The following is a 57,671-nucleotide window of genomic DNA, read 5'->3' on the forward strand; positions in this document are numbered from 1 at the left end:
CGCACCGGCGAGCACCGCCGCCTGCCCGCACGAAGCCTGTTCGTCTTCACCGGCGCCGACCCCCACACCGAATGGCTCACCGGCACCCTCGCCCTGGACTCCCGCGGCTTCGTCCTCACCGGACCCGAAGCCCAGGAAGCCTGCACCACCCCCGACATCTGGCAGAGCCGCGGACGCACCTGCATGAGCCTGGAAACCAGCCTCCCCGGCGTCTTCGCCGTCGGCGACGTCCGCAGCGGCTCCGTCAAACGCGTAGCCTCCGCAGCCGGCGAAGGCTCCATGAGCATCCACTACATCCACCGACACCTGGGACACTCAGCCGTCCCCGGCACCACGGGCACATCAGCCGTCGCGGGCCACACCGACGCCTCCCCCCACACACGCCACAAAGAGTCCGCATGGCTCGCATGACCCCGAAGAGAGACGAGATCACAAGAAGGAGAAAGAGGCGATGGGAATGGCTACGCCTGTCCGGCACCAGCGGGGTGCCGCAATGCAAGCCAGGCCGGTTGGCTGGTCACGCAATCCGCTGACGGAGTACGACCAACTGCTCAACGAGTTGAGCGGGCTGATCGAATCCACGGTGGGAGCCGCGGCGCCCGCAGTCGCGTGGACACCCCTGGCGGACGTCACGGAGTCCGACGACAGTTTCCGCATCGAGATCGAACTCCCCGGTGTCAAGGGCAAGGACATAGACATCGAGGCGAACGGCCAGGAGCTGGTGGTCACCGGAGAAATCAAGGAGAAGGAACGCAAAGGCGTCCTGCGGCGGAGCACCCGCCGCGTTGGAGCCTTCGAATATCGGCTGCGGCTGCCGGGAGAGGTCGACACCGAAAAGATCAACGCGCAGATATCGGACGGGGTGCTCACCATCACCGTCCCGAAGGCCGATGTCGCAAAGCCCCGCCACGTCGAGATCAGCGAGTCGAGTGAAAGCACCGGGAGCAGCGGCTGAGACGCGAACGCCGCGGTTCCGGACGCCCGTCCGGAACCGCGGCCGGGCCGGCGAGGCGCGAGATCCGGGGTGGTTCGCGGTCCTGACCACCGTTGCCGTCGCTGTCACCGGCGGAGAACTGAATCAAATCCTCAGTCAACTTCCCTCTAGTCACGCGGTCTTATTCACGCAAGGCCGAACTCGCGGACTGAGCCCGTGAGGCGCCCAGACGATAGGCGCACCCCGGGGAGGAGGGTCGTGCACCCGACGGGTGGTCCCGGCGAGACTGCAGGCCCAGGCCCGGAGGAAGCTCAGGTGGCCCACGTGCCCCGTGACCGCCTGCACCTGCGAGTGGGGGCCGGCCTGTCACACGGCCTCGACGTTATCTCGGCGGCGTCTGTGGGCACTTGGGGCGCGGCAGGGCAGCCGACGAGGAGGTCCAGTCATGCAGGTCTCGTCGCAGGGCGTTACAGTCGTGGCTCTCCTGGCGGATCCGGACGCGCCGACGGAGATCGCTCAGCGCATGGCCCGGACTCTTTCCACTCGGCTCGCCGACAAGTCGGGCCAGGGGCGGCGGTTCGACGTCGAGGTGGTCAGTGAGCCCTTCACCGCCGGGGTGGAAGACCCGCCCACTCTGATGCGCCGCATCATGGACCGTGGGAGTGCGGAGAACTGGGACATCGTCGTGGCCCTCACCGACCTTCCGCTGCACTCGAACGGGCGCAGGCTCGCTGTGAACCTGAATCACGAACACGGCCTGGCGCTGCTCTCTCTGCCTTCACTGGGAGGCCTGCGACTGCAGACGAGGGCCCGGCAGGCCGTGGAAGAAGTCGTGCTCGGCATGGCGGGTCCGGACATGACCGGGGCTGACGGACCTCCACGGAGTCAGCCGCTTCCGGGGCTCTCCGTCGATCGTCCCGCGCCTGTTCATCCTGACCAATCCGGTGAAAAGGAGACCGAGGATCTTCGGTACGTCGCCGACGGGCCGCGCGGTTACCTGAGGGTGCTCGCCGGTATGGTCCGCGCCAACCGACCGTGGCGGTTGGTGCCGGGCTTGTCGAAAGCTCTGGCGGCCGCGCTCGCCACGGGGGCGGCCGCCACCGTGAACTCCACCATCTGGACCCTGGCCTCTTCCCTCGGGACGCCACGCCTTGTGATCGCCACGGTCGGATCGGTCGCGATCATGGTCGGATGGCTGATCATAGACGCGGAGCTGTGGCATCGATCGGCAGAGAAGTCGCCGGAGGCGAGGCAGAGGACGCGGTTGTACAACGCCTCGACGGTCGCGACCGTGGGCATCGGGGTGCTCGTCTGCTATGTGGGATTGCTGGTCATCAACTGGGTGTGGGCGCTGTTCATTCTCAACGACCGTGTGTTCGCTTCCACGACGCGAACCCCGCTGCACGCCGAGGACTACGTGACGCTGGCCTGTTTCGTCGCTGCGGTCGCCACGGTGGGCGGCGCGCTGGGATCAGGGTTGGAGAGCGACGAGGCGATCCGGGCGGCCGCCTACTCCAAGCGCGAACAGGAGCGTCGCCGCCAGCTTCAGGAGAACCACGATGACTAGCGCGGCGGGTCGTCACCGGAGTGGTTCGGCCACGGACCTCGCCTTCGGTCTGCGGGAGGAACCGCGCCCCCGCCCCCCCGGGGCACCACTGGCAGACGGACGCCGACGGCGCCCTCGGCGGCGAACGGCCAGGACGACGTGGCCGAGGCATGGGTACCCGCTCTGGAGGAGGGCGACGGGGACATCGGCGTCCTTCCCGACCGACCTGCCGAGTCGGGCGGGGCACAACCCGATCGCCACCGAGGCCACCCCTGAGCAAAGGACGCACTTCGTGGCGGGCCCACCGTGCCGGAGGACGACCGTGCGGGAAGACGCAGGCGCACTGGAGGTGTGTGATGAGTGCTGACCGCTCCGACGAGAGCCGTGAGGGTCAGGTACTGGTCCTCGCCGCCGGCTCCTCGAGCCTTCGCACAGTTCTGTTCGCGGCGGACGGTGAACGGGTGGCGGATCGACACTCCTCGGAGCCCCCGGGGCCTGCTGCGGCGGCGGAACTGCGGAACGTCCTCAGCGAGGTGCCCGCCCCTGTGGCGGTTGGTCACCGCATCGTCCACAGCGGTCCCCACCTGACGGGACATACGCCGATCGACGCACGCGTACGGTCCCTGCTGGCGGACGTCGCGGATCTCGCGCCGCTGCACGTGACGCCGGCCCTGTGCATGGTCGACGCCGCACGAGAACTCCTGCCCGACGTTCCTCATGTCGCCTGCTTCGACACGGTCTTTCACAAGGATCTGCCGGCACCAGCGCGCACGTACGCCGTGCCGGAGCAGTGGCGAGCCGAATACGGGCTGCGCCGGTACGGCTTCCACGGACTTTCCTACGCGTGGGCCCTGCAGAGGACTGCGCAGGCCCTGGGCCGACCCGTCGACGACCTCCAGGTCGTGCTCGTGCACCTGGGCGGGGGCTGCTCGGCCTGTGCCGTCCGGAACGGACGCAGCGTGGACACCACCATGGGCCTCACTCCGCTGGAGGGCCTGGTGATGAGCCGGCGCAGTGGCAGCCTCGACCCCGGTGCGCTGCTGTGGCTGCAGCGGCGGCATGGTCTGAGTACGGACGAACTGGAAAACACGCTCCATCGGCATTCCGGTCTGCTCGGCCTCTCCGCCACCTCCGGGGACACCCGGGACCTGGTGCGTGCCCGCGCGGAGGGTGATGCAGCGGCCGCGTTGGCGCTGGCGACGTTCACACTCAGTTGCCGTAGGGGCATCGCCGCGATGGCCGCCTCGCTGGACCGGCTGGACGCACTGGTCTTCACCGGGGAGATCGGCGAGGACCAACCCGAGGTACGTGAGGAGATCTGCTCGGCTCTGGCTGTTCTCGGTGTACGAGGCGGGCTGCTCGTCCCGCCACTGGAAGATCTGATGCGGGAGGGCCACCGACGCATCGATCAGGCGGCGAGAGGGGTCCCGGTCCTCGTGGTAGCCACCGGCGAGATACGGCAGATCGCAGCCGAGACACGCCGGGTACTCGGCATCGCTGACGGGACGCGGTAGCTGTCCGACGCGGTCCTGGGTTTCGCCTTCCCCGCCGCCGAGCTGCGCCGGGCAAAACCGCGCGCTGTACACGCACTCCGCCAGCTCGCGCTCCGCCTCCGCTGTGCGCCGGGGCACGTGCCTCTGCCTCGGCACAACCGTGGGGGGGACGGTACCCGCCAGCTCAGCCGCCGGAGCGTGGTGCGAGTGATGAAGCCAGCAGGGACCGTGCCGCGGGCGACACCGGAGCGGGTGGCCTGATCGATGGTCAGGCGGTGGAGCCGCGCCGCTTGTGCCGGTTCGGGACCGAGGTGGGAACCGGCATGTACAGGGCGAGCTGCCCCTCCGTCATCACGTCGAACTGAACGGTCCTGAACGGCTTCAGTGAGCGCAGGTCGTCCGGCATACGGCCCTGACCGACCTGGAGGGTGAGGTCACGCGGCAGGCGCGCGGTCTCGGCGTTCAGCACGTTGGTCTGACTCAGGATGGCGTGCCATGCGCCGTCGACCGCGGCGTAGAGGTGAGCGAGCTGACGCGTTCACCGCTCGGGCGGGAAGTCTGCCGAGGCGTGGCCGCCCGGAGCCGGACTCGACCTTGGTCTTGGGCAGTTGACGGAAGAAGTCCACGCCGCTGACGCGCGGGTCGCGGGCGACCTCGTCGAGGCCGGGATCCACGCGGTACCGGTCATAGAGGCCGCGCTTGGGGACCGTGACCCAACGGCCGCCCAGGTCGACCTTCAGGATCTCAAGCTGCGAAGACAGCCGGCCGATTGGCGGCGCTCGGCGGAGCTGGTCTATACCAAGGGCGGCCGTCCCAGTATCCTCACCCGTATCCGGCCGGTAGCACAGGGTTCCCTCCCCACACCCCCACAGGTTGCACGCTGTCACAGACGACCCCGCACGACCGGCCCGGGCAGTCACGCGACCTGCCGATTCACCGCCTCCAGGAGGAACACGGTGAGAGTTCGCACCAGAAGCTCGGCGATCATCGGCACCATCTGTCTCGTCGCATCCTTCGCTCTGACCACGGCATCCGCCGACGAGCCCGCTGCCCCACGGCAGACGGCGCACATCACCCTCAAGAACGTGGCCACGGCCAAGAACCCCACGGCCGGCGCCGCCGGCCCCGGAGGGAAGCTCTGGATCGCCGAACGCGCGGGCACGGTCCGGGTCCTCGGCGACCAGGGCCTCGGCAGACCCGTCCTGGACATCTCAGCGGAGACCACCGTCGACGGCGAACGCGGGCTTCTCGGCATCGCGTTCGACAGGCGGTTCGCGCACTTCTACATCTCGTACACGAACCTCGAAGGCACCAGCACGGTGGACGAGTTCGCCGTACGCAAGGGCAAGATCCAGCGCCACACCCGCCGCACCGTCCTCACCCAGACACAGCCCTACGCGAACCACAACGGCGGCGACATCAAGATCGGCCCCGACGGCTACCTGTACGTCGCCCTCGGCGACGGGGGCTCCGGCGGCGACCCGCACGGCAACGGCCAGAACCTGGGCACACTGCTCGGCAAGCTCCTGCGGATCGACCCCAGGGGCGGCACGCCCTACGCGATCCCGGCGGACAACCCGTTCGTGAACACCCCGGGCGCCAAGGGTGAGATCTGGTCGTACGGACTGCGCAACCCCTGGCGGTTCTCCTTCGACGCGGGCACGGGCGACCTGCTGATCGGCGACGTCGGCCAGAACGACTGGGAGGAGATCGACTGGGCCCCCGCGAGCAGCAAGGGCGGAGAGAACTACGGCTGGGGTCAGATGGAGGGCACCCATCCCTTCCGCGGCGGCACGGAGCCCGCGAACCACGTACCGCCGGTCCATGAATACGACCGCACCAACTTCGGCTGCTCGGTGACCGGCGGTTACGTCTACCGGGGCAGGGCGATACCAGCTCTCAAGGGCCAGTACGTCTTCAGCGACTACTGCGACGGCACCATCCGCTCGCTGCGGCTGAAGAACGGCAAGGTGACGGCCGTGAACGACCTCGGGGTCAACGGCGGCGAAGTCATCTCCTTCGCGCAGGGCGCCAGCGGCGAACTGTACGTCTTCGCGATCGGCGGCAGCGTCTTCCGTATCGATCCGGCGTAACGACCCGCAGCCGGCAGCCGGGCGACCAAGCCCCACCCCGGCACGCCTGAGCACCTCCGCAGGACTCCCGTCCGCCCCGGCGTCCTCGTCCCGCGTCGCAAGGATGCGGGCACGAGGACGCCAAGTCCTGCTCCTTTTTTCAACGGGTGGCGATCGTCCACCGCGTGCGTGGCCCCGGGCGGCCAGTCACGGCTGCGTGTCCCCGGCGTCTTCGGCATCGAGCGCCGCGTCCAGAGTGTCTCCGAGCTGGATGAGATCTTCCGCAGAGAGTTCGGGTGGAGTCCAGTGGTGTGCGCGTGCGTGATCGACGAAGGTTTCGTCCAGCAGGACGTGGTAGCGCTCGACGTAGTGAGGTAGGTCTGAGTACCAGAACCACTCGCCGTCAGTGTGCAGCTCCAACGCGCCGATGAGTTCGTTGCTCAGCGCGTCGTGGACTGGTGATCCGGTGACGGCAAGGGCAGATCCTGAACGGAGATAACGCACCAGCTTCTCCTCGCCCGGGGCGGCGTGGTCGCGGACCGAGTCGCGAAGTGCGGGGCCGTCGGGGCGACCATGTGCCAGTTCCTGAAACTCACCTATGAACCGGTTGCAGGGAAGAGATTCACTGGCCACGCGCGGAAGCCTATGCACGTCCTGCAGCTTGGTCACGCCGCCTCCAGCCCGACGCGTTCAGAAGGTGCTCCAGCCAGTTGCGGCGTGCCGCGACAGCGGCCTTGCTGATCCGCGCCTCGGGGGCTTTCCGGTCGAAACCGTGGATTCCGCCGGGCCACACGTGCAGCTCGGCTTCGCCGCCGGCCTGCCAGATCCGGTCGGCGTACGCGAGGATCTCATCGCGCAGGCACTCGGCGGAGCCGACGTCGAGGTATGTGGGCGGCAGGCTGGCCAGGTCGGTGGCGCGGGCGGGCGCAGCGTACTGCGGCACGTCAGCTCCGCCCTGGGCGTCGCCGAGCACCGAGCTCCAGGCGAACCCGTTGCGGCTGCGGTCGAAGAGTTCGACGTCGTCCATCTGCAGGGCTGAGGCGCTGTCGTTGCGGTCGTCGAGCAGCGGGGCAATCAGCAGCTGGCCGAGCAGGCGGGGACCGCCCTTGTCGCGCACGGTCAGAGCGAGCGCGGCGCTGAGGGTGCCGCCTGCGCTGAAGCCCGTGACGACGATGCGTTCCGAGTCGATGCCGAGCTCGTCCGCGTGGTCGGCGACCCACAACAGACCGGCGTAGGCGTCGTTGATCTGGGCGGGGTAGGGGTGCTCGGGCGCGAGCCGGTAGCCGACCGAGATCAGCGTGGCCCCGAACCGCTCGGCCGTCTCGAGTATCTGGTCGAGCCCGGTGCGGTGATCACTACCGTAGAAGCCGCCGCCGTGGATGAAGTAGAGCGCCGGCCGCGATGCGGGCGCGCCGGAGGGTGTGCACACCAGCAGCGGGATCTCGGGGGCGCCGTCCAGGCCGGGCACCGAAGGCTGGACGACGGTGAAGCGCCCGCCATGGCTGAGGTCCTCGAGCGCCGCCACCGCGGCGTCGACCTCCGCGCGGACCACCGACAGCTTCTCGAGGCTCATCGGCGCCAAGTCCGGTTCTTCCGCTAGGTAGGCGTCATAAGCGACTTGGAGTTCGGCATCGAGAGGAACGGGAACGGCGGGCACGTTCTTTCCGGGTTCAAGATCCATACGCGCACGCTAGCTTCCCTGTTCCTTTCGCATCATCCGGATTTCAGCACCTTGCCGAGAGCGCAGCAGGGCCGGGCGGATCAGCGGCGCGGGTCAGGCGTGGGCCTGCTCGATCTCGACCAGTCTAGTAGGTCCGGATCTTGATACCGGAACGCAGAAGGGCCCCTGAGCTGCGATGATCCGACGTTTCGGAGCAGGCGACACCAACTTGCAAGGCTCAGCGCATCCCTGCGGACAAGGCTTACCGCGTGCCTCACCTGCGGACATGGTTGCGGGGCAAAGGTCGATGAGGACCTGGGAGAAGCCGAGGCCCGGCTGAGGGAGCTCGGTGCGGGCAAGCCTGATCATCAGCCGCACGGCGACAAAGCTCGAGTTCTCACCGATCCAGCCGGACATCCCTTCTGCGTCATCGCACGCTGATCGCCGGACAATGCCTGCTGCGACGGAGTGAAACGACGACCCCCGCGGGGTTCTTCGGCCGGTTGACGGTGTCGAGCGTCAGGTTCGGGTGAGTCTTCGCGTCTTCGCCCAGCCGCTCCCTCCAGCCGGCCAGTGGCGCAGCGCCCGCTCGGACGGCGCACTGGGGCTGGCGTGGTAGGTGCTCACGTGAAGTCCTCCAGCGGTGCCTCGTCTTCCTCCCGCTCCCGGAGGTCGCTCCGATGCGGGCGAGTCGGTGGTGGTCGATTCGATCGGCTCGACGTCAGACGGACTCCAGTGCCGTCCGCAGGGCCAGGGGTGTGGCCGCTGCCCAGGCCTGCGGGGAGCAGGAGTGGGGGTAGGGGACGGGTCGGCTGGTCGCGGTGCGGTCGTAGCCGGCCAGTACCTCCGGGAGGCGGTCGCCGTGACAGGCGGCGGCCGCGAGCAGGCCCTGAGCGAGTCGGCGGACCTCGTCGGCGAGGCCGTGGCGGGCCAGTCCGAGAGCGATCACGGCGTTGTCGTGCGGCCAGGCGCTGCCGCGGTGGTAGGACAGCGGGTGGTAGGGCTTCTGCCCGGCGGCGAGGGTGCGGACGGCCCAGCCGGAGAAGAAGTCCGGTTCCATCAGCCGCCGTCCGACGCGCCGGGCGGCCTCGGGTTCGAGAATGCCGGACCACAGCAGGTGTCCGGCGTCGGAGGCGAGGGCGTCGACCTGGCGGCCGTGGCCGTCGAGGGCGAGCGCGGGGAAGTCGGCGCCCGTCATCCAGAAGTCCGCCGTGAAGCGACGGCGCAGGTCCGCGGCGCTTTCCCGGAGGCGCTGTGCGTAGGGTCCGTCCTGCCAGAGGTTCTCGGCCAGTTCCGCGGTGCGCAGGAGGGCGTCGTAGGCGTAGCCCTGGGCTTCGGAGACGGCGATGGGGCCGTCGGCCTGGGTGCCGTCGGTGAAGCAGACGGCGCCGGCGGAGTCCTTCCAGTTCTGGTTGACCAGGCCGCCGGGGTCGGGTTCGTAGACGAGGTAGCCGTGGCGGGTGAGGCCTCCGTCGGTGAACATCCAGTCGACGGCGCGGCGGGCGTGCTGTTCCAGATGCCTGGCCACGGAGGGGTCGCCGGTCTGCTGGTAGTGGGCGTGCAGGAGGACCAGGAAGAGGGGGGTGGCGTCGACGGCGCCGTAGTAGCGGCCGTAGGGAACCTGGCGGAAGTGGGCGAGTTCGCCGTGGCGGGTCTCATGGACGATGCGTCCGGGCTGCTCGCGGCTGACGGGGCCGTGGCGGGTGCCCTGGGTGGCGGCGAGAGCGCTGAGGGTGGCGGCGGCCGTCCAGGGGCGGTGGGGCAGGAGGAAGTAGGAGGTGAGCAGGGAGTCGCGTCCGAAGAGGGTGAGGAACCAGGGGATGCCGGCGGCCGGGACGTGCACCTCTTCGCCGTCGACGCCGGTGGCGGTGATGGTGAGCAGGTCCAGGTCGGCGAGCCCGCGTTCACAGGTGCGGGTCAGGTCGTCGGTGGCCGTGGCCGCCGGGCGGGCCGGCCGGGACGGCGCCGGGGGCTCGGGCAGTCCGTGCGGCCGCGCGTGCACGGTGAGGTGGAGGTCCGCTTCGCCGTGGGCGTCGAGCGGGAGGTGCCAGGTGAGGGTGCGGGCGGTGGAGTGCGGAGTGTCGTCGGCGGGTGTGACGTCATGGGGAACGGGCCGTGACGTCAGGGTGGTTGAGGAGTGCCAGTCGGCGCGGCGGTAGTCGAGGAGCACTCCCTCCGAGGTGACGTGGGTGGTGTGCTGGGCGCCGGGTTTGTCGTAGTGGCGGTCGTCGGCGCGGAGTTCGAAGAGGTCGGCGAAGTCGGCGTCCACGGTGAGGGCGACGTGGGCGGTGACCGGTTCGGGACGGTTGCTGACCAGGCGCAGGTGTTCGCTCAACGACCCGGCGGCGACGGTCTGTTCGCGGAAGACGGTGTAGGCGGGCGGGTCGTCGCGGGTGCCGGCCGGGGTCAGTACGCAGGTGGCGGTGTCGTCGCTGCCGGCGTCGGCCGGTGCCAGGGCGAGCGGTGTTGTGCCGTCGACGGTGAGCTGCCAGCGGCTGAGGTGGCGGGCGTCGCGCAGGAACAGGCCGTCGGGTGTGCGGCCGCGGGTTCCGGTGATGGCGCCCGCGGCGTCGAGGCGGACGAAGGTGGCGTCGCGTACGAGCTGGATGTGGTCGTCGGCCGGGCTCATGCGGTGGGCTCCTCGCGGTCGGCGCACAGCAGGTCGAGGGTGAGCGCGGCGGTCCAGGAGAAGTGCCGGGCGCCGCGTGCGTCGCCGGTGGCGGGATCGACGTACTCGGCGAAGTCGGAGGCTCCCGCTTCGGTGACGATGCCTTGGCGCAGGTTTTCGGCCTGTTCGCGCAGGCCGTGGGTGCGCAGGCCGCGGTGGATGAGCCAGGCGGTGTTGAACCAGGCGGGGCCGCGCCAGTAGCGCTGGGCGTCGAAGGCCGGGCCGGTGAGGTCGTGGCTGGGGACCAGCCGGGTGGCCGGGGCGCTGAAACGCGGTCCGGTGAGGGTGGCGACGAGCCGGGTCGTGATGTGTGCGGGGAGGCCGGGGACGAGGAGGGGGATCAGGCCGCTCACGCCGTCCTGGGCGACCAGGGTGTCGTCGGTGAGGTCGCGTGCCCGGAAGATGCCCGCGTCCTCGTCCCACAGGCGGCCGACCAGGTGGCGGGTGAGGGTGTCGGCGCGCTCGGTGTGACCGGTGCCGTCCCCGCCCAGTTCGCGGACGATGGCGGCCAGGGCGTGTTCGCCCGCGACGAGCAGGGCGTTGAAGCAGGGGTCCTCGACCGCGAAGGCGAAGGGGGTGGCCCGGTCGTCGTAGCCGGCGTCGCGGTAGTCGGTCGCCAGGCGGACGTAGCGGCCGTAGTCGAGGTCGGTGGGCCGGTCGGCGGGGTGTCCGTGGTCGAGGTCGGCGCGCCGGAAGGTGTCCGGTGCGGTGGGTTCGACACGGGTGAGGGCGCGATCCCAGCTGGGACTGTTGTCCATGCCGGGCTCCCAGGGGTGGGCCACGGCGGCCAGGCCCGCGCCACCGAGGTCGCGGCGTGTGAGGAGGTAGTCGTGCCAGGCGGCCAGGCGAGGTGCCACGCGGGCGAGGAAGCCGCGGCGCGCCGACTCGACGGGGTCAGCGCGGTGCACGAGCCAGGCGGCCAGGGCGTGGACCGGAGGCTGGACGATGCCGGAGGTCTCGGGGGCGGCGGGTGCGCCCGCCGCCCGGCCCGCGCTGGAGGAACGCCAGAAGTCGGGGCTGGGGAAGTAGGCGTCGTGGGGCAGGGCGGGGTTGAAGACGATGTGCGGGATGCGGCCGTCGGCCCACTGGGCGGTCAGGAGGGATTCCAGTTCCTGCTGGGCGCGGCGCACGGACAGGTGCCGCAGGCCGATGGCGATGAACGCGGAGTCCCAGCTCCACTGGTGGGGGTAGAGGGTGCGGGAGGGGACGGTGGAGGTGCCGGTCCAGTTGTCGATGAGGACCCGCGCCGCACCGCGCCGCAGTGTCAGGGCCGCGGTCGCGGTGGGCACGGGCCGTTCCAGGAGGGACTTCACGCGCCGGACCTCTTGAGGAAGGCGGGGACGGAGCGGACGGCCTCGACGGGGTCGCCGGTCAGCCGGCATTCGAGGGCGAGGTGGCCGTCGTAGCCGATGGTGTGCAGGGCGCCGAGCCAGGCGGGCCAGTCGAGGTGTCCGGCGCCGGGCTGGAAGCGGTTGGAGTCGGAGACCTGGGCGTGGCCGATGAGGTCGGCGTGGGCGAGGATCGCGGCGGCGGGGTCGGTTTCCTCGATGTTCATGTGGTAGCTGTCGATGCCGATGCGGACGGAGTCCAGGCCGACGGTGCGTATGAGGTCGGCGGCCTGCTCCAGCCGGTTGACCATGTGGTCCTCGTAGCGGTTGAGCGGCTCCAGGAAGAGGGTGACGCCCTCCTTACGGGCGTGCTCGCCCAGCTCGGTCAGCCCGGTGAGGAGGATCTCGCGGTCCTCCTCCTCGCTGCGCGGGGGTTCGAAGGGGGGCAGCCGGCGGGAGAACATGCCGTAGCTGGCGGGGGTCTGGGCGCCCAGGCCGCCTATCTCCGCGATCACGGTGAGCTGGGACTTCATCTGGTCGAGGGCGTCGCGGCGCCGGTCGGCGTCGAAGGCGCCGAAGAAGTGCAGCATGTCGACGCACACGGTGGGCATGACCACGCCGTCCTTGCGGGCCTGGCGCAGTTCCTCCAGGCGGGAGGCGAAGTGCAGTTCGCCCTTGCCGCGCAGTTCGATGGCGTCGTAGCCGGCCTGCTGGGCGAATTCCCACTTGGCCTGCAGGGTGTCTCCGGGCAGGAGTTGCTCCTGTGCCGCGGTCTTGAGCATGAGGGGGCCTTTCGAAACGTTCAGAATTCCAGCACGACCTGCAGCGCCTCGGCGGGGCGCTCGTCCAGCAGGACGTAGGCGTCGGCGGCGTCGGCGGCGGGCACGACATGGCTGACGAGGGAGGTGACGTCGATCTGTCCCTCGGCGACCAGGCGCAGGAAGGTCTGCTGGAGGCGCTCGACGGTCCAGCGGTGGGACAGCTGCGGGGGGACGCCGCCGATCTGGGAGCAGACGAGCTGGACGCGGTTGTGGTGGAACTCGTCGCCCAGGCGCAGTCCGATGCCGTCGCCCTGGTAGAAGCCGGAGGCCACGACGCGTCCGCCGGCCGTGACGGAGCGCAGGGCCTGGTGCAGGGCCGGGTAGGCGCCGCTGATCTCGATGGCGAGGTCGGCGCCGAGGCCGCCGGTGGCTTCGCGGATGCGTTCGGCGACGGCTTCGGTGCGGGCGTTGAGGGTGGTGTGGGCGCCGTAGCGCTTCGCGGTCTCCAGGCGGCCGTCGAGGGCGTCGACGGCGGTGACACGGGCGCCGTTGAGCTGGGCGAGGCGGGTGGTGAGCAGACCGATGACGCCCTGGCCGAAGACGGCGGCGTCCTCGCCGAGGTGGATGTCGGCGGCCAGGACGGCGTTGTAGGCGATGGCGCCGACGCGGGCGAAGGCGCCGGCGAGGGGTTCGAGGCCGGCGGGCAGGGTGTGGCCGATCATGCGTTCGGCGGGGACGATGCCTTCGCTGCGGTGTCCCCAGATGCCCCAGACCAGGTCGCCGGGGCGGGGCAGGCCGGGGACGCCGTCGAGGTCGGGGGCGGTCTCGACGACCTCGCCGACCTCGGAGTAGCCCCAGCCGGCCACGGGGTACTCGATGCCGGCGGCGCCCTCGCGGAACAGGCGGGCCTCGGGATCCCAGGTGCGCGTCAGGTAAGGGTTCGTGCCGCGGTACGCGGTGAGTTCGGTGCCGGCCGATATGCCCGAGTAGCGGGTGCGGACCCTCAGATGGCCTGGGGGCAGATCGGCGGTGACCTGCTCGGCGACCTCCACCTGACGGGGGCCGGTGAATTGGACGACACGTTCCACGGATGTCTCCGGAAGGGTGTTGCGAGTGCGGTTGCGTCGACAATAGCCCCCACTTATGTCTTGTCAACACGCATAAGTGATGCTGAGATGCGTGAGCAGTAGACGTAAGTCGGAACGAGGACACGCAATGCGCACCAAGAGCCGGCGATCCAACGCGATCGCGGTGGGCATCACCGCAGCCCTGACACTCGGGCTGCTCACGGGCTGCGCCGGCAGCACCGGGCCCGGGAAACCCGACCGGGAGATCACCGTCTGGACGCAGGAGAACCTGCCGGACCGGGTCGCGGTCACCCAGAAGATCATCAAGGGGTTCGAGGAGGAGACCGGGATCAAGGTCCACCTGGTCGGCGTCGACGAGGGCCAGATGCCGCAGCTGATCATGTCGGCCGCGGCCTCCGGCACGCTGCCCGACGTCATCGGCGCCGCCCCCATGGGCCAGGTCTGGCAGATGTACAGCAACGGCCTGCTCAACACCGACATCCCCCGGCGGATCGTCGGTGAACTGGGCCGCGGTACCTTCAACGCCAACGCCCTCCAGCTCACCTCCGACGGCGCCACCAGCCTCGGCGTCCCCTCCGACGCCTGGCTCCAGCTGCTGGTCTACCGCAAGGACCAGCTCGCCCGGAAGAACCTGGCCGCCCCCGGCACCTACGACCAGGCGCTGGCCGCCGCCAAGGCCCTCACCACCAAGGGCTCCTACGGCATCTCCGCGGCCACCGACCCCAGCGACGCCTTCACCTCGCAGAGCTTCGAGAGCCTCGCCCTCGCCAACGACTGCCAGCTCGTCGACGACCAGCACGCGGTCGCCCTCGAGTCCCCGCAGTGCGAGACGGCGTTCACGACCTACGACGCGCTCGCCCGCGCCTACGGGGCCCCCGGCACCCAGACCGTGGACTCCACCCGCGCCACCTACTTCGCCGGCCGGTCCTCGATGATCATCTGGTCCTCGTTCCTGCTCGACGAGCTCGCCGGCCTGCGCAAGGACGCCCTGCCCAGCTGCTCTCAGTGCAAGGAAGACCCCCGCTACCTCGCCCGGAACAGCGGCATCGTGACCGCCATGAAGGGCCCCGACGCCGCCGAGGCCGCCCAGTTCGGTGAGATCACCTCCTGGGTCACCACGAAGACCGCCGAGACGGCGGCCTCCCAGGAGTTCATCGAGTACATGATGGGCACCGGCTACGAGTCCTGGTTCGGCATGGCTCCCGAGGGCAAGATCCCCGTCCGCAACGGCACCGCCGCGGAGCCCCGCCGCTACCTCGACGCCTGGCGGCACAGCGAGATCGGCGTCGACACCAAGAAGCCGTTCGACCAGGTCTACCCCGCGAGCCTGCTCAACCAGCTCGCCGCGGGCGTCAGCGACATGCGCCGCTGGGGCATCACTCAGGGCGAAGGAGCCCTCGTCGGCGCCACCAACGGCGAACTGCCCGTCCCCAAGGCCATCGGCGCCATGACCAGCGGGCAGATCTCCCCTTCCGAGGCGGCACAGGAAACCGACGACGACGTCTCCGCCCTGCAGAAGTCCCTCCAGTAGCCGCCCGCATGCACGTCACGAAGGTCCGCTCATGACAACAGCCCCCGCCGGCGCACCGCAGCGCCGCGACACCCACACCGCGCCGGCCGAGCGCCCCGCAGAACGCCGCCGGCCCATGACCGCCAGCCGCCGCGCCAACCGCGCCGGCCTGGCGTTCGTCTCCCCCACCTTCATCGTCGTCCTCGTCGTGGTGATCCTCCCCATCGCCTGGACGATCCTGCTCGCCTTCCAGCACGCCAAGCTCGTCGACATCCAGGGCATGGGCCTGTTCGGCAACTGGACCCTCGACAACTTCGACCAGGTCTTCGCGTCCGCCGGCTTCTGGTCCAGCCTCACCACCACCCTGCTCTACACCGCGGGCTCCACCTTCGGCTCGGTCGCCCTCGGCCTGATCGCAGCTCTCGCCCTGCGCAAGCCCTTCCGCGGCCGCGGACTGCTGCGCGCCGCCATGCTGCTGCCCTACGTCGCCCCCGTCGTCGCCGTCGCGTTCGTCTGGGAAGTCGCGCTCAGCCCGCAGTACGGCGTGGTCAACGACTGGGGACGGCGGCTGTTCGGCTGGGAGGACCCCGTCGCCTTCCTCTCCACCCGCGCCTACGAAGTCGACGTGCTGGGCTGGCACTTCGACATCCCGCTCGCCCTGCTGACCGTCATCGCCTTCGAGTGCTGGCGCTACTTCCCCTTCGCCTTCCTCTTCATCCTGGCCCGTCTCCAGGCCGTCCCCGACGCCCTGGAGGAAGCCGCCCTCGTCGACGGCGCCACCCCCACCCAACGCTTCCGCCACATCCTGCTGCCGCAGCTCATGCCGGTCATCGCCCTGCTGTGCGTCCTGCGCTTCATCATGACGTTCAACAAGTTCGACGACGTCTACCTGCTCACCGGCGGCGGCGCGGGCACCGACGTGGCGGCCGTGCGGGTGTACGACTTCCTCACCGCCCGCTACGACGTCGGAGCCGCCGCGGCCCAGGCCCTGGTCCTGGCCGCCTCGCTCATGATCCTGCTCGGCTTCTACTTCAAGTTCTTCGGCAACAAGGTCCAGGAGGAGTCGTGATGACGCGCGCCCGGTTCGAGGAGAGGTTCTTCGGCGTCCTGCGCTGGTTCGTCATCGCCTTCCTCGCAGTGATCACCCTGCTGCCCTTCTACTACATGCTGCTGCTGTCGCTGAAGCCCATCGACGCACTGCTGCTCGACCCCGGATCCCTGTGGATCTCCGCCAAGGACTTCACCCTCACCACCTACCGCGACGTGCTGCGCTCCACCGACGCCGGCGGCCAGGGCTTCCTGAAGTTCCTGCTCAACTCCGCCCTGGTCTCCCTCGGCACCGTCGCCCTGACCCTGCTGGCCGCCGTCCCCGGCGCCTACGCCATCAGCCGCCTGAAGTTCTTCGGCCACCGCCAGGTCAGCGCGCTGTTCCTGGCCGTCTACCTCTTCCCCGCCACCCTGCTGGCCGTGCCGCTGTTCGTCATCTTCGCGAAGCTGCACCTGTCCTCCAGCCTGACCGGACTCGCCATCGTCTACGTCGCCCAGACCGTGCCGGTGTCGATCTACATGCTGAAGAACTACCTCGTCACGGTCCCCTACTCGATCGAGGAGGCCGCGGCCCTGGACGGCGCCAGCCGCCTGCAGACCGTCCGCAAGGTGATCCTGCCCGTCGCTCTGCCCTCCCTCATGGCGACCGGCCTGTACGTCTTCATGATCGCCTGGAACGAGTTCCTCTTCGCGCTGCTCTTCCTGGCCGCCGACCCCGGCGAGTGGACCGTCTCCCTGGGCCTGGCACAGCTCTCCAACGGTGTGGAGGTGCCCAAGACCGTCCTGATGGCCGGGTCCGTGGTGCTGACGATCCCCGTGGTACTTCTGTTCTTCGCCGCCGAACGCCTGCTGACCGAAGGTCTGACCAGCGGTGCCGACAAGAGCTGACCACATGAGGGGCCAGATGCTGACGACGAATCAGGTCACCGCCGGGGAGCTGCTGGAACTCATCCGCAGCGGTCGGGCCAACACCCGCTCCGATCTGCAACAGGTCACCGGACTGTCGCGGTCGACCGTCGGCCAGCGTCTGGACCTGCTCAACCGCGCCGGTTGGCTCAAGCACACCGTCGGACCCTCCACCGGCGGGCGTCCCATCCAGCAGATCGTCTTCGACCCCTCGCACGCCGCAGTGATCGCCGTCGACCTGGAGACCCGCCACGCACGGGCCGCCGTACTCGACCTCGCCGGCACGATCCTCGCCGAGCAGACCGGGCCGATGCGTATCGGCGACGGCCCCGACCACGTGCTGGACGCACTGGCGGGCTGGTTCCCCGAGCTGATCACCGCGGCCGGCGTCGACGCCGAACGCGTCTGCGGCATCGGCCTGTCCGTCCCCGGACCCGTCGACTGGAACACCGGACGCGTCGTCCAGCCCCCGATCATGCCCGGGTGGGACCAGTTCCCCATCCGGGAACGCCTGCAAAGGGCCTACGCCGAGCATGTCGGCCCCAGCATGGAGAACGGGCCCGTCCCCGTCTTCGTCGACAACGACGCCAACCTCATGGCGCTGGCCGAGCACCAGGCCAACCACCGCGACTGCACGGCCTTCGTCCTGGTCAAGGTCTCCACCGGCATCGGGGCCGGCGTCGTCGTCGGTGACGAGGTCTACCGCGGTATCGACGGCGGCGCCGGCGACATCGGACACATCCGCCTGCACGACCGGCCCGACGCGCTGTGCATGTGCGGCTCCCACGGCTGCCTGGCCGCCGTCGCCAGTGGCCGCGCGCTCGCCGGTCAGCTGTCCGCCCTGCACACCGAAGCCGCCTCGGCCTCCGACGTCAAGCGCCTGCTGGCCGAGGGCAACCCCGACGCCATCCGGCTCGCCCGCGAGGCCGGCCGCCGGGCCGGAGAGGTCCTGGTGACCGTCGTCAGCCTCCTCAACCCCGGAGTCCTCATGATCGCCGGGGAGTTGTCCGGGGCCCCGTTCATGACCGGCGTCCGCGAACTGCTCTACCAACGCGCCTTCCCCCGCGCCACCGCCAACCTCCAGGTCGTCACCTCGCGCCTGGGAGACCACGCCGGCGTCATAGGTGCGGCCTCCATGGTCGTGCAGTTCCTCTACTCCCCCGCCCGCGCCGACACCCGACTGGCCGCCCTCACCTCGTGAAAGACGCGATGCCCGCAGCGAGAGCCGGCACACCCCCACCGTTGAACGGGCCGTGCCCGACCGAGGGCCCGAGCACAGACAGGACCACCGCCGTGACCACCCCTTCCGGCCCCTTCACCCACCCGCCCGTCGAGGTCGGCCTCGTCGGCGCGGGGCCATGGGCGCGCGCCATGCACGCCCGGATGCTCGCCGCCGGGCCCGAGACCCGCCTGACCGCCGTATGGGCCCGTCGCCCCGCGGCAGCGCACGAGACCGCAGCACCCTACGGCGCCCACGTCGCCTCCTCCTTCGACGAACTCCTCGACCGCTGCGAGGCGATCGCCTTCGCCGTACCGCCCGCCGTCCAGGCCGAGCTGGCCCCCCGCGCGGCCCGCAGGGGGAAGGCCCTGCTCCTGGAGAAGCCCCTCGGTCCCGATCTCGCCGCCGCCGAACGCGTCGCCGACGCCGTCCAGGCCGCCGGCGTCGTCTCCCAACTCGTGCTGACCAAGCGCTACCACCCGGCCACCGACACCTTCCTGGAGGCCGCCCGCGCCCGGGAGATCACCGGCGCCCGCTCCTGCTACCTTCACGGCGCCTTCCTGGGCGGGGAGTTCGCCACCGGCTGGCGACTGGAACACGGCGCGCTGCTCGATCTCGGCCCGCACCTCCTCGACCTGCTCGACACCGCCATCGGACCCATCAAGGCCATCCGCAGCAGTGGCGACTCGCGCCGCTGGGTCGAGCTGACCTGCGAACACGAGAGTGGCGCGGTCAGCCAGGCGTCCCTGTCCGGCGCCGTCGCCGTCCCCCGCACGCTCACCCGCATCGACCTCTTCGGACCTCAGCGGCCTCTGTCCTACGACACGGCCGACATCGACCACGAGGAGTGCTGGCCGATCCTGCGCCGCGCCTTCGCCACCGCGGTGCGCACCGGCCGACCCACCGCGCTCGACGCGACACGCGGGCTGTATCTGCAGCGCCTCATCGAACAGGCGACCCGCTCCCTGGCGGATCGCCCAGCGGCCTGACCCACCGGCGCTCCGACACCACCCGCGTCCGCTCGCGATACCGCTGACCGGCGGCAACCGCCTCGCCCGCACGCCCGCGCGCGCTCCGGGCCGGGTGGTTCACGGGGTCAACTCCCGCTGGTCAGCGCCGCGCCATTCGGTGAGCAGGACGGTGGCGTCGTCGTCGAGGTTGCCGTCGTGGTGCTCCATGATCGCCGTCATCAGCCGGCGGAGGGTCTCGTGCAAGGTGTGTCGGCCTGAGTGGTGGCGGCGGATGAAGTCGACGAACCGGTCCCGGCCGAACTCCCGTCCCCAGACGTCACGGGCTTCGACGACGCCGTCGGTGTACAGCAGGAGGCGGTCGCCGGGTTGAAGCTGCTCCTCAGCCGTGACGACGGGCAGGCCCAGGTCGGCTCCCATGGGCCCGGCCGGCGGGCAGGACAGGTCAGTGGTCCATCGGTTGTCGCGGATCAGGATCGGCAGATGGTGGCCACGGTTGACCCACGTCAACGTACCGCTGCTCATGTCCAGTTCCGCCAGGATCGCCGTCACATAGCGGCGCGCGTCGAACTGCTCGATCAGGACGCGTTCCACTTCCCGGCTGGTCTCGGCCAGTGCGGCCCCCTGTCGGCGGGCGTTACGGCAGGCGGACACGGCCACGTTGGCCGTGATGCCGGCGGTCGTGTCGTGTCCCATCGCGTCGAAGACGCCGAGGTGGAGGGTATGGCCGGCCACGGCAAAGTCGAAGGCGTCCCCGCCCACCTGGTAGGCGGGTTCCATCACCGCCCCCACGGTCGCGTCGTGCCCGGCATAGGCGGGCGGCGGCGTCAGGTTCCACTGCATCTCCGCGGCCACGTTCATCGGCTCGGTCCGCACCAGACGCGCGTGGGAGTCGCTGAAAGCACGTTTGCTCAGAATCAGCAGGGCAGCCACCGAGGCCAGATCGCTCAGGGCCTGGCGGACGGCATCTGTGTCGCCGTCGGTGTCGGCCCGCAGGACCCCTAGCCGCTCCACACCGTCGGTGACAGCCGCCCACCAGCGCCGCCGCGCGGCATCGCCGGCCCGAACCGGTGCGGCTTCCGGGATCACTTCCACGCGCTGGTACGCCTGCCCGGGCAGACTGCCCGACACAGTGAACGACTGCCCGCCCTCCCCCGCATCCGGACCGTGGCCGGTGAGCTGGCGCAGCACTGTCTCCCGCATGTCCACCACAAAGAGCACCACGTCGTGCAGGCCCACGTCGGCGGCGTGATCGGCGATCAGACGCGGCAGCTGCTCGAACGTGGCCGTATGGCTGACCTGCATCAACCGCATCAGCGACGCCGCACTGCTCTCGCTCACGGTCAGGTCCCCTCGTCGGCCGGACGCACGGGCCCTGCACCGCGTGCCACGCCACGGCTGAGGCCGTTCCTCCACTCCAGTGTCCGGAGTACCCGCTTTCCGGCGGCATCCTCGATCCGATCAACCTCGGCTTCGAGGAGCAGCGCCGCCTCGTCGGCATCGGATGCCCGCGGCCGGTTCATCGACGGAGCCGTTCACCGGGGCCTGAGGTCAGGAAAGGTAGTCCTCCACCTGCGAGGCCGGGCGCACATGTGCCTCCGCGGGGTCCTGCCCGGCCGCGGCCCGGGCACGGCGCTGACGCAACAGGTCCCAGCACTGGTCGAGCTCCGTCTCCAGCCGGCCCAGTCGCTCGTGCCCGGTCGGCTGGTCGATGGTGTTCTCGGCCAGCCGGTCGCGCAGGTCCTTCTCCTGGCTGATCATCTCTTGGATACGACCGAGGATCTGCCTCTCGGCGTCCGCTTCGGAGTTCGACATGGATCCCTCCCTCGCGATGTGGTGGGTATCGGGCGTCGCGCTGCTCCGCCCGGATGCCTCCGGAGGCCGCGCGTGTCCCGGAGTGCGCGGGCTCGCGGAACGGACGCCGACCTGCTCCGCCCGGCTCAGGCTGTCGAGAAGCCTGGCGCTGGTGACCAGACTCCTCGTCGGGACGCACGCCACGTTGAGGCCCGTGCCGCCGATCACGCCTCGCTCCACCATGGCCACGCGGCTGCCCGCGCGGGCGATGTCCATGGCGAGGGTCTTGCCGCCTTTGCCACCCTCACGACGAGCAGATCGACCTCCTCCACGCCGGTGGCCGCCTGCGCCTTGCCCCAATCCTTCACCGAGAACCCGCACCCGTCCATCCTCATGCGGCCACCCGTCCGCCGCATCCGGCACGACCGTTCCGGGAACCGCGGCGCCAGGCGAAACGCCCTGGCGCATTCCGACGGGAGCGTGACCACTCCCCCACCGACCACCCCAGGTCCGCCCGCTGGCGCTCGGACAGCCACACCCGCGGTGACCACGCCGGCCATCCCGGCCTCCCGCCCGACCCGGCCCGCCGCCGCGCCGCGGTACGCCCTGTCTCGGCATCGACGCCGGGGGGCTTCACGCCCCCGGGGCGCACGTCTCAGGTCTTCCGGGCCATGCCGGCGACGATGAGGCGTTCCCAGACCGTGAGCTCCCCTTCGCTTCGGGCCCGGCCGGACTCGTCCGGCCGCCACAGGGACGCGGGGACGATCCCCGGGTCGAGGATCTCCAGACCGTCCAGCAGGGAGGCGATCTCCGCGTCCGTGCGCCATCGTCCGCGGCCGAAGGTCTGCTGGAGCACCTTTTCGGCCTCCACGGTCTCGGGGTTGTCGCCGGAGCGGAAGTGACTGATGAAGAAGCAACTGCCGGACGGAACCTGGTCGCGCCAGTAGCGGACGATGCCGGCCGGGTCCTCGTCGTCGTTCACGTGGTGGAGGATGGCGCTGAGGATGACCGCGACAGGACGAGAGAAGTCGATGATCTCGAGCGTGGTGGGGTGGCGGCGGATGCCTTCGGGGTTGCGCACGTCGACCGCGACGACGCGGGTCAGGTCGTTGTTCTCCAGAAGCGCGCGGCCGTGGACCAGCACCTGGGCGTCGGTGTCGACGTAGACGACCCGGGACTCGGGAGCGTGCCGTTGCGCGACCTGGTGGACGTTGTCCGCGGTGGGCAGGCCACTGCCCAGGTCGATGAACTGCCGGATGCCAGTGGTCTTCGCGATCTCTCCGACCGCCCGGATCAGGGCCGCGCGGTTGGCGAAGGCGATCGCCACCGAACCTGGCAGGTCCCGCTTGAACATGTCGCCGATCTCGCGGTCCGCGGCGTAGTTGTCCTTGCCGCCGAGCAGGTAGTCGTAGACACGGGCGATGCTGGGTCTGGTCGGGTCGATGGCGGAGCCTTCGTGCGTCATGGCGGCCATTCTTCCCGGCAACACGGCCTGCGCACCCCGCTTTCGGCACACCCGTCGACCGGTCGGACGGCTGCCACCGGGGCCGACAGGGCACCGCGTGCGTGAACGGAGATCACCTCATGCCCTGGGTACGACGGTGCGGAGAGCACCGCAGCCGGCTGAGGGCGACGGGACGCCTTCGGCGACGCGGCGGCGAGAGCCTCTGTTCCGGCCCTGGCGTCTCCCCGGTCCGGGCGCCGGTGTCAGGCGCCGTCGCTTCCGGGTGCCACGTCGTCCGCCGGCCGGCGCTCCCGCCCGCCCGGGTGGCGGTGCCGCCAGATCAGGAATACCGCGCAGGACACCACCGCCCAGCCGGCCAGCACCAGGAACGGGAAGGCGTGCTGGTGCCCGCGGAAGTACACCGCCGTGTGCTGGGCATTGACCGAGGCGCCCGGCGGCAACCACCGTCCGATGACGCCCAGCGCCGACGGCAGCAGCGGCCACGACACCGCGCCGCCCGACGACGGGTTGCCCAGCACGACCATCACGCCCCAGGTCGGGATCATCGCCCATCGGCCCATCCATGTGTTGAACATGGTGAAGGTCATGCCGCTGGTGAACATGGTGAGCGCCAGGATCAGCCACGACTCCACGAACGGCAGCTCGAGCGCGCCGAGCAGCCAGTCCACGGCCGCTGCGATGGCGAATCCGCCGAGCAGGGCGTAGGCGGCCGTGAAGGCGATCCGCTCCAGGGCGGTGAGCCCCCGGGCATGCACGCTGAGCTGGATCGCGCCGACGAAGCCGATGATCACCGCGGCGAGCGAGATGTAGAAGATCGCCAGGCCCCGCGGATCGCCCTTCTGCAGCGGATTGACGTCCCGGACGGTCACCGACATCCCGGTCGCCCGTCCCACCTTCGGCGCCGCCTGCCCCAACAGCTCCGCCACCGAGGCACCGGAGGCCGACGTCACGTCCAGCAGCACGTGCCGCCCGTCGCCACGTACTTCGAAGATCGCGAAGACACGCTGCTCCTCGACGGCTTCCAGCGCCGTCTCCCGCGAGTCGTAGACGCGCACGTGCAGCGAGGAGTTGAGCGCCTTGCCCATCCCCGCCAGGAAGACCTGGGCCCGCGCGTCCTCGTACGACCCGACGACGGCCGTCGGGATCCGGCGAGGGGTCGGATTGGCCATGGCGTACGTGTACGACCAGGCGAACAACCCGGCCGCCGCGGCCAGGATGAGCGTGAGCACGGTCGCCGGCCACAGGGGCGTCCCGCGGAAGCGGGCCCAGCGGCCCTCGGGCTCTTCCGGACTGTCTTGCACGTTGCCCGTCCTTGGTCCTTGCGGCTCCTGCTGCCGACTCGCACGCAGGCGGGCCGGACTGCGTCGGGGCCGCACCGGCACGCGTACGAAGCGCCCCACGACGGACCGCGCCGGCAAGCGGGGAAACCCGACCGCCTCCCCGCAGCACACGGCGGCACGACGTCGTGAGGTGCGGCTCCATCGTCACGCGGCGGGCACGGCCATCCGGTCATCGACACCCTGCTCGGTCGGGTGAAGACCGCCACGACGGGAACGGCGGACGTTCACCGCCCCCTCCCCCCTGACAGTGCCCCTGCCCGGCGGCCCGGCCTCACTCGACACCGCGGCCGGCAGCCCGCTCCCCGCCCCACCACGCACACGGGAGCCCACCGATGACCAAGCGCACCGTGGCCAGGCAGGCCCCCGCACCCCAGCCCTCCGCTTCCGACCTGGCCCGGCCGGCCCGCCCATCGAGGCTCCCCCGGCCACTACGCACCCGTGCACACCGCCGGACCACCGTCGTGATCAGCACCCTCGTCGCCGCCCCCCTGACCGGCACGGCGGAACTGATCGCCCGCTCACTGATCCATCACCGCACAGAGACCTCCGCGGCGAGGCACCTGTGCTCGGGCGTGGACCTCGACATCAGCGGGCCGGCACCGGTTGGGCCGGGTCGAGATCAGCGGCGGCGACATCGCGCTCGGCCGGGTGCGGGGCGCCTCCATGGAGACACAACTCGACGGTGTGCGCTTCGGCGGCGGATCGGCCGGCGGCAGTGTGGCCAGCAGCCACGTCAAGGTCCGCGTGTCCTCGGACGCCATCCCGAACACGGTCAAGTCCTCGGTCAGGCAGCTGCCGGTGACCTCGGTGGCACCTGACCAGGCGTCACGGGCGCGGAAATAGTGCGCCGCCCCGCCTCGGAGGTCAGGGTCGACAGGCTCAAAGACTCAGGGGGAACCGGACCGGAACGTACGTCCGCTCCCGCCGGACCCGGGCACGCCCGGCACCGGGCCGTCCCTCCGATTCCCCGTGTCGAAGGGACGGCCCCGGTCACCGTCGCGGTGGCCGCCCGGTCAGTACAGCTTGTTCACAGCCGTGGTCGTGGTCTTCTTGAAGGCCGCGACCGGCGCGTCGTCGAAGTCGCCCATCTGTCCCCACTTGACGACGGTGACCGTGTTGCCGTCCCGCCCGACCGACAGCAGGGCGACGTCGTTGGCCCCCCACGACGTCTCCGTGTGCAGGCCGCGCACACGAGCGCCCTCCTCGACGGGCAGCTTGCCGTAGTCACGGACCTCGGCCTCGACGTCAGGCGAGGATGCCTCGATGCGCTCGGCGCAGGTGCGGATCAGGTCGTCGTAGTGCTTCGCCAAGGCCTTGGCGAGAGAGGCTGAGTCCGCCACGACGGTCAACTGCACGGCGCCGGTGTCCAGATCGGTCCAGAACTCCCGGTTCCGGTAGTCGTAGGAGGGCACGCCCTCCGTGCTCACGCAGAGACCGAGCCCCTCCGGGAACCCCTCGGTGACCGGCCCGGCGGTCCACGACGACGTCGGGTGCGGCGGCAGTTGGGTGGCTGACAGGAACTTGGGCACGGCGGCCTTCGGCGCGGCGCCGGCCGACGGCGCTGTGAGGACCGCGCCTGCCGTCAGGGCGGCGACGGCGAGCGCGGTCAGAGCGCTCGTGCGGATACGCATGGACATGGGTGTTCCCCCGTGGATGAGTGCGTGGACGTGAAGGCCGCGGCAAGGCCGGCTGGTCAGCCCGGGCCTCATCGCCGCGACACCAAAAGCATCAACGGTCACAACGGCCGAACGCAACAACCAACGGGCGATCAGCCACCATGGAACCATCCCATGCCTTCTGACCTGCGGGAACGTGGGGTGTCTGGGACACCTTTCCGAGTCGCCTTCCAGCGAATGAATGCCACCGGTTCCCCGCGGCATGCCTCTCGACGTCCAGCGTGCACGACCGGACGCCGCGTGCTCTTGGTCGGCCCGCTGGCGCAACCCGCCCACGCTGCCGCGCGGTTGACGGCGATCCGCCGACCACTGTCAGACCCCCGGGGCCGCCGTCCTGGCGCCCACCTCCTCCGTCAGAGGGCCGGTGGCGCAGGCCGCGCCCCGCAGCGCCTTCAGCAGGGCGCGCAGCGCGGGCTGTTCCAAGGCGATCTCCCGTACGGCCGCCGAGATCACCCGGAACGGTTCGGGGCCCCGGACCCGGCGTACGACGACCCCCGGGTGCCGGGCGCGCAGTCCCAGCATCGGCATCAGGCCGACGCCGAGCCCTGCCGCGACGAAGCCCTGGGCGGTGGCGTAGTCCTCGCTCTGGACGACGAAATCAGGGCTGAACCCCGCGGCCGCGCAGGAGTCGAGCACCGGTTCCAGACACGGTCCGGGAGGCTCGCTGCCGACCCACTGCTCGCCGGCCAGTTCGTGCAGGTCGACGACCTCCTCGCCGGCGAGGGGATGGCCGAGGGGCAGTACGGCGGCATAGGGGTCATCTAGCAGCCGGACGAGTCGGAAGCCGTCGCCGGCGTGGTCGGGCGACCGGACCACCACGGCCAGATCCGCCCGGCCTCGCGCCACCTCCTCGAAGGGATCGTCCGGATCGCTGAGTCGAAGGTCGACACGGACGCCGGGGTGCTCGACGCGGAGGCGGGCCAGGGCTGGGGCCACCAACGTAGATCCCGCGGTGGCGAAGTAGCGCACGGACAGGCGGCCGGTGCGTCCGGCGCGGAGGTCGGCGAGGGCGCTCTCCGCCCGGGCGACCGCCGCGCTGATCAGAGCCGCGTGTTCGGTCAGCAGCAGGCCGGCGGCCGTGGGCCGCACACCCCGGCCGACTCGCTCGAACAGTGCCGTACCGGCTTGTCTCTCCAGGGCCGCGATCTGCTGACTGACGGCGGACGGTGTGTAGCCCAGATGCGTAGCGGCGGCGGTGACCGTGCCGCTCGTGACCACCGCGCGCAGGACCTGGAGTCGCCTCACATCAAGCATGTAGTGCAGCTTAACGTTCCGGGTAGAACTATTTGCTTGTCCTCATGTCCGGGCTGAGGCAGGTTCGTAGGGCCGAGATCGAACGAGCCGTCGGACCTGGTGGGGGAACGCAATATGAGCATGCGGAATGTGAAGGGCGTCGTGCGGGTGGTGGTGCTGGCCTTGCTGTGGGGCTCGACCTTCCTCTGGATCGAGCTTGCGCTCCGGGGGCTCTCCCCGCTCCAGGTCACGTTCGCCCGCTGCGTCCTCGGCGCGCTCGTCCTCGCCGTCGCCTGCCGTGTGTCGGGCCGGCGCTTTCCGCGAGGTGCCGCCGTCTGGCGGCACATCATCGTCGCGGCCTTCTTCTGCAACGCGCTGCCGTTCGCGCTGTTCAGCCTGGGGCAGCAGACCGTCGACTCGGGTCTCGCCGGCGTCCTCAACGCCACGACGCCGCTCTGGTCGATGATCCTCGGGCTCGCCCTGGGCTCGGAACGAGGTCTCCGCCCGGTCCGCCTCACGGGCCTCGTACTCGGCTTCGCCGGTGTGCTCCTCATCTTCGCGCCCTGGCAGACGACGGGGCGGATCGGCTGGGGCGCCCTCGCCATCCTCGGAGCGGCCGCCAGCTACGCCGTCGCCTTCGCGTACATGGGCCGCACCCTCGTCGGGAAGGGAACGGCCACCCTCTCCCTCTCCGCCGGCCAACTCGTCGCGGCGAGCGGGCTGACCGGTCTCGCCATGCCCTTCGGCGGTCTGGAGCCGGTCGGCGCGGGGCCCACGGTCGTGATCGCGGCCGTCGCCCTCGGCGTCCTGTGCACCGCGATCACATTCCACCTCACCTACCGCATCATCAACGACGAGGGGGCCACCAACGCGGCCGTCGTCGGGTACCTGCTGCCGGTGGTCTCCGTCCTGCTGGGCGCGGTCGTCCTGGGTGAGGAGCTGAGCATCAGGGTGGTGCTGGGCATGGCGGTCGTCCTCGCCGGTGTCGGGATGGCCCGGGCCACGCGGGGGAAGGCCGCCGCCCCGGCTCCGGCCGGCGGAAAGGCAGGGGAAGGACCGTTCGCAACCGCCGGCGTGGTGACCACCGCGGAGGACGCGGCCGGCGACACCCCGTCCGCCCGGCATGTGGCTGCGGAGAGCGCACGCTGAGCGGCGCGCACCTGGTTCTCGCGGCCGGCGCTGCTCCGACCCCGTGTCGTTTTCGTCCAAGACGCCGCCGCGGCCTGGACCTAGCCTGAGGTCAGGAGCTCAGCCCGTGATGAGGAGACGCAGATGCGTAAGCTGGTCTACACCGGATTCATGTCGCTCGACGGCGTTCTGGACTCGCCCGGTGGACCCGAGGAAGGGCACCGCAGCGGTGGCTGGGTGGTGAAGGACTTGGAGTTCGTCCCGGAAGCCTGGTCGCTGAAGGCCGAGGAACTCGCCGATACGACGGCGCTGATGTTCGGCCGTCACAGTTACGAGGCCTTCGCACCGGTCTGGCCCGCCTCCGAGGACCACGCCTCCTACAAGGAACTGCCCAAGTACGTGGTGTCGAGCTCCTTGCCGGACGACGCCCTCGTCGACGGATGGGGGCCGTTGACGATCCTTCGCACGACAGAGGACGTCGCCGAGCTCAAGGAGAGCGAGGGCGGCTCCATCTACATCCATGGCAGCGCCGACCTGGCGCGGCGGCTGTCGGAGGCCGGTCTGATCGACCAGTACAACCTGCTCGTCTTCCCCGTCCTCCTCGGCGCCGGCAAGAGCCTGTTCCACCGGGCCGACCGTGACAAGCAGATGCTGTCCCTGCGGGAGTCGGAGAGCTACTCCAACGGGATCCTGAAGCTGGTCTACGACGTCGAGCGCTGAGCCAGGTCGAGTGCGATCGCGCCACCCGTACCCTCGCGCAGTTGTCCGACGGTACGCCCCACGTAGGTGCGCAGCGCCCGGGCGAGGTGAGCTTCGTCGAAGTACTCGAACTTGGCGACGACGTCGGCGGCCGTGTCACCGGCCGCCAGCAATTCCGCCGCCGTACGGGCCCGCTCGATCTGCCGCACGGCCCCCCGCGTCAGACCGGTGGCGGCCCGGAAACGGCGCTCCACGGTCCGGCCCGAGACCGCCGGTTCGTGCCCTCGCAGGACCTCGGTGACGAGCGGGTCACGCACCACGATCCCAGCTCTGACCAGCCGCTCCACCAGGGCCTCTGCGTCATCGGCACCCGGTGTCCGCCAGCGGGCGCCGTCCAGTCGGAACGTCCGGCGTGTGGTGTCGGGGAGCTCCAGGCCGCCGTCGACCAGCTCGGGTGTGGGCAGGACCCGCAGCGAGGTGCCGACGGCGAACTCGATGCCGGTGAAGGCGGCGCCTTCCGGGACGGGTGCCGTGCTCGTACGGGTCTCCGGGCCGGTGACGGCCGCGTAGTGCCTGCCGTCCTGCTCCCAGAACACCAGGCCCCAGCGCACACCCGCCACGGATGTCATCGCGGTGACCCGCTCGCTGGTGCAGGTCCATACGCTGTCGACCCACGGTGAGTCAGACCGCCGTATCTCGAAGCGCAGCTCCACGCTCGCAGGATACGACGGACCGACCGCAGGAACGGGCCGAGTGCACGCGACGGACTGGATGTGGTCGACACAGGTGAGTGACGTCACCGCGAGCACACCTGCCACTGCCACCATCAGAGCCATTCGGCACGCCGCTCACGAAGCCATGAGCCGCGGCTTCCGCCATGAAGTGCGGTGACACGTCTGTCGCTTCCGGTGCCGCGGATTCGGTCGGCGGGTGGAGGCCGGTGGGACGAGGAGCCCGGCAGGGGTGGCGGCGGAGTGGCCCGCCCGCGCCGTCTCGCGTGCACGCCATCGCGTCATGGGCCGCGTTCGTCTTCAGGCGCGGGCGAGTTCGGCCGCTCCGAAGGAGACGTCGAAGCGGTCGCACCAGATGGTGACGCTGGTGTAGCGGGCGGGGTCGACGTCCTCGGGCAGGACGTAGTTCTGGTTTCCCTTGTTGCCCTTGAGCTTGCCCAGGCTGACGTACTTCCCGTCGTCGAAGACGTGCCAGCCGGCCTTCCCCTCCTTCACGGGTGCGTCGGTCAGCCACACGCGAAGATCCGGCCCGTTGCTGGTGTCGAGGTTCTCCAGCCGGACGACGTGGGAGCCGTCTGCCAGCTTCACGAGCTTCACGCTGCCCGATGTGGCGTGCTCATGGCTGATCAGCTCACCGCCGGCGACCGCCCGCGGTGCTGCCGGCGGGGACGGCGTCCCGGCCGGCGCCGTGGTTGCGGCGGACGTGACCGCGGCCTCGGGCGGTGCCTCCTGGACGGTCTGGTCCTGCCAGAGTTTCCACGGCTGGAACCAGTACAGTCCGAAACCGACCCCGGCAACCGCCACCACCAGCGCCGAAATGATCAACGGTCTGGTCAGGAATGCCTTCCGCCCGCGTCCCATTGCTACCCCGCCCTTCTTCGAGTCCGCCTGTCGCCATCCATTCAACGCGGCCGGACCTGCCTACTGCGGCTCACGGGGGATGACGGAATCCTTACGGCGTCGCCACGCACTCTCCGACGCCAAGAAGCAGCTGGGCTTCCAGCGCCGGAACCGGGCACCGGGCTGGCAGACTGTGCGCCACCTGGGGGGAGATCGCCATGCCGGACGAACTGAACGTCCACCGCGTACTCGGCGACCAGCCGTTCGCCGAGATCGGTCGGCCGGTGTGGGCGGTGACGGACGCGCCTCACGGTTGCGTCATCGCCGCCGGTGACCTCGGGCATGTCATGTGGCGCGGTGCGGGCCAGTGGCTCGGCCACCGGATCGGCGTGTACGAGGCCGGCACCCTCCGTCCGCGTCACATCGTCGCCTCCCGCTACCCCGTATGTGCCGTCGAACCCCACCCCGAGCTGCCGCTCGTCGCCGTCGGTACCGGTCGCTACGACGGCTCGTGGGACTTCCAGGGAGAGCTGCTCCTGCTGCACCTGGAGACCGGGCGCGTGACCAACCTGCTGAGCAGGAGCCGCCAAGTACGGCATCTGCGCTGGCTGGAGGACGGCAGGCTCGCGATGCTCCTCTCCCCCGAGGACAAGGACGGCGGCTTCCGCAAGGGCTTCGAACTGGCCGTCGCGGCGGACGACTGGCTGTCCGCTCCGCCCGGTCTGGTCGACCCCGATCGCGCACGCCGTCCCATGATCGAGAGCGGTCTCCTGCACGACCCCGGGGTCGAGGACACGCTCGCGCGTCTGACGCGGGGCCGTTGGCGGCGGCGAGCGGAGGTGCGGGACCTCGCGGTGCTCGCGGACGGCCGAGTGCTCGCCACCGGCCGGTACACGGACCTCGAGTGCTGGGATCCGTCGGGCGCGTCGACGTGGGCGCTCCCCGCAACCGGAGAGGGCAGCGTCCGCGTCGAGGCGGCCCCGGACGGCCGGTCGGCGTGGGTGACCTACCGGGGCTACCGGCGCGACGAGGTGACGGGCCGACAGGTCGACCGCGGCACCACCGTGCGGCGGATAGCGACGGTGGTCGGCCGTGTGATGGACAGCGTGGACATGCCGTCGGCCCCGGCACCGTCCGCCACGGACGAGGGCTGGCTCGCCCTGTGCCCGCGGGGCCGCGAGGCACGCGCGGCACTCCTTCTCGCCCCCACACACCAGGAAGCGGCACGTCTCGGCCTGGCCCCCAACCGCTCCAACTCCCCCGCGCTGCGGGTCAGACACAGCGCCCGTCTGCTGTACGTGGACGGTCCGGGCCCGGACGACGACACACCGTGGATCAACGTGATCGAGCCTGCGGGCGAGCAGGGTCAGGCCGTTCCGCGCGCCCTGTTCCCCTTGCGCTGGGACGCGGCGTCGCCGCTCCAGCCCTGGTACGGGCCCGCCGTCGAGTTGACGGACGCCCTCGTCCACGCGGGCCGGTCCTACCGGCAGGGCGCCACCTACGCGGAGGCCCGCGAGGGCACGTACGTCGTGAGCCGGGGGCTGCCGGACGGGGCGGCACGCTGGGTGCACGAGACCGACAAGCCGCTCGCCGACCTCGACGGCGACGAGCGGAGGGTCTATGTCGCCTACCTCACGGGTGAGGTGGAGACCCTGGACGCGGCGACCGGCGAGGTGCGAGCCCGGCACACCTTGAGCGCCCACGGCCACCCGGTCACACCGATGTCCATGGCGTACCGGGCGGACCGGCGGCGGTTGGTCGTCGGGACGGTGGACGGGCGGATCCTGGACTGTTCGGTCCCGGAGTGACCGGGCCGGCAGGAGCCACCCCCCACAACAGGAGTCCAGCCGTCCGCCGAGTCGTCAGACGAACGCGCTCTCCCCGGTGATCGCCTTGCCGACGATCAGCGTGTTCATCTCCCTGGTGCCCTCGAACGAGTAGATCGCCTCCGCGTCCGCGAAGAAGCGTGCGACGTCGTAGTCCAGGACGATGCCATTGCCTCCGAAGATCTCCCGCGCCCAGGCCACGACCTCCCGCATACGGGCCGTCACATGGGCCTTCGCCAGTGAGGAGTGCTCGTCGCGGAACACGCCGGAGTCCTGCAGCCGCGCCAGTTGCAGGAGCATGCCCCAACTCGACGTGATGTTCCCCAGGCTCTTCACCAAGAGGTCCTGGACGAGCTGGAAACCCGCGACCGGCCGCCCGAACTGCTGCCGTTCGGTGGCGTAGCGCAGCGCCAGTTCATAGGCGCCGATCATGACGCCGAGCGCCTGCCAGGCGACGCCGCTGCGCGTGGCACGCAGGATCTCGGCGACGTCACGGAAGGAGGACGCGTTCTGCAGACGGTCGTCCTCCGGTACGCGCACGTCCTGCAGGGCGATGTCCGCGTTCTCGACCATGCGCAGCGAGGTCTTGTTCGCGATCCTCTCCGCCGTGAAGCCCGGGGTGCCCTTGCCGACGACGAAACCCTTCACCTGATCGTCCTCGACGTCGCGCGCCCAGACCACCACGTGGTCGGCGAAGGTCGCGTTGCCTATCCAGCGCTTGGCGCCGTTGAGGACCCACGTGTCGCCTTCGCGCCGGGCCGTGGTGCGCATGCCGGCCGCGATGTCGGAGCCGTCCAGCGGCTCGGTGAGCGCGAAGGCGCCGATGGTGTCCATCCTGGCCATCTCGGGCAGCCAGCGGTCGCGCTGAGCCTGGTCACCTCCGGCCTGGATGGCGTACATCGCGAGCCCGTTGTGGACGCCGAAGAAGGTGGCGACGGAAGCGTCGACCCGGCTCATCTCCATCGCCATCATCCCGGTCAGCAGATGGCTGGCGGCGGGGCCGTGGTCGCCGTAGCCCTCGTAAGCCAGTCCGACCAGCCCGCTCTCCCGGAACCTGCCGATCAGCTCCCTGGGGAAGACGCCCTCGGCCCAGTGCTCGGCCACCAGCGGCGCGACCTGGTCCCGCATGAACTCCCGCGTCCTGACGAGGGTCTTGCGCTCCTCCGGCGACAGGGCGGCCTCGAAGTCGTAGAAGTCGGCGGCGTTCTGCGGATCCGTATGCGTAGTCATGGATGCCGTCTTCCACGCTTCCGCCGCGTGATGCGTGAGCCCGGACCGTCCTGCTCGAACGGGCCGCGTCGGGTCCCAGGCGGGGGCGGGCGCTACGGCCGGTGGTGCTTCCCGAGGGCCCGGACCGCCGTCGCGACGGCTTCGTCGGCACTGGTCGAGCGGTCGTCCCCGTCGGCTGCCACCCGTGCCCGCCCGTCTTGCACCGCGCGGGCCACGTCGCGTCCACCGGCGCGGTGCGTCGATCGTCGAGTGCAGCAGCAGCGGGGCGTCGGCGCGGGGGTGAATGCGGGGCGAGGGCGGCGTCGCCCCGCAGCCGTCGGTGTGAGGCCCCGCTGAGGCTGGTTCCGGGCGCCCGTCGCCGGCCCGGAACCACACGGCCGTGGGCCGGCACCGACGTGCGGGTCAGGCCCGGAAGCCGAACCCCGGGGACTGGTCACGCGGCCGCGCAGGGGTCATCGAGGGCGGCGGGACCGCCGGGCGTCCGAGTTGTAGGCGTCCCAGTCGGCTCGCCCGCCCGCGCCCATCACCCCGACGTCGACCGCGAGCTCTTCGGCGGTCGATCGTCGCAGCTCGCGACGGGCCACGCGGGTGACCAGGGCGGGAAACAGCGGGCGCAGTGGCTGGCACCAGCGCAGCCAGGGCGGGGCGTAGATGTGCAGGGCGCGGCGGTGGACTCCGGCGGTGAGCCACCCGGCGACCTGGTCGGGGCTGTGCACACGGCGGGCGAACCACGGCTGGTGTGCCCGCAGAGCCCGGAGGACCGGGTGATCGTCCAGTCCGCTGATCATGTCGGTCCCGGTCCAGTGCACGTAGGCGATGCCGACGGCGACACCGTCGGGCTCGACCTCGCCGCGCAGGGCCCGTGCGAAGGATTCCGCACCGGCCTTGGAGGCGCAGTAGGCGCTCATCATGGGTGCCGAGCCGAAAGCGGCGGTCGAGGCGATCTGCAGGAAGTATCCGCGCGTGCGGGTCAGGTGCGGCAGGAAGGCGCGGGCGGTGTTGGCCGCACCGATCAGGTTGACGTCGATGACACGCCGCCACAGGTCGGCGTCCGTCTGGCGGAACGGGCCGCCCGCCGCCACGCCGGCGTTGGCGACGACCACGGACGCCTCCCCCAGCTCCCGCGTGACCCGCTCCGCCGCGCGGTCGAGTGCGTCCTGGTCGGTGACGTCCGCCTCGACACACAGGCTCGGGCCGGGAAGTGCCGACGCCGCCTGATGGAGGGACTGCGCCTCGCGTCCCAGCAGGGCGACGTGCATGCCGGCGCCGGACAACTGCCGCGCGAGGGCCGAGCCGATTCCGCGGGCGGCCCCGGTGACGACCGCGACCCGCCCCCGGAGAGGGTCGTGGACGGCGTCGTTGCGCATACGGTTCTCGCTCTCCACTGCTATGACGTGTCGGCGCATTCTGCGTGTGCCCTCCCTGGCACCAAGGCGGCTGAAACCCTGCGCGGCGCCCTCTCATTCCTTCGGACCCCTTCAGCTGCGCGTCAGGCTCCGTCGGTCGAGGGCTCGCCACCTATTCGCCGAGCGAGCACTGTATGGATGCAGACCCGCGCCCGGCGGCCCGTGGTGCGCACGGGTTTCCTGAAGGCCGTCATGCGCCGTCCGGCGGTGATCGCGGCTCGAATGCTCCGGGGCGGCAGGTGACAGCCGGCCGTGGGGGTCCGACTCGGTGTCGTCACCGGGTCCGCGGTCGAGCTGGCGAGCAGGCGCAGCTTCTCTTCCGACGGCGAGCCGGTGTCGGCGCTGTAGATGAGGAGCGTCTGACCGTTGCTGTCGGGCAGGTGGAGTGTCTGCCAGTTCAGCCGCATCTCGCCGACTGCCTCGTGGAAGGACCGCTTCACCCCCGTGCTGGTGCTCGGACAGGCGGTAGTCGGCCTACATGGTTGCAGGAGGGTGATCCGGCACGGGCCGCGGCCGCTGTCCTGACACTCGCCGACCTTCCGTAGATGCCCGCCCACCTGCTCCTGGGCACCTCCACACTGGCCGGCATTCGTACAAAGCTGACCGCCGTGGGCGCCGAGCTGGAGACGTGGCAGGACCTTGCCCGCTCCTCCGACGTCGCCCGTGCCTGACCCCGATCGAGGCCGAGCGCGTGCGCGTGGGCATGGGCCCACACCCGGCGAGCCCGTGGCGTGGGCCCCGCTCGATGACGTGTGCGGGTGTACGCTGCCGCGACGACCCCAACACCCCTTATGAGGACCGTTCGATGAGCCGAGCACTGGTGAACGGCGCCATGCTCCACTACGACGACATCGGCCCGTCGACGGGGCCGCCGGTGCTGCTGATCCACGGGCACCCGTTCAACCGCACCCTGTGGGCTCCGCAGAGCAAGCAACTGGCCGCGGCCGGCTACCGCGTCGTCACCCCGGACCTGCGGGGGTACGGCGACAGCGACGTCTCTCCCGGGCGGGTGTACCTGTCCGACTTCGCAGACGACCTCGTCGGTCTCCTGGACTCGCTCGGCATCGAACAGGCAGTGGTCGGCGGTGTCTCGATGGGCGGTCAGATCGCCATGGAAGTACACCACCGCTACGCCCGTCGCGTGCGCGCACTCGTCCTGTCGGACACCTCGGCGCCTGCCGAGAGCGCCGAGGGCAGGGCGTTCCGCAATCGCCTGGCCGACCGGTTGCTCGCCGACGGCATGGCCGGCTACGCGGACGAGGTCATCGACAAGATGCTGGCCGCCTACAACGTCACCGCTCTACCGGACGTCGCCGCACGTGTCCTGGCGATGATGCGGGCCACCGACCCCCGCGGCGCCGCGGCCGCCCTGCGCGGGCGGGCCGAACGGCCCGACTACCGCGAGACGCTCGCCGGCGCGCGGTGCCCGGTGCTGATCGTCGTCGGTGCCGACGACGTCTACACCCCGGTGTCCGACGCCGAAGCCATCAGCCGCCTGGTGCCGCACGCCGTACTGTGCGTCATCGACGGTGCCGGACACCTTCCAGGCGCAGAGCAGCCAGAACGCTTCAACAAGGCCCTGCTGCACTTCCTGCAGACACAAGTCGCCGACCTGGCCTGACGGGCGGGACACCACCGTCCCGGCGGACGTGGCACCACGAACGAGAGCGGTATTCGACGGACGTCGCCGGACAGAGGGCGCACGCTCAGCGGCAGCTGGATCTTCGACACGAACCTGCGGCCCTTCTGCGAAGCCGTCGCGGAGTTCGCCGGATATGCGTTCAGCGACTCGGGCTGGCTGGCCGTCGAAACCGCTCTGCCCGCGCCGGACGTCGACCAGGACACCTGGTACGACTACCCCCTCCACGGCACCGTCCCTGTGACACTGCGCCCCTCTTGCTGCGGGGCCCGCGCTGTGGCTGACTGGCAGCGGCGCGGAGGGGGGAGCCGATGGGCGACTGGGTCGTGATCGCGGAGTACTACAGCGATGTGTACAGAACCGAGTTCATCCGCCGTGGGCTCGAGACGAAGGACCAGGCCCTGGAGGCACTCCGTAAGGCCCTCCACACGTACGCACCGAGCAAGAGGATCATCGAGAAGCGGCGTCAGGTGTATCGCTTCGCCGACCAGGAGACGTACCTCGTCGTGATCAAAGGCAGGCTCACGGAGTGGGAGTGCACCCTGCGCATCGCGGAGTTGGTCTCGGACTCGAAGGACCCGTCCGTGGCCGAGCGGGCGCAGAGGGGTCACGAGGCGGCAGAGGCGGCCGACGGGCCGCAGGACCAGATCCCACCCGGCCCCTGAGGGGCGCGACGCCCTCCGGCGGCCCGTCGGGGCCGCCCTCGCGGCGGCGCCGCCGGCGGTTACGGTGCCTCGCCCTCCGGAACGGTCATCTGCTGGGTCCCGATGACCGACAGCAGTTCCAGTTGTTCGGCCCCCTCGCTTCCGGGCGGAGCGGTGAACCACAGCAGGCGTTGCCGCCCGTCCTCGCTGAGCAGGTTGAAGCAGTCGAGTTCGATGACGCCCAGCATGGGGTGGACGATCCGCTTGTGATCCATGCGGCGCACCGCCACGTCGTGGGTGTCCCACAGCGCTGCGAACTCCTCGCTGCGGCGGCGCAACACGGCGATCATCTTGGTGACCTCGATGTCCCCGCCGCGCCGGGCAGCGGCTGCCTGGAGATCGGCGACGAACACCCGCGAGTGGTGGGCGTGGTCCTCGGGCGGGTAGATCTCGCGCGTCTGCGGATCGGTGAACCAGCGGTACACCAAGCTCGCCGCGGGGCCGCGCCGCGCGGGGGAATCACCGAGCAGGGCCCTGGCCAGGTCGTTCTCCACGAGGGTCTCGTGCAGATCGGTGATGACGCGGACGGGGGTGTTGGACAGGCGGTCCACCAGGCCGAGAAGCGCGGGCTGCACATGTGCCGACGCCCCGTGCGCCGACGGCGGGACCGGCCGTTCGGCAAGGTGGAACAGGTGGTCCCGCTCGTCACGGTTCAGGCGCAGAGCCCGGGCGAGGGCGCCCAGCGTCTGGGCCGAGGGCTGCACCCCGCTCTTCGCGCTGCCTCGTTCCAGCTCGGTGTAGTAGTCCACCGACAGCCCGGCCAGCTGCGCCACCTCTTCACGGCGCAGCCCGGGGACACGTCGGCGCGGACCGTGCGGCAGGCCTACGTCGGCGGGGCGGATGCGGTCGCGGCGAGTCCTGAGGAAGGCACCGAGCTCTGGAAGGTTCACCCCTCCATGGTTGCCCGCGGGTCATGACGCAGCCAGGGGGTGACAACCCCCGGGTAGACGCAACCCTGGCTGGCGAGAGGCCGCCCACGGACGATGGTCAGGACATCGGGGCGACGGCAGGACCGCGACCCATTCCCATCCCCATCCCCAACGGAGTCAGTCATGTCAGTCCCCACTTCCCCCGAAGGAACCACCGCCGCACCCCCTTCCTCCGTCCCACGCCGCGTCGCCGTCGTCACCGGCGGCTCACGCGGCATCGGTCGGCGGGCCGTCGGCCGGCTGGCCGCCGACGGATACGCCGTCGTGGTCGGCTACGCCGGCAGTCAGGACAAGGCGGAAGAGGCCGTCAAGGAAGCCGTCGCCGCCGGAGGCCAGGCCGTCGCCGTACGCGCGGACATCGCCGACGAACACGCCGTCGCGACCCTGTTCGACACGGCCGAGGAACACTTCGGCGGCGTCGACGTCGTCGTCCACGCCGCCGGCCGTATGGACCTCGCCCCCATCGCCGAACTCGACCTGACCGTCCTGGACGAACTGCACCGCACGAACATCCGCGGCACCTTCGTCGTCGCCCAGCAGGCCGCCCGACGCATCCGCGCCGGCGGCGCGATCATCACCTTCTCCACCTCCGTGGTGGCACTCTCCTTCCCCGGGTACGGCGCCTACGCCGCCAGCAAGGGCGCTGTCGAAGCCATGACACTCATCCTCGCCCGCGAACTGCGCGGCCGGGACGTCACCGTCAACGCCGTCGCACCCGGCCCCACCGCCACCGATCTCTTCCTCGACGGCAAGGACGAACAGGCCATCGCCCATCTCGCCTCCCAACCCCCGCTCGAACGCCTCGGCACCCCCACCGACATCGCCGAAGTCGTCGCCTTCCTCGCCTCCCCCGCCGGCCACTGGATCAACGGACAGGTCATCCGCGCCAACGGCGGAATCATCTGAGAACACCCGCCCCGCGCACATTCCGTCGCGGACAGTTCGTACATCGCCTCACCGAGAACGGGAAACCAGTCATGCCTTTCGCCAACTTCAAGGTCCCCGCGAAGACCCTCACCACGAAGCAGAAGGAGGAGATCGTCACCCGCACCACCGAGCTGTACGTCGAGCTCTACGGCGAACGCGCCCGCGCCAACACCATGGTCCTCGTCGAGGAGGTCACCGACGGTGGCTGGGGCATCGGCGGCGATGTCCTGACGCTCGCCATGCTCGACGAAGGCACACCGACCGGCACCGAGGCCTGACGCGCTCGCCGCTCACTCGGTCGGGGGCAGCCCGTCCCGAGTGAGCGGCGACCCGGTCCGACCGGGCGGGGACACCGCGACGGCGTTCACAGGTTCGATTCCAGTCGCACGGACCACGCGCCGCAGGTCGCGTCGCCGTCACCGAGGGCCACCGGCGGCGTGGGACCATCCCCGAGTGGTCAGCCGTCGCGCGAACGGCTGCCTGGGCTGCCGGCCTCCCCGCGCCTACGACTATGTTCGAAGGAGGGAGCGAGGGGCATCACCGAGGCGCCACTGGACGCTTCCTTCCACACCGGTGGTGGGAGAAGGGAATGCCTCGATGAACCACCAGAAGGTGCGCGACCAGATGAGCGAGGCTGTCGTCCGTGTCCAGGCCGGTACGCCGTTCAAGGAGATCGCCCACCTGCTCCAGGAGTACGACATCACCGCCGTTCCCGTCGTGGACGACCAGAATCGTCCACTGGGTGTGGTGTCGGAGGCGGACCTCCTCCAGAAGATGCGGGGCGAACCGCAGGACGCCGAGGACGGGTCCGACGTCTCCGCAGGGCCGGGAAAGGCCCGCGCCATCGACGCGGCGGGGCTGATGACGTCGCCGGCGCTGTGTGCGCGGGAGGACTGGAGTGTGGTCGAAGCGGCCCGGGTGATGGCGCGGCACGGCGTGAAGCGGCTCCTCGTCGTCGACGCCGACGGCCGTCTGATCGGCGTGGTGAGCAGGAGCGACCTGCTGCGGGTGTATCTGCGCACGGATCAGGCGATCCGCAGGGAGATCGTCTAGGAGGTCCTCGTCAAGGCCCTCGGCGAGTCCCCTTCCGAACTGCAGGTGGACGTCACGCACGGCCATGTCGTGCTCAGTGGGCGCCTGTCCTCCCGGACGGCCGTCCCCGTGCTGGAGGACATGTGCCGGGAGGTCGACGGGGTCGTGGCCGTGGAGTTCAGGCCGCTGCGCGCAGCCGGCCCCGACGACCCGTCGGGGCCCCCGTCCCGCTCCGTCTGAGTGGCGGGCGGGGGCCCCGCCCCGTCGCACCGGCTCGGTCGGTCCGGGCGGGAGCCGGCCTCACAAACCCGTATCGAGGGTGGCCTCGTCGACCTTGCCGCTCCTCGGTCGTGACGGGGGACGACGAGTCCGTGCGCCGCACCGGGTGCCTCGTCGCGGGCGGAATCAGGCGTCGGCGAGCAGGGGGTCGTACGGGGTGTTCGGGCGGCGGCCCGACATGAAGGCGAGGAAGTCGCCCACGAAGGCGCTGCGCCCGTAGGTGCCGTCGGTGGTGGTGAGGTCGCGGTGGAAGGCGGTGCGGAAGAGGGCCCGGTACTCCTCCGCGTCGATGGTCCCGCTGCCGTCCTTGTCGGTGGCGTCGAAGAGCACCTCGGCGACCCGGATGAGCGCGGGGCCGGCGAGCGAGGGTACGGCGGCGGCGTACTCCTCGGCGCTGACACGGCCGTCGCCATCCGTGTCGAGGGCGGCCTGGAGCTCGCGCCACCAGGCGGCGAAGGCGTCGTAGAGGCGAGTCTCCTCGGGTTCGTCCAGGTCGAGGCGGGTGGCCAGTTCGCGTGCCAAGGCCGCGAGGTCGGGCCAGTCGAGGTGGCCGTCGCCCGTCTGGTCCAGCACCTCGCGGAAGAACTCCTCCGCCGAACGCCGGCCCTGACCCGAGGGGGCCGGCGCCGGGTCGGGTGCGGTGTCCGCGCCCAGCGGCGTGAGGAGGCGGAGCAGGGCCGACGCCTGCTTCATACGGGCGTGCAGTGCGGTCACGGTCCGGGCGCGGGGATCGTCGCTGTCGGGCGAGAGGGACAGGATCTCGATGATGGTCTCGGCGTCGAACCAGCCGGTGGGCAGGAAGCGGGTGAGCCCGGCGGCGAGGTAGGCGCCCTGCATGAGGGTCGGGGCACCGGGCATCTCCGGCAGCCCGGCCTTGCGCCGGTAGGCCTCGGGGAGCGAGGCGACGGTGATCGCGCCGAGGAGCGGACCGACGACGGCCCGGCCGGCCGCCCACAGCGTCGGCGCGCCGCCGAGCAGCGCCGGGGCGGGCAGATGGTCGAAGAGCCGGTAGAGGATGACGCGGGCGGCCTCGGTGTTCTCCAGCTCTTCCTCGACGACCCTGTCGAAGTACCGCCAGAAGTCGTTCAGGTCCTCCGGGAGCTCCCCGGCGTCGCCGTCGAGCGCGGCGAGGAACGCGCGGTACTCGGCGTACATGCGCTCCATGGTGTCCTGGTCGAGCGGCTGGCCGCTCAGCCGGCACATGGTGACGGCGCTCTCGAAGAGGGTGGCGACGACCCAGGCGCGGGTCGCGCGGTCCATGGCGTCGTAGGCGCGGCCGCGGGAGTCGGAACCGCTCATCCGGGCGTGCAGCCTGTTGAGCCGTGCGGCCTCCCGTTCGCGTACCGCCGGGTCGGCGTCGAACATGCGGCGCATACTGAGGAAGGTGTTGCGCAGCCGGCGCCATGGGTGGGCGACGAAGGTGGAGTTGTCGGCGAGGGCGGCGCCGATCTGCGGGTGGGCGGCCTCCAGCACGGTGGCTCGGATCATGGCCGGCGCCCAGCGCGGGTCGTCGAAGAAGGCGCGGAACTGGGACTCCGGGCCGAACAGGGGTGTCTCGTCGGTCGTTGTGGTGGTTCCGGTCGTCATGAGGGCTCTCCGTTCGTCTGGGATGGCACGCCGCCGAAGCGGCGGTCACGGCGCCGGTACGTCTGCAGGCAGGCGAGGAAGTCGGGGGCGCGGAAGTCCGGCCAGAGCGCCTCGGGGAAGACCCACTCGGCGTAGGCGACCTGCCAGAGCATGAAGTTGGAGATGCGCTGCTCGCCGGAGGTGCGGATCACGAGGTCCACGTCGGGGGTGTCGGGGAACGGAAGGTGGTCCGCGAAGACGTGCTCGGTCACCTCGTCGGCGGGTGTCCCGCGGCGGATCAGGGACCGGGCGGCCTCGACGATGTCCCGGCGTCCGCCGTGGTCGAAGGCGACGGTCAGCGTCATCCCGTGGTTGCCGGCGGTCAGGGTCGCGAGGTCGTCGAAGTCCTGGGCCAGTTCACGGGGGATGCGCGGGTCCGCGACCCCGAGGAAACGGCAGCGGATGCCACGGGCGAGCAGCAGCGGCGCGTGTCTGCGCACGACCCGGCGGACCAGGCGCATCAGGTAGTCGACCTCGGTGCCGGGACGGTTCCAGTTCTCGGTGGAGAAGGCGTACAGGCTGAGCCACTCGACGCCGGCCGTCCGGGCCGCCTCGATGATGTCGATGACGGTGGTCTCCGCGGCCCGGTGGCCCGCCGTTCGGGGCAGCGAACGCCGCTGCGCCCAGCGGCCGTTGCCGTCCATCACACAGGCCACGTGCCGCGGTACCGCACGCGCCGGGTCCTCGTCCCGCCGCTGATCGCCGCGCTCGGTCACACCCACCCCGTATCACCCCTGCGTACAGCCCCGAAGGGGCGTTCCCTCCCAGGAGTCTGACGGCGCGGGGAGATCTTGACGGGCCGAACGGGTGGGGCGTCACCCCCGGCTCATACGCCCGAATCCTTGCGGCATCGGCCGCTTTCTCCTGAAACCTCGATCGGGACGCTTCGCTCGGTCAGGTCAGGTCAGGTCGGTCTGCTGGATGCTGTCGCCGCGGTTGTTGATCGCGAGGTAGGTGCCGATGCGCCGGAAGTCGTTGATCACTCCGAACATGCTCTTGTCCGGCGGGACGAGTGCCCGCAGCGGGGAGTCGGCCGGCAACCGGGCGAGGAGCGCCTGCTTGTAGGCGTTGAAGACCTTCGCCGTGTAGCCGGGCTCCGTCGCCGCGCTCATCCGGTGGTCGTTGGTCACCGCGATCGAGGCGAGGTCCATCAGGTAGCAGTCGAGCAGGTCCGTCACGTCGCCGGACCGCGCGCCCTCCGCTCCGGCGACCGCGTCCTGCTCCAGGATCACGGCCATCGACACGACGATGTCCCGGTAGATCCCGTGGCGGGTGCTGCTGGGGAACGCCGCCATGATGTGGTCGGCCTGGCCCGCGCTCTCGGTGTTCATCGTGCGGGGGGTGCGCAGATCGGTCAGGCCGGGTACGGCGAGCGGGACTCCCGCGAACATCTCCTCCTCGTCGGGGATGCTCGTGTTCCGGGAGGCGAGCGGGTGCAGGCCGATCTCGTGGGCCAGCATCCCCATGATGTGGCCGATGCCGTACTTCTCGAAGTAGTAGCTCGCGAGGTTGATCTCGACCCCGGCCTCGCCGCGGTCGATCACATCGGCCGGCGTCTCGGTGGTGCGGACGCGGAGCGTGATGCGGCAGGGGCGGCCGCCGACGTAGTCCCGGATCGTGTCGTGCCTGCGCAGCAGGTCCATGATCCGGACGGCCTTGGCGAGGTACCTGTCGTCCGTGAACCTCAGGTTGGTGAACGCGAAGTTCCCCGAGGAGAACGGCACGTAGGCGGGCTCCGCCGAGGTGTTCGGATCCTGCTGCATCCGCGCCGGGACCCCGTCGGCCGCCGCGGAGTCGACGTCCCGCTCGGGCAGGGAGACCGGGTCCACCCAGACCGACGTGTGCGGCACGGGTACGGCCGCGGCACGGGCCGCGTCCCAGGTCGGCCGGGTGTCCGTCGCCGGGGCAGGGGTGACGTCCCCGATGAGGGCGCCGAGCAGGGCCAGGTGCCGGTCGCGGAGGCCGCCGACGGCGAGTGAGGAGTCCTCGGGGGGCTCGTTCGGAGCACCCAGCAGGCTGCCCGGGACGTGCGGGCGGTGCGGGGACGCCGCGTCGCGGTACTCGTCGCGCAGGCCCAGCTGGTGGGTGAGCTCGTGGACGAACTGGACCGGGTCGGCATCGGCCCACCAGGTGTTCTGGTCCATCGCCCGGTCCCGGCCCACCAGGTCCACGGTCAACTGCGGGCCCTCGGACGGGTCCACGTGCTCGACGGTCACGTGCAGGCGGTCACCGTTCGGCAGACGGTGGGCGGGGGCGTTCAGGAACTCGCGCACCCCTGCCGCGAGCCGTTCGCGCACCCGCGTGGCCTGGTCCTCCGATCCCCGGATCGCCAGGCGCACGGTGAGGTCGGTGACCATCTCGCCCTCGTACCGGAATCGCCGTGCGTCGAAGCCGGCCCGCACCACGAACCGCGGACGGCGGTCGCGCGAGCGGGGTGTGACCGCGCGGGTCCGCTGCGGAAGCGGGTCCGTGCCCTGCGGCAGCCGGGGGCGCGCCTCGTCCTCGGTCAAGGGCTGCTGGATGCTGTCGCCGCGGTTGTTCGTCGCCAGGCTGGTGGCGAGCTGGGCGAAGTCGCGTACGACGCCGAACAGTCCCTTGTCGGCGGGCAGCAAGGGGCGGGCGGGGCTGTCCTCCGGCATGTGCTGGGCGAGCAGGGCCTTGTACGCGTTGTAGACCTTGGCGGTGTTGCCGGGCTCCTTGGCGGCGTTCATGCGGTAGTCGCTGGTGATCGCGATGGACGCGACGTCCATGAGGTAGCAGTCGATGAGGTCCGTGACGTCCTTCGCCTTCGCACCCTCCACGCCCGCCCGCGCGGCCCGGGCCAGCATGTCGGCCATCGTCAGGACGATGTCCCGGTAGATCCCGTGGCGCGTGCTGCTGGGGAAAGCCGCCATGATGTGGTCCGCCTGGCCCGCGCCGTCCGTGTTCATCGTGCGCGGAGTCTTCAGATCGGCCAGCCCGGGCACCGGGAGCGGAACGCCGTGGAACATCGCTTCCTCGTCCGGGATGTCCCGGTTGCGGGAGGCGAGCGGGTGGAGACCGATCTCGTGGGCCAGCATCCCCATGACGTAGCCGATGCCGTACTTCTCGAAGTAGTAGCTGGCGAGATTGATCTGCACGCCGTCGTCGCCCAGGTCCCGTACGTCGGCAGGCGTTTGCGTGGTGCGCAGGTGCAGGGTGATGCGGCAGGGGCGCCCGCCGATGTAGTCCCTGATCGTCGGGTGGTCCCCGAGCAGTTCGATGATGCGCACGGCCTTGTCGCGGTACCGCTCGTTCGTGTGCTTCAGGTTGGTGAACTCGAAGTTGCCGGACTTGAAGGGCGTGAGCGTGCCGTCCTGCGGCACGCGGGCGGGGACGCCGGTGCCGGTGTCGGCCGGCCGGGTCCGGGGCAGGGAGACCGGGTCCACCCAGACCGACCGGCGGGGAACCGGTGCGGTGCCGGTACGGGCCGCGTCCCAGGTCCGCTCCTCGTCCTGGGGGTGTGGGCTCGGGGTCACGGGTCCGATGAGCGCGCCGAGCAGGGCCAGGTGCCGTCCTCGGAGGCTGGCAGGGGTGAGGGACGCGTCGTCGGGCCGCTCGTCCAGCGCGCCGAGGAGGCTGCCGGGGATGTGGGGGCGGTGCGGCGAGTCGGCGTCGCGGTACTCGTCGCGCAGGCCCAGCTGATGGGTGAGTTCGTGGACGAACTGGACCGGATCGGCATCCGCCCACCATGTGGTCTGGTCCATCACCCGGTCCCGTCCCGCGAGGTCCACGGTCAGGTGCGGGGAGTCCTCCGGCCGGACGAGTTCGACGGTGACGTGCAGCCGGTCGCCGTTGGGGAGCCGGTGCCCGGGGTTGTTCAGGAACTCGTGCACGCCCGCGGTGAGCCGGTCGTACACCTGGGCCGCCTGTGCGTCGGTGCCGCGCAGCGCGACGCGGACGGTGAGGTCGGTGACCGGTTCGCCGTCGTAGGAGAAGCGGCGGGCGTCGAAGCCGGAACGCACCACGAAGCGGGGGCGGTTGTCGCGCCGCGGCTGTGGTGTACCGGACGGCCGCAGGGCCGTGCCGGTGCCTGCCTGAGGAAGGCGCGGGCGGGCTTCGTCGGCGGTGGCGGTGGCCTCGGCGGTGGCGGTGGCGGTGGCGGTGGCGGTCTGGATGCTGTCGCCCTGGTTGTTGAACGTGAAGCTGGTGCCGAGACCGAGGAAGTTGCCGGTGACGTTGTACCAGCTCTTGTTCGCGGGCAGCAGCGGCCGGACGGGGCTGTCGTCGGGCAGCTGCGCGACGAACATCTCCTTGTAGGCGTTGTAGACCTTCGCCGTGTAGCGGGGCTCCCAGGCCGCGTCCTTGCGGCGGTCGTTGGTGACCGCGATGGTCGCCAGGTCCATGAGGTAGGTGTCGATCAGATCGGTGACGTCCTTGGCCTGCGCACCCTCCTCCCCCGCCTGGACGTCCTGGGCCAGCACGCCCGCCATCCTCACGACGATGTCGCGGTAGATGCGGTGGCGGGTGCTGCTGGGGAACGCCGCCATGATGTGGTCCGCCTGGCCGGCGCCCTCGGTGCTCATGGTGCGCGGTGTCTTCACATCGGTCAGGCCGGGTACGGCGAGCGGCACGCCCGCGAACATCTCCTCCTCGTCGGGGATGCTCGTGTTCCGGGAGGCGAGCGGGTGCAGGCCGATCTCGTGGGCCAGCATCCCCATGATGTGGCCGATGCCGTACTTCTCGAAGTAGTAGCTCGCGAGGCTGATGTCGACCCCGGCCTCGCCGCGGTCGATCACGTCGGCCGGGGTCTGCGTGGTGCGCAGATGCAGGGTGATGCGGCAGGGGCGGCCGCCGATGAAGTCCCTGATCGTGTCGTGCCTGCGCAGCAGGTCGATGATGCGGACGGCCTTGTCGCGGTAGGTCTCGTCGGTGTGCTTCAGGTTGGTGAACTCGTAGGTGCCCGACCGGAAGGGGGTGAGGGTCGCGTCCTGCGGCATGCGCGCCGGGACCTCCGCCGGACCGGTCCGGGGCAGGGAGACGGGGTCAACCCAGACCGACCGCCGGGTGACGGGCGTGGCGGCCGTTCGTGCCGCGTCCCACGTCCGGCTCTCCTGCTGCGGCTGGGGCGTCACCTCGCCGATGAGGGCACTCAGCAGCGCCAGGTGCCGGTCGCGGAGGCCGGCGGGGGTGAGCGAGGCGTCCTCCGGCGGTTCGTCCAGGGCACCGAGGAGGCTGCCCGGGACGTGCGGGCGGTGCGGCGCGTCGGCGTCCCGGTACTCGTCGCGCAGGCCGAGCTGATGGGTGAGCTCGTGGACGAGGTGAGCCGGCGACGCGTCCGCCCACCAGGTCGTCTGGTCCATCGCCCGGTCCCGGCCCGCGAGATCCACGGTGAGGTGGGGTGAGTCGTCGGGGTCCACGTGCTCGACGGTCACGTGCAGCCGGTCCCCGCCCGCCAGCCGGTGCGCGGGGTCGTTGAGCAACTGCCGTACGCCTTGGTCCAGTCGCCGGCGTACCTGCTCGGCCTGGTCCTCGGGGCCCCGGATGGCCAGACGCACCGTGAGGTCGGTGACCGGCTCCCCTCCGTACGAGAAGCGGCGGGCGTCGAAGCCGGACCGCACCACGAAGCGAGGGCGGTGGTCGCGCGGGCCGCGTGGGACCGGCGGGGTGGCGGTGGGCTCGTCCAAACCGGACGACGCGGTCCGCGGCAGCCGCGGGGATGTGCCCGGCGCCGGGGAGTCGGGCAGGTCGTCGGTGTCCATGGCCTCGTCGCCGGACTCGTACTCGGACGAGGACCCGGCGGGGTACTGCTCGTGCGTCCCCTCGGTCCGCTCGCCCTGGAGTACGCCGCCCTGGTCGAGGTAGGCGCCGATGTCCTCCGCGTTGTCCCTGATGTGCCGCACCAGGTGCGGCCGTTCCCGCATCCACTGGGGCATGCGCCAGCCGGGGAAGAAGATGCCGTGGGTCCCGGACGCCTGGACGCGGTGGCCGAGCGGGCGTCCGATGTGCTCGTTGACCGCCTGGTAGGCGAGGTCGCAGGCGGCGCAGGCCATCTTGAACCCGCCCAGCGGCAGGGTCCGGGGCGCGTTCGGGTCGCCGGGGTTGTTCTCCCAGTGGGCGACCCAGTGCCCGAGGAGGGTGAGTTCACCGTGCTCGGAGCCGTGTTCCCCGGGTGCCGGGGTCCCGTCCCGGCCCGCCACGTTGAGGATGCGCGGGTTCGCCAACGCCCGCTTGACGAGGTCGAGTTCGGGTGAGTCAGGATGGTAGAGGCGGTACCAGCCGGTGGCCAGTGCGCGCAGCTTCGTACGGTCCCGGACGTCCCGCGCGACACCGGGTCGCCGTCGCGCCAGCCACCGTTCGTCGCCCCGCCACTGCTGCCGCTCCGCCCTCAGACGCCGCTGCTCCTGCTCGGCGGCCGTCTCGTCCGCCAGGAGCGTGTTCCACTGCTGCTCCAGGGTGGCGTCCCACTCCCCCGTTTCGTACTGCTCCTCCAGCCGCGTCCGCAGGCCCGCCTGTGCGGCGGTCCGGTCGGCGAGGTCCCGCTCCTCCTGGTCGAGCCGGGCAGCCCACTGCCGGTGGGTCTCCTCGTCCCTGGACCATTGCTCGAGCTCCCGCACCCGCTGGGTGCCGCCCGGTTCCTGTCCGGTGACGAACCAGCTCAGTTCCTGTTCGACCAGGGCGGCCTCGTCGGCGGTGAGCGCCTTCGCACCGGTGTTGCCGGCGATGCCGAGCGAGCCGTCCGGCAGCACGGTGACGGCGATATGCGGGGTGACCTGGGCGTCGGCCTGGCGGTCCGGTTTGCGGAGCACGTCCTTCACCAGGCGGGCGACCCGGTCCAGCATCCGCAGCGTCACCTGGCGGTCCCGCTCGGACGTGCCGGGCGGCCTCGTCTGCGTGAAGGGAACCCCGATCCCGAGGCCGAGCGCCTCCCGCAGCTCCTCGTACTCCTCGGACGACAGCCTGCCGGCCTGCTCCACCTGGTCCAGGGCCTCGGGCACACCGATCCCCGTGTGCTCGGTGAACGCGCTGTCGAACGCCACGTCCGGGAGGCCGCCGAGTCGTGCGTTGCGCCGCCGGACCACGTCCAGCAGGGCGTCCGCCCGCAGTTCGGGCTCCTCCAGCAGGGTGGCGAACTCGAGCGCGAACGGGTGCTCCGGGTCCGTCTCGACGGCCTCCCGCTCGCTGTCGGAGCCGGAGTCGAGGTCCATCTCGACGTCCGAGTCCGCTTCCGCGTCGGTCGCCCCGCCCGCCCCCGACAGTGTGTGGAGCTCGTACGCCTCCTCCTCGCCGGGCAGGCCCGGGAGGTCACCGCCGGTCCGGGACGGGGACGACGGGACGGCGGCCGGGTCCCTGTCCGGGTCCGGTACCGCGGGGCTCGGCGCGGGTGCCGGGGTGCGCGGGAGCAGCGGGACGAAGTCGCCGCCGCGACGCCGGAGTCGAAGGTGCGGGCCTGCTTCGCCGGACGGGCCGGGGTAGGTGTGGGCGGTGCCGTTCTCCTCGACGAGGGTGACGGTGGTGCCCGTCGCCGCGGCGGCCCACTCGGCCACCGCGCGGTCGGCCCCCGGGCCCCAGGGAGCCTCGGCGAGATGGCGGCGCAGGTGGCCGTCGCGGGCGTGCCGGCTCGGCGCGGGCGCGCCCGGGCGGACGACGAGGGGCGGCGGTGCGAAGAGCGTGTCGCGCTCGGCGCGGGGGCCGGGCAGGCCGTTCAGGCGCATCAGCTGGGCGGGCGGCATGTCGGCGCGCCGGCGCAGTCGTCCCGCTTCGTGGTGGTCCAGGCCGGGCTGTCGGGACGCGTGGTGCAGGGCGGTGGAGAGCGCGGCGAAGAAGCCGTTGCCACGGCCGGTGGGTGTGCCCTGGGCGTAGGTGGCGCCGTCCGGTGCGGTGAGGACGCCGTCGCGGTCGAGACGGTAGCGCGGGCCGGTGCTGTCGGCCGGCGGGTGCCAGGGCGGGGTGGCGTGGCTGCGGTGCGCCGGGGCGGGGTCCGGGGTTCCGTCGTCCGGGGCGGTGCCCGAGGTGGTCGCCGTCGCCGGCAGCGCGGTGGCGACCGGGGCCGGGGTTCCGGGCGGGAGGGCGGCGTGGAAGTAGCCGCCGGCGGCGAGGAGGACGGGATCGGTGGCGGGGTCGACGGCTGCCGGGTCGGTGCCGTGCGGGAGGAAGCGCTGTTCGCGGCCTTCGCCGGTCACGACGGTCAGCGGGGTGCCGAGGAGCCGGGCGGCGAGGGCGGGCAGCAGGTCGGCGCCGCCGTGGTCGCCGGCGCGGCGTTCGGGCGGGGCGGGGTGTGCGGTGTCCGCGGTACCGCCCTGCGGCGGCTCGCTGGTGAAGGGCCGGAGCAGGGCGGCGGTGGCGAGCGCCACCCGTTGCCCCGGGGTCGGCCAGAGTGTCTGCGGGAGGCGGCCGAACGCGTCGAACTCGGCCTGCTGGGCGGGGGTCAGCCGCACGCCCGCGAAGTCGAGTTCGTCCTGGGTGAAGGTGTCCGCGGCGTCGAGGGCGAGGGTGTCGAGCAGGTCCTCGTTGCGGCTCTCGCCCAGTTCCCAGGCGAGGCGGTTGCGGGCGGCCCGCACGGCTCGCTCGGTGATCGCCGGGTCTCCGGGAGCGGCGCTGAACCGGGCCGCGAGGCCGGTGCCCAGGAGGTGGGGCAGCCGGCCGCGGTCCTGGGCGACGGCGATCAGCGCGTGGAAGAACGAGGCGCCGTCGTGCGGCATGTCGTGCACCTCGCGCACCAGCGTGCCGTCCGGCGAGGTGAGGGTGCGCGGGGCGGAGTCGGTGGCGTCGGTGATGCGGTACGGCTCGGGCGCCTCGGAGCGCCACGCCGGCTCGGTGTGCTCCTGCGCCCGGTCCGGCACCGGAACGGACGCGCGGCCCTGGTGGTGGGCGGTGAGGCGGGAGGCCGCGAGGTGCAGGCGGTGGTGGTCCGCGGCGGCGGAGTCGGTGTGCGCCTGCCAGCGGCGGACCTCCTCACGGGCCGCCTGCCAGGCGGCGACGGCCGGCGACTGGGCCATGGCCTGCGGCAGGACGGTCGGCCGGTCGGGGTCGTCGTCGCCGAGTGCCGCCTGCTCCTGCGGGGTCAGGCCGAGCCAGGTCTCACGGGCCCGGGCCCGGGCGTCGTAGTAGCCCTTCTCCGCCGCGGCGAGGTCGCCGGCCGCCTTGGCCATGGCGTCCCAGGCCGCGCCGACCTCGTCGGGGAACGTGGTGTCGTCCAGGAGGCCGTAGTCGCGGGCGATGTCCTCGCGCAGCCAGACCAGGGCGGTGGTCTCGGCCTCGGCGGCGCGTGGGCCGCGCTTGGCCTTGCCGAGCGCTCGCAGCGGGCGGCTGTCGGTGAAGTGGTGGTCGACCTCGGCCACGGTCAGCCAGCTCACGGGAATCGCGAAGAGCATGCTGCGGTCGGTGACGACCTTCAAATGGGTGCCGAGGGTGGTGTCGACGGTGCCCTTCAGGGCGGTGCCGTCGTTCGCGCCGCCGACGGGGACCGAGGCGCCCGGGTTGGTGAGGCCCGCGTTGCTGTTGCCCGCGAGCGGCGAGGTGCCGACCATTCCCTCGACGTTGTCGGTGATGCCGGCCTCCAGTGCGTCGGAGGTCTTCGAGCGCTGCATGGCCTCCATGCGCGGCTTGTTCTCGACGGCGAGGAGCCGGGCGCCGGTGCGGTGCATCTTCGCGTAGAGGCGGGAGCCGGCGGTGTGGGACTGGCCGAAGAGGCGGGCGGACGCCTGGGCGGGGAGCTGTGAACCGTTCACGCCGAGGGCTTCCCGGAAGCCCGAGGTGAGGCCGACCTGGGTGGTGGCCTCCTGCTGGGCCTGCGCGGGGGCGGTGCCGAGGCCGGTGAGCGGGGTGAGGCGCGCCATGCGCACGCGTTCGGTGAGGACGTCGCCGGTGTGGCGGCGGCCGAGGTCGCCGTCGCCGAGGCCGTCGGCGCGGGCGGTGGCGAGGGTCAGGGCGTCCTGCACGTTGGCCGCGCCCCGGATGTCCACGGCGAGGATGCCGGAGCCTATGCGGTCGTCGAAGGGCAGCACGTCCGGGTCGGCCCGGCCGGTGCCGTCGTCGCCGGTGCGCCAGGCGGCGACGCCCTGCGGGCGGGCCTGTTCGGCGGTCAGCATGGTCACGGCGCGCTCGGGTTCGGGCACGTCCTCCTCGGTGAGCACGCCGTCGGTGCCGTCGTCGGTGGGGGTGAGCAGACCGGCCGGGACGATCTCGTTCAGGGTGCCGATCGATGCCACGGCGCGCGGGGACAGGCGCTCGCCGGTCGCGTCGGTCATGGTGACGGTCAGGATGTAGCTGGTGGCGATCTCGGCGTGCGCCTGGGTGGTGGCGATGTTCGGCATCGAGGTGCTGCCGGTGGTCTCGGTCCGGGTGCCGGCCCGCTGTTTGGCCGCGGTGCCCTGGAGCGAGGGGTTGGCGAGGAGGACTCCGCTCTCCGCCGCGCGCTGCCCCGTGGCGAGGGTGACGTCGGCGCCGCGATCCTGGGAGGAGCTGCCGGAGTTGTCGCGGCTGGTGGTGCGGTAGTCCTCCAACTCGAAGCCGGTGCGCAGCCGTTCGACGGTGGTGGTGCGCGGGGTCAGCGTGAACCGGACCTGTGCCGGGCTGCCGCCGACCGGCAGACGGCTGGGGTTGCGCCAGGTGCGGTGGCGCACCGGCAGGGTCATTCCGTCGGTCGTCAGCTCGTGCAGATGGGCGCGCAGGAAGTCCGGTGAGAGCCGCTGGAGGACCTGTTCCCGGTCGTGCGAGGGAACGCCGATCCTCGTCATCCGCTCCATGAGCTGCCGGGCGGCACGACTGGCGTCGAGCCGGCCGCTGGGGTGGCCGGGGAAGCGGCGGCCGCGCAGGAAGGGGGGCACGCGGTAGCCGCGGCCGAGGTTGCGCGGGGTGGTGGTGCCCAGGCCGTCCGGGGCGAGCCCGGCCTCGATGACGTCCTGCATGGGCAGATGGAACATCACCGCGTCGCGCACCCGTTGCAGTGCGGCGGCGGCGCGGCGCGGGGCGAGTGCGCGCCCGAGGCGCCCGGACAGGCGTCCGGCGGCGGAGCTGATCGCGGTGCCAGCGCGGGTGCCCACGGTGCCCATCGCCGCCGTCCAGCGGTCCCGTACGGCGATGGTCTCGGTGGCGTCGGCGACCACCAGGTACATCCGGCCCGCGTAGGTGAGGGTCGTGTTCCGTCCCCGGGTGAGGGTCTGCGCGACGCTGCGGCCCTTGCCCCAGGCGTACTGGAGTGCGGTCGAGTAGGAGCCGACGACGGCCGGTCCGCCGGGGGCCTGCTGGAGCGGCATGTCGGCGCCCTGGACGCCGAGAGTGGTGTGCGACACGGTGCTCGCGCTGCCGGCCACGCGGTGCTCGTTGCCGATGGTCGCTTCGAGGCTGGCCGCCTTGGGGTCGCTCTTGACCCGCAGGTTGTCCAGTTCGCCGCGGACGGCGGCCTTCAGGTAGTGCGTCTGGAGCGGTCCGGCGCCGTTGAGCCCGGTGATACGGGAGCCGAACGGGCCAAGATACTGGCCGAGTTGACCGGCCACGTGGAGGTCGGCCATGGCCCGCCGCAGTGCGCTGCGCACCGGCGCGCCGGGCGCGCTGACATGCCAGGAGGTGCCGGAGGCACGCTCGGCCGTGTCCTGCATCAACTGCTGGCGCCGCGCGCCGCCCTCGGTGCTGAGCACCACGTGCGGGGCGCGCAGCAGCCTGCGGACGAGCCGTTGCGCCGCCGTGTCCGTGCTCGGCAACGGGCGGGTGCCGTCGAGGAGTTCGTCGGCCTCGACGGCGGAGAGCCGTACGGGTGCGGCGGCCGGCGCCGGTCCGGCGGGTGGCGGGTCGGCGGGTGCGAAGCGGTCGGAGCCGTGCGCGGCGGGCACGGCGAGCTCCACGCGCCCCACGGTCTCGCTGCCCCGGTGGAACAGCGGGCGCTCCTCGACCTTGCTGACGAAGACACCGGCGCCGAGGAGGCCCAGCGAGACGAGTCGGGCCCAGCCGCGCGGGCGCCGGTGGCCTTCGAAGGAGGCGCCCAGTTCCACCTGGTAGCTGTAGAGGTCCGCGCCGTTCTGGAACGTCAGGTGGTCGTGGGTGACCGCGGCGGTGCTGCGGGTGCCCTTCTGTTCGGTCCTGGCGTAGCGGGCGCCCACGGACACGTTGCCGGTCCGGCGCGGCAGCCCCGCCTCGGGCACCTTGTCGTGGTCGCGCGGGGATACGCCCACCTCGAGGCCGGCGGACAGGGTGGTGGACGCCTGCTGCCCCTGCCCGGACACCTCGGTGCCGATCACCGCGCTGCGCAGCGAGCGTTCGCTCATGGTGGTCTCGAAGCGGCGGTCGGTGAGTCTCGCCCGCAGGATCAGCGTGTGGTGGCCGCGGCGCACCTTGCCGTCCTCGGTGAGGGTGACCGGCACGCCGGTGCTGGTCAGGTCGTCCAGACTCTGCGCCAGGGTGGGCCGGTTGAGCGCCTCGCGGACCTGCCGGTCGTTGTGCAGCGCGGTCCGCATCCTGCCGTCGCCGTACCAGAAGCGCGCCAGCCGCGGGTGCCGCAGCATCGACGGCGGGACGAAGAGGGACGGGTAGGAGCGGTGCAGCGTGTCGAGGACGGTGTCCGCGAAGACGCGCAGCGGGTGCTGGGCGGCAGAGGGCCCGGCGTGGTTCTGGGGCTGGTTCGCCGGCTGATTCCGTCCGCCGGTCGTCACGGCGTCGCCCGCGCGGTCGGGGCGGAAGCCCTCGGCGCGGACCTGACCGCCGAGGTGTACCGGGTCCTCCCGGGTGAGGTACCAGGGCACCGGCGGCTCGGCGTCCGGGTGGGGGCCGGTCCGTCCGGGCGTGCGGCTGTCCCAGCCGGCGAGCCGGCGTGCGTCCTGGGTGGAGATCCAGTCCAGGCTGACCACACGCACCGGACGCGCCGCGGACGGCGGCTCGCCGGCCGTGCGCACCAGGAGGGTGCGCTCCACCCGGTAGAGCGCGACCGGGTGGTTGCGCAGCCGTCCGGTCGTCTTGCGGGCCGCGTCGGTGCCGAGGTGGTGGCCGCGCCCGGAGCTGAGGTCCGCGCGGACCAGCGGCCCGCCCTGGAGGCGTACGTCGGTCTCCGGGCCGACGAGGGTGTGGTTGGGGCCCGCGGTGATCTGGATGCCGAAGCGGGTGTCGCGGACGTGACCGCGCTCGTTCTGGTACGTGGTCTGCGTGAGGTCGCGCAGCTCCGCCTTGACCGACTCGGCGACCAGGGTGGCACGGTGCGGGATCGACCGCTCGACGACGAGGTGCCCCAGCGGACGCAACGCGCTCCCCCGGGTCAGCTCGGGTCCGCTGACCGGCCCGGCGAACCGCCCGAACAGGGCGAGCAACCGTCCCGGACGGACGTACGAGACGAGGGTGCGGTGCGCCGAACTGCCGGGCCGGGCACCGGACAGGGCGAGCGCGACGTCCTCGGGCGGGTCCACCAGGTGCAGTCCGGTGGTGTCCGTCATCCGCGGCTCGGTCCCGTCCGGGAAGGTGAGCGTCCGCGGGGCCCGGCGGGGTCCGGTGAACGGCACGGTGAGGTCGTCGGGCAGGCGCCAGCTCAGACCGTCCCGCATGGCGAAGTGCGCGGTGTGCACCTGGCTGCGCCGCCAGTTCGGTCCCGTCGCGGGCGAGGTGGCCGGGCCCGGGGCCTTCGGTCCCTCGGTGACGCGCTCCACCCGTACCCGGTAGTGGACGTCGTCCAGGTGCAGGTGCGAGCCCTCGTGGGCGCGGTGCTCGGTCTGGTCGTACGCCTGGGTTCCCAGGGAGTAGTCGGTGCGGCGGGTCCAGCCCAGCGAGACGCCGATCTTCAGCAGCCAGTTGAGCGGCGGGCCCATGCTCAACGCGGCGGCGATCCGGCGTCCGTGGCCGACGCTGCGCCCGCCACCCGTACCGGCCTGGCCACGCCGCATGGTGTCCACGCGCGTGGTGCCGCCGTGCACGTCGGAGAAGCGCTCCCAGCGGTGGTACGGGATGGCCTCGACGGTCATCTCGTGGCCGACGCCGGACTTCTCCCGGCCCACGAGGCGTGCGCCGCGCGGGGCGGTGAAGGCGCCGGGCTGGTCGGTCAGCAGGCGCAGCAGTTCCGCCTCGTCGAACTGGTCGCGCAGGTTCTTCGGCAACTGCCCGAGGATCTCCTCGGCGACCTGCTCGGGCGAACGCAGGGTCAGCACGCCGGGGCCCGCGAAGAGACCGGTCGGCCGGCTCGGGCGGGTGGCGTCCGCACGGGACGCCGGGCCGCCACCGTCCGGGCCGGGGTCGGCGCCCGGGTCGATGAGGACGGTCGGCAGCCGGCTGCCGTCCTCGAAGGTGACGGTGCGGGGCGGCGGGCCCGGCGGGCGGGCGTCCGGGCCGGTGAGCAGGCGGGCCGGGCGGTGCCGTTCGAGCTGTGTCTCCAGCGGCACCGGGTCGCCCCGGTCGGGGGTCTCGGTGGCGGGGCTGTCGAGGTCGGTGACCCCGCCCATGCCGCGCAGCCACGCGGCGAAGGGGTCGTCGCCGTCCGTCTCGCCGGTGGCCGGGACCTCGGGCGTCGCGCCGGTGCCGGGCACGGGGCCGAGCGGCGCGGTGGCCGGGACCAGGGCGTCGTAGTGGTCGGTGCCGTTGTAGGCCAGGTGCAGGGTGCCGCCACGGCCGCCCGGATGGAGGGGGGTGACGAGGGTGGTGGCCGGTGCGTGCGGGTCGGCCTGGACGAGGCGCAGGTCGAGGTCGAGGGTGTGGGCCAGCGCCTGCGGGAGCACGTCGGCGAAGGGAGAGGCCCACAGCCCGGCGTGTTCGGCCGCCGCCGCGACGAGTCCTTCGGTGCCGAGCCGTCGTGCGTCGTCCGGGGTGGGCGCGATCTGGGCGAGTTGCGGGTAGCCGCTGTCCCTGAGGATGCGCCGCCACCGCCGGGCGTCGCCGTCCTCGACGACGGCCTGCGCGATGCCGTTCCAGCGCTGGGTGATCCTGCGCTGCGCGTCGGGGTCGCGTACCCCGGCGAGCGCGGTCATGCGCAGGTCGTCCACCACGGCGAGCACCGGGTCCGGGGTGGCCTCGGCCGCCGCGGCGGCCAGTTCGGAACCGGCGATCCGGTCACGCAGCAGGCCGCGCAGCCCGGCGACGTCGCGCGCCGCCCACGGGGGTGGGACGTCCTGGCTGCGCGCGCTGTCGAGCAGCGCCCGGAACAGGCAGTTCCCGCCGCCCGGTGTGTCAAGCCGCCTGAAGGCCCGGCCGTCCGCCCGCACGTGCTCCGCGCTCGTGGCGTCCTTGCTGAACAGGGTCAGGTCCTCGGCGAGGCTCTCCGGGCGGCTCGGCGCCGGAGCGAGGTCGGGCCTGCGCCGGGCGAGTTCGGCGGTGTCCTCGGCGCTCAGGGCCAGCTCGGACAGCGGCAGCGGAGTGCCGGAGAGCGACCAGGTGATCCGCGCGGACGGCGCGTAGGCCAGTCCGCGCACGTCGTCCGGGGAGACTTGGGTGTCCGGCGGCAGCGCGGGAGGCGGCGGGGGCAGCAGGGCGTCGAGGGTCGTTTCCGGTCCGGCGGTGCCGCGCAGCTCGGCCGCGGCGCGCAGGAAGTCCGTGTACTGGTCCGTCGTCGGTCCGGTCGCCGGGTCGACCGCGACGCCGGGCCGGTCGCCGACCATCCGGCGCAGCAGGTCCGGTGTCATCCGGCCGTCGCCGTAGCGGGCCGCGGTGTCGGGGTTCAGCCAGCGCAGACCGTCCACGTACGCCAGTGCCGCGAGCAACTCCCGGTTCTCCGGCCGCTGTTCGGCGTCCGGACCGAGGGCGTCGCGCAGGGTGCGGATCTGCTGGAGGGTACGGGCCCGGGCGAAGGCGTCGGCGGGACCGGGGCCCGAGTGCAGACCGGCGTCGCGGGCGAGAGCGTCCAGGTCGGCGCCGCCGGGCTCCGGGGTGAACAGGCGCCAGCGTCCCGGCCCGTCCGAGCCTTCGGTGAGCACCGCACGGACGGCGCCGTTCCCGTCCCGGGCCGTGCCCACCTCGGTGGTCGGCGCGTACACGGGCCGTCCGGTGCGGTTCGCCACGTGCTGGGCCACCGGCAGCCCCGCCACCTGCGGCTGCCGTCCGGTCT

Annotated in this window: 39 protein-coding genes and 5 pseudogenes (1 of these 44 running past the window's edge); 22 read left to right on the plus strand and 22 right to left on the minus strand. The window is 71.6% G+C overall.

What is annotated here, in order from left to right; genetic code table 11:
• From ABZ899_RS25610 to ABZ899_RS25630, 5 genes and pseudogenes are all read left to right on the plus strand, one after another.
• Window positions 1-411: pseudogene (locus ABZ899_RS25610) on the plus strand (cyclic nucleotide-binding protein); the annotation flags it as partial.
• Window positions 412-493: 82 nt separating this feature from the next.
• On the plus strand, window positions 494-955 hold the full coding sequence (locus tag ABZ899_RS25615; RefSeq protein WP_361350324.1) for an Hsp20/alpha crystallin family protein: 462 nt from the start codon (window positions 494-496) through the stop codon (window positions 953-955).
• Window positions 956-1,031: 76 nt separating this feature from the next.
• Window positions 1,032-1,154, plus strand: a pseudogene (locus tag ABZ899_RS25620) (DUF2267 domain-containing protein); the annotation flags it as partial.
• A gap of 225 nt (window positions 1,155-1,379) precedes the next feature.
• Window positions 1,380-2,501: a hypothetical protein gene (locus tag ABZ899_RS25625; RefSeq protein ID WP_361350326.1), complete on the plus strand. Its 1,122-nt coding sequence runs from the start codon at window positions 1,380-1,382 to the stop codon at window positions 2,499-2,501.
• 335 nt (window positions 2,502-2,836) lie between these two features.
• Complete coding sequence (locus ABZ899_RS25630) at window positions 2,837-3,994, plus strand: acetate/propionate family kinase (RefSeq protein WP_361350328.1); 1,158 nt, start codon at window positions 2,837-2,839, stop codon at window positions 3,992-3,994.
• 247 nt (window positions 3,995-4,241) lie between these two features.
• On the opposite strand, the pseudogene ABZ899_RS25635 reads toward ABZ899_RS25630, so the two are convergent.
• Window positions 4,242-4,743: pseudogene (locus ABZ899_RS25635) on the minus strand (hypothetical protein).
• A gap of 186 nt (window positions 4,744-4,929) precedes the next feature.
• Between ABZ899_RS25635 and ABZ899_RS25640 the strand changes: the two are divergent.
• The gene (locus tag ABZ899_RS25640; protein ID WP_361350330.1) at window positions 4,930-6,066 is read left to right on the plus strand and encodes a PQQ-dependent sugar dehydrogenase; all 1,137 of its coding nucleotides are present in this window, start codon (window positions 4,930-4,932) and stop codon (window positions 6,064-6,066) included.
• Between the two features lie 186 nt (window positions 6,067-6,252).
• Here the strand turns inward: ABZ899_RS25640 and ABZ899_RS25645 are convergent, their stop codons facing one another.
• Entirely contained in the window at window positions 6,253-6,714 is a 462-nt protein-coding gene (locus ABZ899_RS25645; protein WP_361350332.1) for a hypothetical protein, read from the minus strand.
• Window positions 6,689-7,726, minus strand: coding sequence for an alpha/beta hydrolase (locus ABZ899_RS25650; RefSeq protein ID WP_361350334.1), 1,038 nt, complete (start codon window positions 7,724-7,726; stop codon window positions 6,689-6,691). The genes ABZ899_RS25645 and ABZ899_RS25650 overlap by 26 nt, the downstream gene beginning before the upstream one ends.
• A 279-nt stretch (window positions 7,727-8,005) precedes the next feature.
• Here ABZ899_RS25650 and ABZ899_RS25655 point away from each other — a divergent pair.
• Window positions 8,006-8,146, plus strand: a pseudogene (locus ABZ899_RS25655) (VOC family protein); the annotation flags it as partial.
• Window positions 8,147-8,426: 280 nt separating this feature from the next.
• Here the strand turns inward: ABZ899_RS25655 and ABZ899_RS25660 are convergent.
• From ABZ899_RS25660 to ABZ899_RS25675, 4 genes are read right to left on the minus strand one after another with little or no spacing between them, the layout of a single operon-like run.
• The gene (locus ABZ899_RS25660; RefSeq protein WP_361350336.1) at window positions 8,427-10,334 is read right to left on the minus strand and encodes a glycogen debranching N-terminal domain-containing protein; all 1,908 of its coding nucleotides are present in this window, start codon (window positions 10,332-10,334) and stop codon (window positions 8,427-8,429) included.
• The gene (locus ABZ899_RS25665; protein WP_361350338.1) at window positions 10,331-11,686 is read right to left on the minus strand and encodes a hypothetical protein; all 1,356 of its coding nucleotides are present in this window, start codon (window positions 11,684-11,686) and stop codon (window positions 10,331-10,333) included. Before ABZ899_RS25665 ends, ABZ899_RS25660 begins: the two co-directional genes overlap by 4 nt.
• A complete protein-coding gene (locus tag ABZ899_RS25670; protein WP_361350340.1) occupies window positions 11,683-12,483 on the minus strand; it encodes a sugar phosphate isomerase/epimerase family protein in 801 nt (266 codons plus the stop codon). Before ABZ899_RS25670 ends, ABZ899_RS25665 begins: the two co-directional genes overlap by 4 nt.
• A gap of 20 nt (window positions 12,484-12,503) precedes the next feature.
• Window positions 12,504-13,550, minus strand: coding sequence for a zinc-binding alcohol dehydrogenase (locus tag ABZ899_RS25675; RefSeq protein ID WP_361350342.1), 1,047 nt, complete (start codon window positions 13,548-13,550; stop codon window positions 12,504-12,506).
• Window positions 13,551-13,677: 127 nt separating this feature from the next.
• Between ABZ899_RS25675 and ABZ899_RS25680 the strand changes: the two genes are divergently transcribed.
• The 5 genes from ABZ899_RS25680 (at window position 13,678) to ABZ899_RS25700 (ending at window position 19,221) form a co-directional block, all read left to right on the plus strand.
• Window positions 13,678-15,081 carry an extracellular solute-binding protein gene (locus tag ABZ899_RS25680; RefSeq protein ID WP_361350344.1) on the plus strand — a complete coding sequence of 468 codons (1,404 nt, stop codon included), beginning with the start codon at window positions 13,678-13,680 and terminating at the stop codon, window positions 15,079-15,081.
• 31 nt (window positions 15,082-15,112) lie between these two features.
• A complete protein-coding gene (locus ABZ899_RS25685) occupies window positions 15,113-16,129 on the plus strand; it encodes a sugar ABC transporter permease (RefSeq protein ID WP_361350346.1) in 1,017 nt (338 codons plus the stop codon).
• On the plus strand, window positions 16,129-16,995 hold the full coding sequence (locus ABZ899_RS25690) for a carbohydrate ABC transporter permease (protein ID WP_361350347.1): 867 nt from the start codon (window positions 16,129-16,131) through the stop codon (window positions 16,993-16,995). The genes ABZ899_RS25685 and ABZ899_RS25690 overlap by 1 nt, the downstream gene beginning before the upstream one ends.
• 4 nt (window positions 16,996-16,999) lie before the next feature.
• Window positions 17,000-18,214 carry an ROK family protein gene (locus ABZ899_RS25695; RefSeq protein WP_361350349.1) on the plus strand — a complete coding sequence of 405 codons (1,215 nt, stop codon included), beginning with the start codon at window positions 17,000-17,002 and terminating at the stop codon, window positions 18,212-18,214.
• A 92-nt stretch (window positions 18,215-18,306) separates the two neighbouring features.
• Complete coding sequence (locus ABZ899_RS25700; RefSeq protein WP_361350351.1) at window positions 18,307-19,221, plus strand: Gfo/Idh/MocA family oxidoreductase; 915 nt, start codon at window positions 18,307-18,309, stop codon at window positions 19,219-19,221.
• A gap of 99 nt (window positions 19,222-19,320) precedes the next feature.
• Here the strand turns inward: ABZ899_RS25700 and ABZ899_RS25705 are convergent, their stop codons facing one another.
• From ABZ899_RS25705 to ABZ899_RS25720, 4 genes are all read right to left on the minus strand, one after another.
• A complete protein-coding gene (locus tag ABZ899_RS25705) occupies window positions 19,321-20,514 on the minus strand; it encodes a PP2C family protein-serine/threonine phosphatase (RefSeq protein WP_361350488.1) in 1,194 nt (397 codons plus the stop codon).
• A gap of 237 nt (window positions 20,515-20,751) precedes the next feature.
• Window positions 20,752-21,015, minus strand: coding sequence for a DUF2630 family protein (locus ABZ899_RS25710; protein WP_361350353.1), 264 nt, complete (start codon window positions 21,013-21,015; stop codon window positions 20,752-20,754).
• Window positions 21,016-21,649: 634 nt separating this feature from the next.
• Window positions 21,650-22,459 (minus strand): SAM-dependent methyltransferase, encoded by an 810-nt coding sequence (locus ABZ899_RS25715; RefSeq protein WP_361350355.1) that lies wholly within the window; start codon window positions 22,457-22,459, stop codon window positions 21,650-21,652.
• 242 nt (window positions 22,460-22,701) lie between these two features.
• A complete protein-coding gene (locus ABZ899_RS25720) occupies window positions 22,702-23,760 on the minus strand; it encodes an ABC transporter permease (RefSeq protein ID WP_361350356.1) in 1,059 nt (352 codons plus the stop codon).
• Window positions 23,761-24,402: 642 nt separating this feature from the next.
• Here ABZ899_RS25720 and ABZ899_RS25725 point away from each other — a divergent pair.
• Window positions 24,403-24,642 (plus strand): hypothetical protein, encoded by a 240-nt coding sequence (locus tag ABZ899_RS25725; protein WP_361350358.1) that lies wholly within the window; start codon window positions 24,403-24,405, stop codon window positions 24,640-24,642.
• 170 nt (window positions 24,643-24,812) lie between these two features.
• On the opposite strand, the gene ABZ899_RS25730 is transcribed toward ABZ899_RS25725, so the two are convergent.
• Together ABZ899_RS25730 and ABZ899_RS25735 are read right to left on the minus strand one after the other, a co-directional pair.
• Window positions 24,813-25,436: a hypothetical protein gene (locus ABZ899_RS25730; protein WP_361350360.1), complete on the minus strand. Its 624-nt coding sequence runs from the start codon at window positions 25,434-25,436 to the stop codon at window positions 24,813-24,815.
• Window positions 25,437-25,787: 351 nt separating this feature from the next.
• Window positions 25,788-26,729 (minus strand): LysR family transcriptional regulator, encoded by a 942-nt coding sequence (locus ABZ899_RS25735; protein WP_361350362.1) that lies wholly within the window; start codon window positions 26,727-26,729, stop codon window positions 25,788-25,790.
• A gap of 114 nt (window positions 26,730-26,843) precedes the next feature.
• Between ABZ899_RS25735 and ABZ899_RS25740 the strand changes: the two genes are divergently transcribed.
• Window positions 26,844-27,857, plus strand: coding sequence for a DMT family transporter (locus tag ABZ899_RS25740; protein WP_361350364.1), 1,014 nt, complete (start codon window positions 26,844-26,846; stop codon window positions 27,855-27,857).
• 123 nt (window positions 27,858-27,980) lie between these two features.
• Window positions 27,981-28,556 carry a dihydrofolate reductase family protein gene (locus ABZ899_RS25745; RefSeq protein ID WP_361350366.1) on the plus strand — a complete coding sequence of 192 codons (576 nt, stop codon included), beginning with the start codon at window positions 27,981-27,983 and terminating at the stop codon, window positions 28,554-28,556.
• Here ABZ899_RS25745 and ABZ899_RS25750 read toward each other — a convergent pair.
• Window positions 28,538-29,248, minus strand: coding sequence for a helix-turn-helix domain-containing protein (locus ABZ899_RS25750; protein WP_361350368.1), 711 nt, complete (start codon window positions 29,246-29,248; stop codon window positions 28,538-28,540). The genes ABZ899_RS25745 and ABZ899_RS25750 overlap by 19 nt on opposite strands.
• Before the next feature lie 318 nt (window positions 29,249-29,566).
• Complete coding sequence (locus tag ABZ899_RS25755) at window positions 29,567-30,127, minus strand: DM13 domain-containing protein (RefSeq protein WP_361350369.1); 561 nt, start codon at window positions 30,125-30,127, stop codon at window positions 29,567-29,569.
• 197 nt (window positions 30,128-30,324) lie between these two features.
• On the opposite strand from ABZ899_RS25755, the gene ABZ899_RS25760 reads away from it, so the two are divergent.
• Window positions 30,325-31,914, plus strand: coding sequence for a hypothetical protein (locus tag ABZ899_RS25760; RefSeq protein WP_361350371.1), 1,590 nt, complete (start codon window positions 30,325-30,327; stop codon window positions 31,912-31,914).
• A gap of 54 nt (window positions 31,915-31,968) precedes the next feature.
• Here ABZ899_RS25760 and ABZ899_RS25765 read toward each other — a convergent pair whose 3' ends face one another.
• From ABZ899_RS25765 to ABZ899_RS25775, 3 genes are all read right to left on the minus strand, one after another.
• Window positions 31,969-33,162, minus strand: a complete 1,194-nt coding sequence (locus ABZ899_RS25765) for an acyl-CoA dehydrogenase family protein (RefSeq protein ID WP_361350372.1) — start codon at window positions 33,160-33,162, stop codon at window positions 31,969-31,971.
• A 452-nt stretch (window positions 33,163-33,614) separates the two neighbouring features.
• Window positions 33,615-34,529 carry an SDR family oxidoreductase gene (locus ABZ899_RS25770; RefSeq protein ID WP_361350374.1) on the minus strand — a complete coding sequence of 305 codons (915 nt, stop codon included), beginning with the start codon at window positions 34,527-34,529 and terminating at the stop codon, window positions 33,615-33,617.
• Between the two features lie 122 nt (window positions 34,530-34,651).
• The gene (locus ABZ899_RS25775) at window positions 34,652-35,125 is read right to left on the minus strand and encodes a hypothetical protein (protein ID WP_361350376.1); all 474 of its coding nucleotides are present in this window, start codon (window positions 35,123-35,125) and stop codon (window positions 34,652-34,654) included.
• Between ABZ899_RS25775 and ABZ899_RS25780 the strand changes: the two genes are divergently transcribed.
• The 3 genes from ABZ899_RS25780 (at window position 35,114) to ABZ899_RS25790 (ending at window position 36,872) form a co-directional block, all read left to right on the plus strand.
• The gene (locus ABZ899_RS25780; RefSeq protein WP_361350378.1) at window positions 35,114-35,239 is read left to right on the plus strand and encodes a hypothetical protein; all 126 of its coding nucleotides are present in this window, start codon (window positions 35,114-35,116) and stop codon (window positions 35,237-35,239) included. The two genes, ABZ899_RS25775 and ABZ899_RS25780, sit on opposite strands and share 12 nt — an antisense overlap.
• 134 nt (window positions 35,240-35,373) lie before the next feature.
• Window positions 35,374-36,189, plus strand: a complete 816-nt coding sequence (locus tag ABZ899_RS25785; RefSeq protein WP_361350380.1) for an alpha/beta fold hydrolase — start codon at window positions 35,374-35,376, stop codon at window positions 36,187-36,189.
• A 329-nt stretch (window positions 36,190-36,518) separates the two neighbouring features.
• On the plus strand, window positions 36,519-36,872 hold the full coding sequence (locus ABZ899_RS25790; RefSeq protein ID WP_361350381.1) for a hypothetical protein: 354 nt from the start codon (window positions 36,519-36,521) through the stop codon (window positions 36,870-36,872).
• 59 nt (window positions 36,873-36,931) lie between these two features.
• On the opposite strand, the gene ABZ899_RS25795 is transcribed toward ABZ899_RS25790, so the two are convergent.
• Window positions 36,932-37,801, minus strand: a complete 870-nt coding sequence (locus tag ABZ899_RS25795; RefSeq protein ID WP_361350383.1) for a helix-turn-helix transcriptional regulator — start codon at window positions 37,799-37,801, stop codon at window positions 36,932-36,934.
• A gap of 162 nt (window positions 37,802-37,963) precedes the next feature.
• Between ABZ899_RS25795 and ABZ899_RS25800 the strand changes: the two genes are divergently transcribed.
• The 3 genes and pseudogenes from ABZ899_RS25800 to ABZ899_RS25810 all read left to right on the plus strand — a co-directional run bounded on the left by ABZ899_RS25800 (window position 37,964) and on the right by ABZ899_RS25810 (window position 40,039).
• On the plus strand, window positions 37,964-38,746 hold the full coding sequence (locus ABZ899_RS25800; protein ID WP_361350385.1) for an SDR family oxidoreductase: 783 nt from the start codon (window positions 37,964-37,966) through the stop codon (window positions 38,744-38,746).
• A gap of 71 nt (window positions 38,747-38,817) precedes the next feature.
• Complete coding sequence (locus ABZ899_RS25805; RefSeq protein ID WP_361350387.1) at window positions 38,818-39,045, plus strand: tautomerase family protein; 228 nt, start codon at window positions 38,818-38,820, stop codon at window positions 39,043-39,045.
• 319 nt (window positions 39,046-39,364) lie between these two features.
• A pseudogene (locus ABZ899_RS25810) lies at window positions 39,365-40,039 on the plus strand (CBS domain-containing protein).
• Between the two features lie 165 nt (window positions 40,040-40,204).
• On the opposite strand, the gene ABZ899_RS25815 reads toward ABZ899_RS25810, so the two are convergent.
• The 3 genes from ABZ899_RS25815 to ABZ899_RS25825 all read right to left on the minus strand — a co-directional run.
• Window positions 40,205-41,665 carry an oxygenase MpaB family protein gene (locus ABZ899_RS25815; protein WP_361350389.1) on the minus strand — a complete coding sequence of 487 codons (1,461 nt, stop codon included), beginning with the start codon at window positions 41,663-41,665 and terminating at the stop codon, window positions 40,205-40,207.
• A complete protein-coding gene (gene uppS / locus ABZ899_RS25820) occupies window positions 41,662-42,348 on the minus strand; it encodes a polyprenyl diphosphate synthase (RefSeq protein WP_361350490.1) in 687 nt (228 codons plus the stop codon). The genes ABZ899_RS25815 and uppS overlap by 4 nt, the downstream gene beginning before the upstream one ends.
• Before the next feature lie 255 nt (window positions 42,349-42,603).
• Window positions 42,604-57,671: the 3' portion of a hypothetical protein gene (locus ABZ899_RS25825; RefSeq protein WP_361350390.1), read on the minus strand. 3,571 nt of this gene lie beyond the right edge of the window; 15,068 of the gene's 18,639 nt are visible here — the last part of the coding sequence; its start codon lies beyond the right edge, outside the window — the gene reads right to left on this strand; the stop codon is at window positions 42,604-42,606.

Source organism: Streptomyces sp. NPDC046859, assembly GCF_040645135.1.
Lineage (GTDB): Bacteria > Actinomycetota > Actinomycetes > Streptomycetales > Streptomycetaceae > Streptomyces.

What these genes read in the sequence shown, in the direction of transcription:
- ABZ899_RS25805 (WP_361350387.1), top strand. Translation starts at nt 38,818, where the DNA reads ATGCCTTTCGCCAACTTCAAGGTCCCCGCGAAGACCCTCACCACGAAG.
- ABZ899_RS25690 (WP_361350347.1), top strand. Translation starts at nt 16,129, where the DNA reads ATGACGCGCGCCCGGTTCGAGGAGAGGTTCTTCGGCGTCCTGCGCTGG.
- ABZ899_RS25815 (WP_361350389.1), bottom strand. Translation starts at nt 41,665, where the DNA reads ATGACGACCGGAACCACCACAACGACCGACGAGACACCCCTGTTCGGC.
- ABZ899_RS25660 (WP_361350336.1), bottom strand. Translation starts at nt 10,334, where the DNA reads ATGAGCCCGGCCGACGACCACATCCAGCTCGTACGCGACGCCACCTTC.
- ABZ899_RS25770 (WP_361350374.1), bottom strand. Translation starts at nt 34,529, where the DNA reads ATGCGCAACGACGCCGTCCACGACCCTCTCCGGGGGCGGGTCGCGGTC.
- ABZ899_RS25715 (WP_361350355.1), bottom strand. Translation starts at nt 22,459, where the DNA reads ATGACGCACGAAGGCTCCGCCATCGACCCGACCAGACCCAGCATCGCC.
- ABZ899_RS25790 (WP_361350381.1), top strand. Translation starts at nt 36,519, where the DNA reads ATGGGCGACTGGGTCGTGATCGCGGAGTACTACAGCGATGTGTACAGA.
- ABZ899_RS25755 (WP_361350369.1), bottom strand. Translation starts at nt 30,127, where the DNA reads ATGGGACGCGGGCGGAAGGCATTCCTGACCAGACCGTTGATCATTTCG.
- ABZ899_RS25695 (WP_361350349.1), top strand. Translation starts at nt 17,000, where the DNA reads ATGAGGGGCCAGATGCTGACGACGAATCAGGTCACCGCCGGGGAGCTG.
- ABZ899_RS25705 (WP_361350488.1), bottom strand. Translation starts at nt 20,514, where the DNA reads ATGCGGTTGATGCAGGTCAGCCATACGGCCACGTTCGAGCAGCTGCCG.
- ABZ899_RS25735 (WP_361350362.1), bottom strand. Translation starts at nt 26,729, where the DNA reads ATGCTTGATGTGAGGCGACTCCAGGTCCTGCGCGCGGTGGTCACGAGC.
- ABZ899_RS25650 (WP_361350334.1), bottom strand. Translation starts at nt 7,726, where the DNA reads ATGGATCTTGAACCCGGAAAGAACGTGCCCGCCGTTCCCGTTCCTCTC.
- ABZ899_RS25745 (WP_361350366.1), top strand. Translation starts at nt 27,981, where the DNA reads ATGCGTAAGCTGGTCTACACCGGATTCATGTCGCTCGACGGCGTTCTG.
- ABZ899_RS25760 (WP_361350371.1), top strand. Translation starts at nt 30,325, where the DNA reads ATGCCGGACGAACTGAACGTCCACCGCGTACTCGGCGACCAGCCGTTC.
- ABZ899_RS25785 (WP_361350380.1), top strand. Translation starts at nt 35,374, where the DNA reads ATGAGCCGAGCACTGGTGAACGGCGCCATGCTCCACTACGACGACATC.
- ABZ899_RS25730 (WP_361350360.1), bottom strand. Translation starts at nt 25,436, where the DNA reads ATGTCCATGCGTATCCGCACGAGCGCTCTGACCGCGCTCGCCGTCGCC.
- ABZ899_RS25625 (WP_361350326.1), top strand. Translation starts at nt 1,380, where the DNA reads ATGCAGGTCTCGTCGCAGGGCGTTACAGTCGTGGCTCTCCTGGCGGAT.
- ABZ899_RS25740 (WP_361350364.1), top strand. Translation starts at nt 26,844, where the DNA reads ATGAGCATGCGGAATGTGAAGGGCGTCGTGCGGGTGGTGGTGCTGGCC.
- uppS (WP_361350490.1), bottom strand. Translation starts at nt 42,348, where the DNA reads ATGGACGGCAACGGCCGCTGGGCGCAGCGGCGTTCGCTGCCCCGAACG.
- ABZ899_RS25615 (WP_361350324.1), top strand. Translation starts at nt 494, where the DNA reads ATGCAAGCCAGGCCGGTTGGCTGGTCACGCAATCCGCTGACGGAGTAC.
- ABZ899_RS25765 (WP_361350372.1), bottom strand. Translation starts at nt 33,162, where the DNA reads ATGACTACGCATACGGATCCGCAGAACGCCGCCGACTTCTACGACTTC.
- ABZ899_RS25800 (WP_361350385.1), top strand. Translation starts at nt 37,964, where the DNA reads ATGTCAGTCCCCACTTCCCCCGAAGGAACCACCGCCGCACCCCCTTCC.
- ABZ899_RS25630 (WP_361350328.1), top strand. Translation starts at nt 2,837, where the DNA reads ATGAGTGCTGACCGCTCCGACGAGAGCCGTGAGGGTCAGGTACTGGTC.
- ABZ899_RS25780 (WP_361350378.1), top strand. Translation starts at nt 35,114, where the DNA reads ATGCCCGCCCACCTGCTCCTGGGCACCTCCACACTGGCCGGCATTCGT.
- ABZ899_RS25710 (WP_361350353.1), bottom strand. Translation starts at nt 21,015, where the DNA reads ATGTCGAACTCCGAAGCGGACGCCGAGAGGCAGATCCTCGGTCGTATC.
- ABZ899_RS25670 (WP_361350340.1), bottom strand. Translation starts at nt 12,483, where the DNA reads ATGCTCAAGACCGCGGCACAGGAGCAACTCCTGCCCGGAGACACCCTG.
- ABZ899_RS25680 (WP_361350344.1), top strand. Translation starts at nt 13,678, where the DNA reads ATGCGCACCAAGAGCCGGCGATCCAACGCGATCGCGGTGGGCATCACC.
- ABZ899_RS25685 (WP_361350346.1), top strand. Translation starts at nt 15,113, where the DNA reads ATGACAACAGCCCCCGCCGGCGCACCGCAGCGCCGCGACACCCACACC.